This window comes from Chryseobacterium hilariae (assembly GCF_051400735.1).
GTDB lineage: Bacteria > Bacteroidota > Bacteroidia > Flavobacteriales > Weeksellaceae > Chryseobacterium.
Genome location: NZ_JBLFFJ010000001.1, coordinates 1,405,684 through 1,463,354, shown reverse-complemented (window position 1 = coordinate 1,463,354; position 57,671 = coordinate 1,405,684). Strand labels below are relative to the sequence as shown.

The following is a 57,671-nucleotide window of genomic DNA, read 5'->3' as shown; positions in this document are numbered from 1 at the left end:
ATATATAAACTCGTCAAATAAACTGTTCTGTTTTTCGTTTTATATAGGAGCTTTATTAATACAATAAGGATTTACAATAACTCCCACCCATGCCATGCAAGCCATTTATCTGTACATACGAGTCAGTACTGATGAACAGGCTGTAAAAGGATATTCCCAACGCAGCCAGTTGGAACGGCTTGTGCATTATTGTAAATATAACAATCTAATTATTACAGAAACTATTTTCGAGGATTATTCTGCAAGAACTTTTAACCGACCAGAATGGAACAGACTGTTCACTAAGCTTAGGCTTACTAAAAATCATTCTTCACTTATTCTCTTTACTTATTGGGATCGATTCAGCCGTAATATTATGGACGCCTACAAGATGTTAGAAAAATTACAGAATATGAAGGTCTCTATCCAGGCTATTGAGCAGCCTATAGACTTTTCAGTTCCGGAAAGTAAAATTATGCTGGCAATATATTGGGCTACGTCCGAAGTAGAAAATGATAAAAGAAGCCGTAACGTACGTTTGGGAATGCAAAAAGCAAGATTAGAAGGAAGATGGATAAACAAAGCCCCCTTAGGATATAGAAATCAAATTAATCCTAATGGACAAAAATATATAGCTATCTATGAACCTGAAGCATATCTTATCCGTGAAGTTTTTACAACTATAGCAAGACAAAATAAATACTGTTTAACCGACATATACAAAGAAGTTTTATCAAAAGGCTTTAAATGCAGTCGAAGTGCTTTTTACCGATTGGTAAGAAATCCTATTTATTGTGGTAAAATTAAAGTTCCGGCATTTGAAGATAAACCTGGAAAACTTGTTGAAGGAACTCATGAACGTCTTATACCCGTAGTTTTATTTGAACAGGTTCAAAGAATAATTAACGATACAGATTTGAGTCATCCTAAAAAGTTAACTTCAAAAAGAATTGTTAATGAAAATCTAATTTTTAGAGGTGTCTTACAATGTCCTAATTGTGGAAAAACACTTACCGGAAGTGGCTCACAAGGTCGCATTAAAAAATATTATTATTACCACTGTATGGGAAATTGTTCATATCGGGTAAGGGCCGACTTTATCAATTTGAGCTTTCTTTCGTTCCTTAAGAAGAGTAGAGTGGTAGAACCATTTTTAGAACTTGCCAATAGTGTCTCCAAGGAAATTTATAAGGAAGAACATCAAGACTATACCCAGAAAAAAGAGGAAATAAAGAAAGAAATGGAAAAATTGATTGATAGGGGATTCAATGCACAAAAGCTATTTTCAAATGGAAATATTGATTATGATGATTATATGTTGATAAGAATCCGCTGCCAGGAATCTTTAAAAGATTATACTGAGAAATTAAGAGAAGAAGCTTTGAAAATAGCAGCAGAAAAACATACCGAGAAAGGGACTGATTATGTAATTAACCACTTAGGAGATTTTTATGAAAATTCAGACACAATAACTAAGCAAAAGATCATCAGATTATTTTTTCCGGAGAAAGTAATGGTAATGGAAGGGAATATTGATAAAATGCTATCAGAAAGTGTTAAGGGCATATTTGGATTAACTGCTCCAGGATCGAAAATCAAAGAAATCCATGGTCAGCAGACAGAGCAAACAATAGTTGAATTTTTAAAAGAATTATATTTTTTAGGGTATGAACATAATTTGAAAAACATTTAAAATAAACGTATGAACATTAGCTTTTGATTTTCCAGAGTAAGTTTAAATTGTTTTAAAGTTGATTAAGTTGTATTGATTTTAAGTATTGATTATCAATGCTTTATTCTGTTTTTAAGATGTTCAAAATCCTGTATAGATAACTTGATGGGCCTGTCTTTTCGAACCCACTGTTCCATAGGAGCAGGCTTATTTTGTATATGATTGACTTTCAATTATTTAATATTTTTGAAAAGGTTCGAATCCTGTCAGGTTCGTATCAATAATAAAGAGCTTTAGGCTAAAAATCGTTTAAAAAAGATAAAATATTTGTCTTTTTAAGAAATAAATTATGTTTGGAAAATAAAGAAAAAGGGTGTAAAATACTTTAAATGGATTGATTGATAGGTGTTTATAAATAAAATGACACCATTTGGCCTAAATTGTCCTAATGGTGTCATTAAGTGAGCGCGTCAGGATTCGAACCTGAGACCGTCTGCTTAGAAGGCAGATGCTCTATCCAGCTGAGCTACGCACCCATTAAATAATTTTGAGAAAATTACTAAAACAGTCGGGGCGGCAGGATTCGAACCTGCGACCTCCTGGTCCCAAACCAGGCGCGATGACCGGACTACGCTACGCCCCGAGAATATATTGGTAAGAAAAAAATGCGGAGGGTAAGGGATTCGAACCCTTGCGACGCTTGCACGTCGACAGTTTAGCAAACTGCTCCATTAACCACTCTGGCAACCCTCCTTTTTTCTTATTTTTTAATGATCGTTGTTCCGTTATTGCGAGTGCAAATATAGAATAGATTTCTTTATTTACCAAATAAAATTCAAGAAAAATTTGCGTATTTTTGAGCAGATAAATGATTAAAAAATTAAACTGATGCGTAAGACATTATATATCATTGGATTAAGTACTTTTGTTTTTTCATGTACTTCCCAGCAGAATGTTAAAAAAAATACCTACAAGCCAAAAGCCCCGGTATCACAGGCAAAACCGGCAGTTAAAGCTCCGGTAGTTACAACTGCAAAACCTAAAATTACCAATGAACGCGGAGTAGAATTTTTTACAACCAATCTTGCTGATCCGGCAAAAAATGACAATACGGCAAGTTACGGTTCTATTGTTTCAGCAAAGCCGGCAGGGTATAAAGTTGTAAAGACATATTTTCCAGCTATAGCACAGAACTTCAGACAGCGTTATCTTATATTACATTATACAGCGCTGGCTGATGATAAATCCATTACGGTTCTTACCCAACAGGGTGTAAGCGCCCATTACCTGGTTAATAATACCGGAGACAATGAGATCTATCAGCTGGTTGACGAGAATAAACGTTCTTATCATGCCGGAGTAAGTAACTGGCGAAATGATAAAAACCTTAATGATACTTCAATAGGCATTGAAATCGTTAATACTGGATATACATCAGATGCTGAAGGGAAAAAAATATTTGCAGCATTCAGTGATGAGCAGGTAAAAAAAGTGGCTGCTTTGGCTAAAGATATTGTCAACAGATACCAAATCCCGGCAACCAATGTCCTGGCTCATTCAGATATTGCCCCAACAAGAAAGCAGGATCCCGGACCTATGTTTCCATGGAAAAAGCTGTATGATGAATACCAGCTTGGAATGTGGTATGATGAAGCCGTAAAACAGAACTTCTTAGCTCTGGCAGAGGAAGAAGTACCCTTAAAGTATAATGATCCTTCCTTTATCTTTGCTATCCAGACGGCATTGCAGAAATTCGGATATTATGTGGATTTGAGCGGAAAGTGGGATGATGCAACAAAAAGAACCATCGAAGCTTTGCAGTACCATTTCCGTCCGCAGAATTATGACGGAATCATGGATGCCGAAACATGGGCAATTCTTCAGGCTTTAAATCAAAAATATCCAGCGAAATAATGATTAAAACGCATCGGTTAAGATGCGTTTTTGCTATATTTAAAAATAAAAAACAGCTAAAATATCTGTAATGGAAAATTTCAGAAAAGAAAGTGATCTGTTAGGCGAACTCAATGTGCCTGCAGATGCATATTACGGCGTGCAGACGCAGAGAGCGATCGATAACTTCAAAATTTCGGGACAGCTTCTGTCTTCATATCCGGATTTTATCAAAGGTCTGGCTTTTGTTAAAAAAGCCGCAGCAAAAACCAATTATGAATTGGGTCTGCTTGATGAAAACCTGTACTTCAAAATAGCGGAAGCATGCGATGAAATTGTAGCCGGAAAATACCATGAGCAGTTTCCTGTGGACATGATCCAGGGAGGAGCCGGAACTTCAATCAATATGAATGCGAATGAAGTGATCGCCAACATTGTTTTAGAAAAATTAGGAAAAAATAAAGGTGAATATGAATTTTGTTCACCAAATGACCATATCAATCTTTCCCAATCCACCAATGATGCTTATCCTACAGCGATCAAAATGGGACTGTTACATATGAACATCGTGCTTGTTGAAAAACTTGAAAAGATCGTTGAAGCTTTCCGTGCCAAAGGAAAAGAGTTCCATGATGTAATCAAAATGGGTCGTACCCAGCTTCAGGATGCTGTTCCAATGACTTTAGGCCAGGAATTTGAAGCTTATGCAGCCACTTTGGAAGAAGATATTTCTAAATTAAATAACAATGCCAGCCTTTTTGTAGAAGTGAATATGGGTGCAACCGCCATTGGTACGGGACTGAACGCTCCTGTGGGCTATGCAACCCTTTGCGCGAAAAACCTCGCTCAGATCACCGGCTTTCCTGTTATTTCTGCACCGGATCTGGTTGAGGCAACACCGGATACAGGTTCTTATGTAATCTATTCTTCCGCTACAAAACGTCTTGCCGTGAAACTTTCAAAGATCTGTAATGATCTGAGACTGCTTTCTTCAGGTCCAAGAGCCGGATTATTTGAGATCAATCTTCCTCCGATGCAGCCAGGATCATCCATTATGCCTGGAAAAGTGAACCCTGTTATCCCGGAAGTGGTAAACCAGGTTTGCTTTAAAGTATTTGGAAATGATCTTACCGTAACCTTTGCTGCAGAAGCCGGGCAGTTGCAGCTTAACGTAATGGAGCCTGTACTTTCCCATGCAATCATGGAAAACATCAACTTCCTTTGCAATGCTTTAGATACGCTTCGCGAAAAATGTGTTGTAGGAATTACAGCTAATAAAGAAATCTGTCTGAATATGGTAAAACACAGTATCGGTATTGTAACGGCGCTTAACCCATACATTGGATACAAAAAGTCTACGGAGATTGCGAAAGAAGCTCTGGAAACCGGAAACAGCGTTTATAATCTTGTTTTGGAAAAAGGAGTTCTTTCCCAGGAAAAACTCGATGAGATTCTGGATCCTAAAAACATGCTGAAACCGCATAACAAATAAAATAATATAAGCGATAACTGATCTGAATGAATTACACTCATCAACAGTTATCGCTTATTTATCATCTATAAACTTAAAGGCTTGAGGTTTTTAATCATAATTCCTGCACATAACGAAGAAGGAAATCTTTCATTCACACTGGATTCTTTACAGCAGCAAAGCTTTAAGGATTTCAAAGCCGTGGTAGTTAACGACGGGTCTACAGACAGAACGTCCGAAGTAATCAGAAAATATACAGAAAATGATTCCCGTTTTGAGGCAGTGGAACTTCAGAAATCTGCCCATCAGCCGGGTTCTAAAGTGGTGAGTGCATTCAAAAACGGATTAAAAGCTCAGAATATAGAGGAATTTGATATTATCTGTAAATTTGATGCTGATATAATTCTTCCCGGAAATTATCTGGAAACAGTAGAACACGCTTTTCAAAACAATTCTGAATATGGGCTTGTCGGAGGTTTGTTATATGTGGAAAAAGATGGAGGCTGGGTATATGAAGGGAATTCGAATAAGCATCATGTAAGAGGTCCTATGAAAGCGTACCGCAAAGAATGTTTTGTTCAGATCGGAGGATTGAGAGAAACGCTGGGCTGGGACAATATTGATTCCATTCTTTTGGAAAACCTGGGCTGGAAAGAAGTAGTCCTTCCTGAGCTGCAGGTAAAACTGATCAAAGTAAAAGGTGCGGATTATACAATCAGACCGGCAGATTATTACGGCAGATATTTCTATTTTTTAGGTCTGAACAGATTTCTTGCCTACATTGCTTCTTCAAAGGAAGCTGCGAAGAGCAGATCCGTTTCTTTTTTCTTTAAGATCATTAAAGCTTACGAAGCCTGCAAAACAGCCAAACTGGAACTGAAGATCTCCAAAGAAGAGCAGAAAGCCATCAACGATAAACGATGGGAAATGCTAAGGAGAAAATGGCTGAAAATGTAAAAAGATAAATCCCATATTTAAATCCATATTTCCACTTTCCCTAAACCCTAAACCCTAATTGAAAAAAATTGCCTACATAGAAATAGATACCCACGCAGAGATTGCGCAGGCTTTCATGGATATTATGAAGGATTCTTCGGAATTTAGTGTAGATTATTATTTTTCGAAAAAGATCAAAGATTTGGTGGTAGAGGATGGAGAAACAGTATTTTTATCTGACAGTTCCATGATCATGGAACAGTTGAAATTAAAAAAGTATGATCTGATCATTATTGGAACGGTTCACCGGTATTTCAATACTTTTCATGCATTGGTTCAGAAATATAATGTATCTGTTATTGTTCATAATATGAATTTTTCGGTAGCTTCAAAAGGTGCTTTGATAAAAAGTATTTTTAAGGGAGATATAATTTACCGGCTGAAGCTTTGGTGGAAAGAAGGTCTTTTTTATACTTCAAAAGCGTACAGAAATGCTAAGAATTTATTGGTATTGGATGAAGAGTTTTCATCAGATATTTATAAGTTTATGCCTCTTTTTTACACCAAAAGTTTTGAAAAGCAGGAAACCTGCGGCCTTTCCATTGTGATTCCGGGAGGTGTTTCACAAACAAGAAGAGATTACCATCACGTTTTTAAAACCATTCAAAATTTAAAAGCTGAAGCGAAATGTGAATTTATATTTCTGGGAAAGGCTAAACATGAAGAGCTGAAGCAGCTGGAAGAACTGTCTCAAAAACTTCCTGAGAATATCTCTATTCAATATTTTTCAGACCGGGTTTCCCATGATGATTTTGAGAAATGGATGCAGAATGCGGACGTTTTGTGGTGCCCGATTCAGCAGAAAACAGAGTTTTTCAGCCGGGAAGAAATCTATGGCAGGACAAAAATGACTGGAAACTTAGGTGATGCCATTAAATATGGCAAAATAGCCGTTTTTCCTAAAGATTACCCTTCGAAATTAGAATTTACTGTTCCTGAGGCGGACAATATCCTGGAGCAGTTTAAAACCCTTAAAAATACGCGCTTCAATTTCCAGGAACACTACAGTAAAAAGTCAGTTCTGAAAAAATTGGAAGATGTTCTTTCTGGTTTAATCTCTATTTAAATTTAAAAATACTTTTAATAAATCTTGCATTCAGATACTCATCGAGTGGGAATACTTTGGTGAAATAATTTCCGATGTAGATCAATACCAGAACAACAGCTGGTTTGTAGATCAGGTTGATGAAATTATTGTGGAAAGTTGGTAAAACAATCGCCACTGTAATGGCTAAAGTACAGATGATGGAAACGAAGATCATTTCAATCGTAAGCGGCGAAACTTTGAAAACAAAATAATTGAACGCGATCTTGATGACATTGTAAGTCGTGAGTGAAATAGCTGTAGATAAAGCAATACCGATTAGTTTCAGATCCGTATTTTTAATGAAATAATAGTTCAGTCCAATGGTAAGCCCTGCAAGAAGAAGCATGATCAGGATATTGAATCTGTAATATTTTGAAAGTGAAATAATGTTCCCGTTAAAACCTGTCGCCAGGTCAATTAAAACCGCAGAACCCCAGATCCATACTACAGGCTCATATTCTCTCAGCATTGTCCCGTTTTTAGGCATAAATTCAGTCAGATAAGGAAAACCTACCATAATGCATGAAAACAAAACCGCGCCTAAAAAATATAAGGATAATGATGTTTTTTTATGAAACCTGTCAAGTTCCTCCATGTCACCCTCAACCAGGGTTTTATTGATGATCGGGGCGGAGATGTTGAACAGTCCCAGCTGTGGAATTGAGATCAGGGAGATCAGAGCATACAGAACAGAATAGATTCCTACTTCCTCCATTCCCATAAACTCACCGATCATAAAGCTGTTGATCGCCAGATAATTTCCGAAAGTTCCCAGGAACCCGAAAAAGCTGTAATTGAAAAATTCTTTCCAGAAATTATCCTTCCTGAAATAATCCGTATTAAAGTCCAGCTTTATTTTTTCAAGTTTGTTCGTGTAGTAAACATATCCGAAAAGCATCAGAGCAAACATTCCAAAAAAGAAAGCAAACGCTATCTTCTGAGACAGTAAAAAATAAGCAAACAGGCAGAAAGCTCCCAGATTAGCTATCTTGGGAAATAGATTGTCAAAAATATTGGAAACTACAATTCTTTTATAATTGGAAGTATATTTATTAAGGATTGCACAGAAAGAAAGGATAAGGATAAGTGGAAGGATCATTTCCTTTAATTTCCATGCCTCAGAATGTCTGAATTTTGGAAAAACATAAGGAAGTACAAAAAACACACCCGTAAAAATGATAAAATTAACAAATACCGTAAGCAGCGATAACGAAAGCATATTCTGTTTCTTACCGTCTTTTTCCACCCTGTGGAAAAACTTCACGTTGGAGTAGGAGATTCCCAATACTACAACAGGAACCAGCATCTCGGCAGTAGGCAGGATATAGCGGAGTTTCCCATAAAATTCGAAATTGTACGGAAAGATAAAAATGGCGGATATGGTACCCAGCAGAAAACCAATATAACCTATGATGGAATATTTGAAGCCCTGTCTCGCTACTACACTCATAATGTTTTTTTAATGGTTTTTTGGCGTAAAAATAATGTTGTTTATATAGCTGGTCTTGTTTTTTTCATCGTTGGTGTTGTGTATTAAGATCTCTTCCGTCAGGAGCTCCAGCTTAAAACTGTCACGGTTAAGATATTGTGCTTCATATCCCCAATTTTTTATTTCAGAAATATCATTCCAGATCGGGGTTTTGTGATGTCTCTGTTCCATTTCTACCATCAGTGTCGGAAGGAACCGCTTGATGATTTTTTTTGCGCCGGAAAGGGTTTTCATTTCATTTCCTTCCACATCTATCTTAATGAAATCCAGTCTGTCAAAATGCTCAATAGCAGCCCATTCGTCCAGCTTGATCACTTTTACTTTTTCCGTATAGCTTTTTTCTTCACCTTTTTCTTTGTAAGAGGTGTTTAAAGTTCCCCGGGAAGCAATCAGTTTGCCGTTAATAACAGGAACTTTAAATTCAGCTGTGGTATTTTCGTCAGAAAGCGCTAAAGGAAATATCCTCATTCTCGGAAAAAGTCTTTTCAGGCGGCCGTAAAGTTTCTTGTTGGGTTCAAAACCATAAATATTTTCATGGTTCAGCTTATGTTCCAACTGATAAAGAAAAGTTCCGACGTTGGCTCCGATGTCCAGTATTACAGCATTTTTTGGAAGGTATTCCTTGATCCATATCAGTTCCGGTTCTACATTGCGCGCCGAAAAATTGTCCTTAGTAAGATTGTTTAAATTCTTAAAATATCTTTTTTTATAAAAACTCGGACTTATATATTGTAGTTTTTCTGCAATTTGTTGGTATAAAGACATCCTTAGTTATTTGACGAAAAGCAAAGATAAGCAAAAATGTTAAACTAATGTTAAAAAATAATAAATATAACCATTTGATTATCAGTTTATAGCTTTTGAATGTTGTTTTATAAAAAATTGAGATGCTTTGCTATAAAGGCGATTTCCGAAAGTATATCCTGATATAAGATTTTACCTTCAATTAATGACAAAAAGAAAGATATGGTCTATTTAATCTATGGGAAAGAAATTTTAAACCATTAAGCATCATTAAGCTTTTAAGAATATTAAGTTTCAGCTTCGCTTTAAGGTGTACAGCTTAAAAAATAAAATGATTTTTCTTAACTAAACTTATCACCTTCATTTATCTTAATGGTTTAATCTAGTCTACGGGAGTTTTAAAAAATAAAACTCCTTATTTAATTTTGCGAATATTTCGCATAAGCCTTCGCAAGCTTCTCATCATATTTGTTTTCCTTGTAGCCAGCTCCATTATAAAGCTTTGCAAAACCTGCCCAGTTTTTATTTCTGAGATGAACAAGACAGTTATTCTTCTCCAAAAATTTCCCGAATGCTCTCAAATGTTCACCCTCATTGAGTTCCATTCTCGAAACAAAACTATTTACATCGGGATATCCTAAATTTTTAGCATGATAACCCATGATCTGAAAACTTCCCCACGAAGCAGAAGACAGTGCGGCCTCTTTAAAGTTAGGGCTGCTATTCAGGCTGATTGCCTCATTTAATCTATCATACTCTTTTACACCGCCCTGATAGTGTATTCTTGTCCATTTCGGATAAAGAACGTTCTGGCTGTTTGAGTTGTAGTAAGAATTAGGATCGATGCCTCTTTTCTTAAGTTCATTCCAGAAAACGTGACCTTCAAACAGAATTTTGGGCTTATTGTTGATCAAAAATCCTTTTCCGCTGCTTTCAATTTCGTTCACGGCTTTTACAGCAGCTAATTCTAGATGGTATTCATCTGCAAAATGGATAAGATCTTCTTCTTTCAGAAATTTATCGGTCTGGCTCACGGGTTTTTCGTCTTTTTCAAGAAGAACGGCCCAGGTTTTTACACCTACGATTCCGTCTACAACCAAAAAGTTCTTTCTTTGAAAATCTTTTACGGCTGCATCCACTTCCAGAGTGAATGAATCTGAGATCTTAATGCTGTATCCAAGTTGATAAAGGATCTCGCATAATGTAAGCACTTCCGGTGCTTTTGTATAATATTTTAAAAGTTTCATGACAGTTTTTTTAAATGATGAATAATGAATAATGAATAAATGAATAATGAATAAATGAATAATGAATATTTTTAGAAGTATAATGACCAGGCATTTCAAGTCTCAAATCTGATGTCTGATATCTGATATCTGATGTCTTGTCTCTTCTCTCAGTTACTGATTAATCGGTATCTGCGGCATTCTCTCACAGATCATTCCGATCAGGAAAAAGGATTTAAACTTTACTTCCTCCCGTTGAAGCTTATATTCAAGGTTAAGAGGCATCGCACTGGCAACACTGAAATTCTGATTCAAAACTGCATAATCATCAATTCTTAGCTCAATGCTGTATTCCCCTAGAGGAATCAGCTGGTTGATCATGCCTGCTTCATTGCTTTCGATCTCAAAAATCCTGTTGTTATTGGTTCCTTTAATAGAAATAGCACATTTATAAATAGGTTCATTATTAATCTTATCATAAACCCTGAATTGTACAACGGAACCTGCCGGTGGTGGCGGAACAGGAGTGGGAATTGGATTAGGAGTTGGTATAGTCGGAAATTTTGGACCCCATGATCCCCAAGGTACTTTAATGGGATTGGCTGGCTGAGGTGCTGGCTGTACCGGGCTTGCTCTGTGTGGTACAGGATTAAGAGGTCTTAAATTTCTGATATTGCTCAGGATATTTCCAGTATTTATTTTGCCTGCGAATGCTGTATTGGCCGTTGCCTTCATGTTTTCTGCAGGTTCATATTCCACTGCTGCTCTGGCTGAAAAATCATTAATAAGTGTTGCCTTCTGGGTTTCAGCGATGGCTGTTTTTTTTGCCAGATAATTAAGCTGATTGGATTTGATTGTCTTTACGTTGGTGATCGCTTTGAGGAACTTCTGATTATTGTTTTTATTGATGAAAACCTGCTGTTTCATTACCATAGGTCCGAAATAAACCAGCTGTTCCGCATTGCTGACACTGGTGCTGATAATAGAAGGATCAAGGATCACTTTCAGGTTTTTAATCAGGATCATGGTTTTTGGAAATGCCGGAAGCTTGAAATCATTGGAAATCGTCTGTCCGTCTGATATTTTCTTAGGCTCCTTCCATTCAAAATAATTGGATAGCATGAAGTTTTTATTGAACCAGCTTCTTTTTAAATGCACAAAAGAATATTCCACTTCCACGGCCTGGATCATGCTTTCGTCATAATCTATAGATAAAATCTCAGAAGGAATATTTTCATTGCCGTTTTTCGCTTCAGAATGAAGTCCTTCCAGTTCGGATTTTTCAATGCGCATACTGTTCCATCCCGATTCATTTTCCATAAAATCATAAGGGATAAAATTAATGTCGTGGATCGAAGAATTGCTGATCACATCAGTTTTTTCTGCGGCCTCAAAAGTGTGTTTTGCATTTTGCGCCATAGCAAGATAGAGATCAGCATCAGAAGATCTGTTGATCCTTGCCAGCTCCTTTTCAATAGTATCTTTGCTGCCTTTTACTTTCCATTCAGAAAAAGCCAGTTCTTTCAGGTTGTTTAAGTTGACAAGCCGGTCATTCCAGTTTCTTTTTTCCTCATCAGTTTCCAGCCCGTCAAACAGCAACAGATGATCAGTTACTTTATTAACGGCGTCTTCATATAGTGTTCTGTATTTTTTATAAGCTTTAAACTCTTTGGTGTCGCTGTTTTTAGCATCGAAAAGAATGTTGCTTTTGTTTTCCAGGACCTTATCGAGATTCTCTTCCAGATTTTTCAGGTTGTTTTTATCCAGAATATCCCTGTAAATATCAAATAAAGAATTATTGGGATTAAGGTCCCAAAAGTTAGGTGAGATAGGCACAGAGTTCAGTTCGTAAGCTACATTTTGCTTTTTAATGATCGAAAGCGCTTTTTTCTGTTCGTCATTCAGCAGGCTTTGAGGTTTCAGTAGTTCCAGTTCCTCATTGTCATAAATGCGCAGGGAAGGGCAGATCATGGGCAGATCATTTTCCATCGAGCTTTGTGACATATAAATGTTCTTCAGTTTCTGGTAGACGGCTACAAAATATTTCATGGTTTTCGTTTTTAGTTTAGGTGAATAACCGGCAGAAAAGACTTCTGCCGGCCATTCTATTGAGAAGGATATATTAGGTTAAGATTTTCCGTCCGCCCATTTTTTAATTTCAGGGTTCGGGTTTGGAGACTTCGGTACGATGTGGCATTTGTAACCGATAATGTAAATTCCTTTTGAGGTCAGTTTTCTACCATCCCAGTCATAGCTGGATTTTACATTCTGATTGTCGTAGCTATAGTTTCCGCCAATTACGAAAGGTCCTATTCCTACAGCACCTCCTGCAGATATGGAATTTTTAGCATCAGTATAAGCAGAGCTGCTGTTTTTGAAGTCCAGAGAAACATCTTTGGCAATGATCAGTTCCGTAATGATAGACGGCATAAGTCCTTTGCCTTTTCCGTCACTGATCATATCCCCGTTCAAGGTCTGTGGAGACTGTTCATGAAGCTTCCAGTATTTGGATTCTATAAACTGCTGATTGAACCAGCCTCTTTCCACTCTTACTTTTCCTACTTTGAAAGAAATATCCATGCTTGTATAGTCAGAGTTTATCTGCGTTTTTTCATTTTTTCCTCCACCTTTTGCGCCAATGGAAAATAATCCCATGCTGAAACCTCCTGCCATTCCCCAGTTGTGGATGGATTTAGAATAATCATAATTGCTTTTCCCCTGCGAAATAGAAATCTCCGGCCATCCTTTTGATTCCCTCAGTGCATTGGCTGCTACCGGAATACATGGAGAGTAATTTGTATAATCTAAAATTCTTGTTCTCTGGCTGTTCCTGAATTCCGCCTGAATTCTTTTCTTGATCACAAGCATGTGTTTCTCTTCAATCTCACTCAGATAATTTTGAATTCTTTCCACGGCTTCCTTATATCCTAAAGACTGCCATGCCTTTAAAGCTGCATCTTCACGTTTTTTCATGTTTTTCCCGTCAATGGATAATTTTGCCATGGCATCAGTATCACCATTATCTGCGGCAGTTCGGATCTCGTTGTTTGCATCCACGATATCATAATACTTCATCTGATACTCTACATATTTTGCATAAGTAGGTGCTACAAAAGTGTGTATCAGTTCAGGTTTGTTCATATCGTCTACCGGAGCATTCTCATCAAAATCAGGATTCTTTACCTTCTTTATTTTGAATAATTTGTTTCTCAGAGAGTCTAGCTTTTTCTCTACTTTTTGATCAAAATCTGTATCTACGACCACGGACCACTGCAAAAGATCCTCGTATACTTTAGAAACTCTCTTCTGTGAATCGTTCATAATGGTAATCGCTCTCCCTTTTCCGTCTTCCGTAAGCGGTGGAAGCTGTGATGGAATAGCGTCGGTCATTGCTGCAAACTGTTCCATCTGCAGGTATTTTTTGAATTTGCTGTTAGATAAAGCCGTCTGATAAGCTTCCATATCTATTTTTGGATTCCCGTTGGCATCCAGGATAGGTTTTCCTGTTCCGTCCAGCATCGGTTTTGGTGAAGGAGCATCTCCGAAAAGACCATTCAATGCATAATCGAAAGTATCTTCTGAAAGTGTAATCCCTACCGGATCAAATGCAATAAAATCATCTGTTCCCAGATGTTCCGGATTTCCTCCGTTGGTTACAGTGTCATAGACCTGCTTTAAAAGCATGCTCATTAATGAATTTGTTTTTGCGTCTTGAGTTAAAGTTGGCATAATTATAAGTTTTTAAAAATTGCTTACTCTTTTTGGTTTTCAGCATCCCCAATTTTCTATGGTACAAATGTATTTCAGTATTGCAATTGATTCATCAGTGTTTTTCCTGTTTTTTAATGTGGTTTTCACTGTTTTTAATTTTATGATATGTACTTTGTAAATAACGACTGGTTTTTTGCGAATAATAAAATGAATTGGTGATTGGTTTTGAATATTTCTGATTGATTAGAATGTTAAAGTTTATATATTGTTATAATATTTTTTAAAATATTGATGTTTTGATAAAATTTTGGCAGATGTTTTGATATCGAAACAATACTTATCGATAAGAACATACAAAACTAATAATCACTGATTTTTTAACAGTTTAAATATTTAATAGTGATGAAACACCTAAACCAAAATCAGGAATTTCGTTTTAACGAGGTTCTTTTCGAGCACCGCAACAAAGAATATGGTGCCTATGTATTAAGAAATGAATCAGATAGATTATTAACCAAAGCGCTTTTTGTGGGCGTGAGCTTATTGGCTGCAATTTCCATAACGCCGCTTGTGATTTCGGCATTTAGAAGCGAGCCATCTGTACATGTACCTAAGGATGGCCCTCCGGTCGTTATCAAATTAAAAAAAATAGATCCGATAGAGAGACCTCCCGTAGAAATTGTAAAACCGGTTCAGCCTGTTACACCTCCACATACGAAGCAGTTTGATAGTTCTGTTCCAACACCTATCAAGGATGCAATAGAACCGATTAAACAAATTAAGCCTCAGGATGCAGCTCCGGGTTTAGCAGATGACTCCAAAGGAGATCCGGTAAAACCTGACAGATATCTTCCGCCGGCTCCGGAGATAGTAAGTGGACCAGTTACTACCGCCCCAACAACACCGACTGTTGATAAAAATAAAATTGTCAGTGGAGGAGATTTGGCTGTTGAGGCAGCTTACGAAGGAGGAATTAATTCTTTCAGGAATAAGGTGATGAATAATTTTGACGGCTCAGGGTTTGAAGGAGGAGAAGGAGTAATGAAAACAACAATTACTTTCGTAGTTGAGATTGATGGAACTATTTCCGGGATAAAAGCTAACGGAGCGAATGCAGAATTTAATAATGAGGCTATCAGAACCATTAAATATATCAAAGGAAAATGGAAACCTGGTTTAAATAAACAAGGTGAAGCCGTAAGAAGTTATTTCAAATTTCCAATCACAATGAACTTTGAATAATTGACATAAAAAAACAGATCTTAAAAGTTATCCACAAAGAATTTTTTTTGTGGATAATTTTTTTAATTGTTAAACTGTTTATTAACAATACTTTAACTCAATTTTGAATTTCGCCATTCATATAGAGCAAAGAAAAAAGTGTATTTTTGAAACCTAAAGTTCTAATAATGGCAAAAATCATAGGTATCGCTAATCAAAAAGGAGGAGTAGGAAAAACTACCACAGCTGTAAATCTGGCGGCAGCATTAGGGGTATTGGAAAAAAGAATATTGATCATTGATGCTGATCCGCAGGCTAATGCAACCTCTGGGCTTGGTGTGGAAGATGTTCAGTACTCTACATATAATCTATTGGAGCACAGTGCAGATACAAGAACCTGTATCAAAAGAACTGCTTCTCCCAATCTGGATATCATTCCATCACATATTGATCTGGTAGCGGCGGAAATTGAGCTCGTAGATAAAGAAAACCGCGAGTACATGCTGAAGAAAGCATTGGCAGAAGTGAGAAATGATTATGATTATATCATTATAGACTGTGCGCCGAGTTTAGGACTTATTACAGTTAATGCCCTTACTGCAGCAGATTCTGTGATTATTCCGATTCAGTGCGAATATTTTGCATTGGAAGGTTTGGGTAAGCTTTTGAATACTATTAAAAATGTACAGAAGATCCATAATAAGGATCTTGGCATTGAAGGCCTTCTTCTTACCATGTACGACAGCAGATTAAGATTATCTAACCAGGTGGTTGAAGAAGTGAATTCACATTTTCCTGACATGGTTTTTGAAACCATCATCAGCAGAAACGTAAGATTGAGTGAAGCACCAAGTTTTGGAGAAAGTATCCTGAACTACGATGCAGAAAGTAAAGGCGCTATCCAATACATTCAGCTGGCAGAAGAAGTTCTGCTGAAGAATGAAAACTTAGTAAAAAATTAATAGCAGTAAATAGTCAATACATAAATGGACAGTAGTCAAATTAATTGTTGTCAATTTAATAACTGATTATTCATTTGTAACTTAGAATTTAAGCCATCATTATCAAATATATTTATGAAGGACAAAAAAAGAGCTATGGGACGTGGTTTGGGAGCCATTTTGAGTGCTGAATCCAAAGCGAGTATCAACTCCGCGACCGATGAAGGAGCAGATAAGTTTGTTGGGAATATCGTAGAGGTTGCCCTTGAAGATATTTATCCGAATCCGACCCAGCCAAGAACTTATTTTGACGAAAAAGCATTAAACGAACTTGCCCTGTCTATTAAAAACTTAGGCGTGATCCAGCCGATTACCTTAAGAAAAGACGGTGAGAAATTCGAAATCATATCAGGGGAAAGACGTTACCGTGCCAGTAAAATTGCCGGGCTTCAGACGGTTCCTGCCTATATCCGTTTGGTAAACGATCAGGAGCTTCTGGAAATGGCTCTTGTTGAAAATATTCAGAGAGAAGATCTTGATGCTATTGAGATTGCTCTGACCTATCAGAGACTTCTGGATGAGATCGGTCTTACCCAGGAAAACCTGAGCCAGCGAGTAGGGAAGGACAGAAGTACCATTACCAATTCCATTAGACTTCTAAGATTGAATCCTGACATTCAGAATGCAATCAGAAGCGGAGAAATCTCTGCAGGGCACGGAAGAGCCATCATCAGTCTTGAAAGTGAAGAACATCAGCAAATTTTATTTGATCTGATCATCAAAGAAAAACTCAATGTACGTCAGGCCGAGCAGGCTGCTACTGCATTGAAGAACCCTAAATCACCGGCAGCAAAAAAAGTCAATACTGAACTCTCCAACAATTATAAAAGAGCACAGAAAACCATCGCTGATATTTTAGACGTAAAAGTAGAAATCAAAACCTCCGGCAACGGAAAAAAAGGTAAAATTCTTCTGGACTTCAAAAATGAAGAAGAACTGGAATATATTTTATCCCATATTAAATAAATGAAGAAATTATTTTTCACATTCTTTTTGGGCATTTTTGCTTTTGCTTACTCGCAGGTGATTCCCGGCGACACTGTTCGTATAGGGCCTCTCCCGAAAGACAGTGTGGTTGTTACTGAAACTGTAAAACCAACAAAAACGGTAAAAACAGAAGCCAAGATCATTGAAGATCTTGAAAATGCAAACGGACCGACAAAGAAAACCATCAAGCTTAACCCTACAAGAGCCGGGCTTTATTCTGCCGTTCTTCCGGGATTAGGACAGTATTATAATAAAAAATACATAAAAATCCCTATTGTCTGGGGAGCTGTAGGAGCCGGTATCGGATATACCATCTGGAGTAACAATCAGTACAAAAAATACCGTGAATATTACGTAGCGAAACTTAACGGAACACCTAATGAATTTGTAGACAGTCACCCATGGCTTGATAAAAAAGCTTTTGGAAATGCTCAGGACAGATATAAAAGGCAGAGAGATTACGCTATCGCCATCACAGGCCTGATCTACATCCTGAACATTGTAGATGCCGTGGTGGATGCGCATCTTTACGAAAGCCGTCACGATCCGGATCTTAGTTTTAATCCTACGATAATTCAGGATCAGTATGGATTTTCAAACCCAAAAACAGGCTTAAGTTTAAGCTATAGATTTTAAAGTATAATTTTGAATAAAGCTCATTGAATGGTAAAGTTCGCTGAGATCAAATAAATAAGATATCACATGAGAATAGCATTAGTTGGATATGGTAAAATGGGGAAGATCATTGATGAGATTGCACAGAAGAGAGGTCATGAAATAGTGGCTCGCCTCAAAGAAACTCCAACAGCTGAAAATCTTAATAATCCGGACGTTGCCATTGAATTTTCATTACCTGAGGCTGCATATCATAACATCAAAGCCTGTCTTGAAAATAAAGTACCCGTGATCTGCGGTACTACAGGCTGGCTGGAGAAAAAAGAAGAAGTTGAAAAAATGGCTGTAGATAATGATAGCGCATTCTTATATGGTTCCAATTTTAGCTTGGGTGTGAATTTATTTTTTGCCCTCAACGAAAAAGTAGCAGATATCATGAAAAATGTGGATGAATACTCCTGCCAGCTGGAAGAAATTCACCACATCCACAAAAAAGATGCTCCCAGCGGAACGGCAATTTCCATCGCAGAAGGAATCATCAAAAATAATCCTAAATTTAACGCCTGGAAACTGGAAGAAACCCAGGGATCAGAACTGGGTATCTTTGCTGTTCGTGAAGATGAAGTTCCCGGTACTCACAGCGTTTACTATAAAAGTGAAGTTGATGAAATTGAAATAAAGCATACGGCCTTCAACAGAAACGGTTTTGCACTCGGAGCTGTAGTTGCTGCAGAATGGATAAAAGACAAAAAAGGAAACTTCACTATGAAAGACGTTTTGGGGCTTTAATTTGTAACATTTACGCTAAATAGTAAACTAATAACAGAAAATAATGATTCGACAATAACTGAAGAGACTCATCATTTATTAATCATCATTGATCATTTATATCATTAGAATAGGCACAAAAAAACTATGAATTATTTTTTAACTTATACAGTATATGTTCTCATTTTGTCTGTACTGATGGGGATTTCCACTTGGAAGCTGTTCAAAAAAATGGGGTATAGTCCATTATTGGCATTTATACCTTTTTACAATTACTTCATTATATTAAAAGAAACAAAACACCCGAAATGGTGGGCAATCCTTTCCTATCTTCCGATAGTGGGGCCTATTATGATGTCTGTTTTCCATATTTATTTGATGAAAAAATTTGGAAAAACCCTTTTTCAGCACCAGCTGCTTACTGTGATCCTGCCGTTTATCTATATGGCAACGGTGAACTATTCTAAAGACGTAGAAATAGAAGACGAAAATGCCAACGATCTGTTCATGACAGACGAAGAAAAAAATGAAAAAAAGAAGGATACGTTTATTGGATCTATTACTTTTGCGGTTGTTTTTGCAACCATTATTCACGTTTTTGTAACACAGCCGTTCGGAATTCCTACAGGATCTATGGAAAGAACACTTTTAGTAGGTGATTTCCTTTTCGTAAACAAATGGAGCTATGGATACAGAATGCCGATGCGCCCAGTAGCGATACCATTCCTTCAGGGAACCATTATGGATACAGGACAGAAAGGAAATCCAAAAGATGATCCCAAATCATATGTTGATGGCATAAAACTTCCTTACACAAGAATTTTCCAGTTTAGCAAGCCTCAGAAAAATGATGTAGTTGTTTTCAACTATCCACGTGATTCCGTTCATACAGCGATCGACAGAAAAGATCCATACGTTAAAAGATGTGTAGCCGTTGCCGGAGATACCTTTGAAATGAGAGCCGGGAGACTTTTCGTGAATGGAAAGCCTGAAATGGTTTTAGGGGACCAGGAAGTACAGCACAAATATGTTGTAAGTACAGGAAGTCAGTTGGATATTCCTGCGTTGTATAAGATGTATGGATTTTTACCTGTACAGGAACAGCAAACTAATGAAGGATTTCTTTATGGTTTTCAAGGACTTACAGATAAGATAGCGAAAGAAATTAAGCAGCTACCTCAGGTAATTGATATGAAAGAAGATGTCAATCCTAAAGGATATGCCGCAATTGCATACAAAGATGAAGTTGCAAAGAAAATAGATACCACACAATCTATATTCCCAGTTAACAAACCTTGGAACCAGGATTGGTATGGGCCTTTAAAAATTCCTAAAAAAGGAGATGTGGTAACACTTAATCAGGAAACCCTGCCAGAATACAGATGGATTATTTCTGAATACGAACATAACAGTCTGGAAAATAAAAACGGGAAGATTTTTATCAATGGGAAAGAAACAACCCAGTATACCATTAAACAGGATTATTACATGATGGTAGGTGACAACAGAGACGCTTCATTAGATGCAAGATTCTTTGGTTTCGTTCCCGAAGAAAATATTGTAGGAAAGCCTATGTTTACCTGGATGAGCCTTCAAGGTGCTTTCTCAGACAATAGCTCTTCTTATCAGGCTCCATTTAAGGTTCGTTGGGACAGAATGTTTAAAGCAACAAACACTGGTGAAGCCAACAAAACATCTTACTGGTGGATCGCTGCAATGATTCTTATCCTTTTCTTTGGATGGGAGTATTTTGTGAAATTGTTCAGAAAGAAAAACACAGAAGAATAGTGTTTAAAAATAAAATATTTAATACAATACTTCTTACAGGAAGTGTCATTGTAACTCTTTTCATTATTGCAAAACTCACAGGAGTTTTGCAATATGCTTTTGTACCCGAAGCCGGAAGTGAACCGACGGTAAAAAAAAGATCATTTGTTGTGAGCACTAATATCCTGCCTTATGATAAAAATAAATTGCTGATCTATTATCAGAACAATACCTATGGCAAAGGAATGTATATACAACGACTGGTAGGAGTATACAAAGATAAGATTCAGATTAAGAATGGAGAATTGTATGTTAATGACATTTCAGTAGATACTCATTTAAACCTGAAGCATTCCTATAAAATAGATCGGGCTTTTGTGAATGAATTAATGATGAAAGGATTTTCAGAAAATGACTTTTTTCCATTGGGTCAAAATCATTTCATTACCAATTTAAGCGATAACGAGCTTGATAATAATTTTTTTTATGAAAGATTTATCAATACTGGCCCGAACCGCGATATTTTCAAAGTATATGGTAAAGACTGGACTGCTGATAATTTTGGCCCCATTATTATTCCGAAGGGAAAGGTCTTTTTTCTTGGTGATAATCGGAATGCCAGCTTAGATTCTCGATATACAGGATTGATTAATGAAGAAGAAATAATAGGAAGAGTTATTTATCCAAAAAATTAAAAATTATGCAGAATGTATTATTGCCGGTATTTTATATGCCGCCGATTTCATGGTTTTCAGTGTTTTTAAATCCTGAGAACGAGATTATATTTGAACAGTTTGAAAATTTTCCTAAACAGACCTACAGGAACAGAACCAATATTTATGGGGCAAACGGAAAGCTTTCCTTAATAATTCCTATTAATCATAACGGAAAAAGAGAATTTAAAGATATTGAAATCTCATACAGGGAAGATTGGAGAAACCTGCACTGGAAATCCATCAAAACAGCATATCAAAGTTCCCCTTATTTTGAATATTATGAGGATAAATTCAGGAAAATATATGATCTGAAAGAGAAATTCCTCATCGATTTCAACCTTAAAGGATTAGAGGTCATACAGCAGATCCTTAAAACAGAAAAGGCACAGTCTTTGAATGAAGAATATATCAAAAATCCTGAAAGTATTAATTTCAGAGAGAAATTTTCGGCTAAACATCCCTCAGAATTTAAAATGGAGGAATATTACCAGACCTTCTCTGATAAACTGGGATTTTTGGAAGATTTATCGATTTTGGATCTCATCTGTAACAAAGGTCCTGAATCTCTGACTTATATAAAAAATATTAAACAATCATACTAACATGAAATCGCCGTTAACGAAATTCTATAAAAATGAACCAGTGAAATGGCGATTGCATATGACTTAAGAAAAAATAATTATCAACATATGAAAAAGGTATTATTAGCTGCTGTTTTTCTGGCAGGCTTTAGTTTCTCATATGCTCAGGAAGCACAGGCTAAGAGCATTGACCCGAAAGAAGATAAAGATCTGATGACTTGGTATCATAAAGATTTTTCTGCAACAAAAGTATACGGAGTAAATACGGCAAACGCATATAAATATTTAGAATCCAAAGGCCTTAAGCCTAAAACTGTTGTTGTGGGAGTTTTAGACAGTGGTGTTCAGGTTGATCACCCGGGTCTTGTAAAAAATGTATGGTCTAATCCTAATGAAGTTCCCGGAAACGGAAAAGATGACGACGGAAATGGATATATTGATGACATACACGGCTGGAACTTTATCGGCGGAAAAAATGGCGACATCGATATCGACAATATGGAGGTAACAAGAGTTGTTGCTAAATACAAGCCTGTTTTCGAAGGTGAGGATTCTGCAAAAAATAAAGCGAACCAGGCAAAAATGCCTGAAGAATTTGCTATGTATATGAAGTCTAAGGAGCTTTTCAACAAAAAAAGTGTAGAAGCAAAACAAAGTCTGCAGACGTATACTATGATCAACACTATCATTCCAAATATGGTAAAGCTTTTGGGAGGTAAGCCTGTAACTGCAGAAACTTTGCAAGGAATTAAACCGCCGACAGATCAGAAAGATGCTATTGCTCTTCAGATTTTGGGACAGGTTTCTGAAAATCCTGAGTTCAAAGGAAAATCTTCCGCAGATTTCGAAAAGCTGATGAAAGAGCAGATGAAGGAAGCCATTGATCATTTTGCCCCACAGTCCAAACAATATGACCTTAGCTATGATCCAAGAAAAGAAATTGTAGGAGATAACTACGATGATTATTCTGAAAAAAACTATGGGAATAATGACTATGAGGGTCCGGATGCGGAACACGGAACACATGTTGCAGGAATCATTGCCGGTCTTCCTCAAGGTAAAGAAATACAGTATGGCGTAGCTTCCAAAGTAGCTAAGATCATGTCCGTAAGAACCGTTCCAAATGGAGACGAAAGAGATAAGGACGTTGCCAATGCTATAAGATATGCAGTGGATAATGGAGCCAAAGTGTTAAACATGAGTTTCGGAAAACCGGTTTCTCCAGGTAAAAATGTAGTTTGGGATGCTTTCAAATATGCTGAAGACAAAGGTGTTCTTTTAGTAAAAGCAGCAGGAAACGAAAACGAAGATGTGGCTGAACATCTTGCTTACCCTACCAACTTTAAAAATATTGCAGATGAAAAACCATTTGTAAATAACGTTTTGGTTGTAGGAGCAAGTACCAACAGAAATAACGAGCTTAGAGCAGATTTTTCAAACTATAACAAGAAAATGGTAAACGTTTTTGCACCAGGAGAGGAAATTTACTCTACAGTTCCTAAAAACGAATACAAATATCTTCAGGGAACTTCTATGGCATCGCCGGTAGTAGCCGGTGCCGCGGCCGTATTACTTGCCTATATGCCTAATCTTAAGCCTTACCAGATCATTGAGGCTCTTGTAAAAAGCAGTAATCCTAATGCGGATAACAAATTTCCTGAGTATTCTCAGGCCGGAGGTGTTATAGATCTTCAAAAGGCAGCAGAATATGCCTATACCAATTTCTATGACGGGAAATCTTCAGGGAAAAATAAGCCTGCGAAATCCGTAAAAAAGGCTGTTAAAAAATAGTATATCTTCCTGTATATAAGGAGAAAACATTTAAAGTCCGAAATTTTCGGACTTTTTTTATTTTTATCTTTCAATTTGGCACGGTTTTTTGTAACTTTATATTAACAAAATAATAAACAACAAAATGAAAAAGTTACTACTTGCAGGGATGATTGGAACATCACTTTTTGCAGTGTCTTGTTCCTCAGTGAAAAAAGCAGAAACATCACAAAACCAGAGAGCCGAATACTTAAAGTTAAAAGGCGACTGGCAGATTGTAAGCGTGGACTATGAAAAAGGGTTCAAAATCAAGCCTTTTGATGAAGGTGCAGATGCCCAGTGTTTTGTAGGAAGCCATTGGAGATTAATTCCAAATAATTATACCGGTGCCTATACTTTAAACGGAGGTGGAGCTTGCCCAAGCCTTACACGTCCAATTAAATTTGAAGTAAAAGATGGCAATACTTTCTTGTTTAAAAAAATCGCTGAAGGAACTAAAGCTAAGGAAAATACTGTAGGATATTCTTTAACGATTACTAACCAGTCTACAGATCAGTTCTCACTTGTACAGAGCGTACCGTTCGACGGAAGCACAGTACAGGTTGTTTACAACTTCCAGAGAACAGGAATGAAATAATTTATCAATATAAAAGATTAAAAAAATGAAATTTAATAAAACATATATAGGAGCTCTTTTCTTATCATCAGCATTATTACTAACAAGCTGTGAAGCTGTTCAGAATTCTAATCATCAGCAAAGAGGTACAGCAGTAGGTGCTGCTTCAGGAGCTGTGATCGGAGGTATCTTGGGAAATAATGTAGGAAGTGGTAAAAACTCAGCATTAGGAGCAGTATTAGGAGGTATTATCGGTGGTGTTGCAGGTAACGTTATCGGTAATAAAATGGACAAGCAGGCTAAGCAGATTAAGGAAACCTTACCTGGTGCTGAAGTAGAAAGAGTAGGAGACGGTATCAAAATTACCATGAATGAAAGCATTGTGAACTTTGCTTTTGACTCTTCAAATTTAACTTCCATTGCTCAGGCCAACCTTGATAAGTTAGCTACAGTTCTTGTGGATAACCCGGATACCAATATCAATATCTACGGACATACAGACAGCAAAGGTGCTGATGCTTACAACCTGTCTCTTTCTCAAAGAAGAGCAGACGCTGTAAAAGCTTATCTATCCGGAAAAGGAATTGCTTCCAACAGAATGTTTACAAAAGGTGAAGGAGAATCCATGCCGGTGGCTACCAATGATACAGACGAAGGAAGAGCTAAAAACAGAAGAGTGGAATTTGCCATTACTGCTAATGAAAAAATGATTAATGAAGCCAAGCAAGGGCAGTAATTAATTTTAATTATATAAATATTTTCGTAAAAGACCGCCTCGGCGGTTTTTTTTGTATTTTTATGGTGTTAAACTTGAATTCACTATTTTTGCAACCGAAACAGCATAAATGAAGAAATATCTTAAACTCCTCCGTGTAGAGCAATGGGTAAAAAACCTGTTTGTTTTTGTCCCTCTGTTTTTTTCCGGAAATATTACAAATCTGGACCTACTTAGTAAAAGTATCTTTGCATTTATCATTTTTTCCCTTGCAGCAAGCGTTGTTTACATCCTGAATGACTATAATGATATTGAGGTCGACAGAAAACATCCTGAAAAGAGAAGACGGCCTCTGGCAAGCGGAGCTGTTTCAAAAGCTAAAGCTTTGGGAATCCTTACAGGACTTATTATTGTTGACATTGCCCTTGTGTTTCTTGCCAAGCTTTACTTCCATGAGCCCTTATGGAAATTCGCTACAATTATTGGGCTTTATATTGCCATCAATCTTGCCTATACCTTTAAACTTAAACATGTTGCCATCATTGATATTTTTATTATCGCTTTAGGCTTTGTGCTGAGAGTTTTGGCTGGCGGGTATATTACAGAAATAGGTATTTCACAGTGGGCCATCTTACTGACTTTTGTGCTGGCGTTGGTTTTGGCGATCGGAAAAAGAAGAGGAGAGCTCATTAATGCACAGGTTTCAGGAAAAACAAGGAAAGCACTGGACGGATATAACGTGCAGTTTGCAGATATTGCATTGTCTATTTCAGTTACACTGGCTATTGTCTGCTATCTTATGTTTACCCTTTCGCCTGAAGTTCAGGCACGGTTTCATGAGAGGGTCTTTTATACTGTCATATTTGTAGTCTTTGCTTTTTTAAGATATCTTCAGCAGACATTAGTGTACAACAGGACAGAATCTCCTACGAAAATTGTATACAGAGACCGATATATCCAGATAACTTTAATACTTTGGGTAGCCGCATTCTTAATCCAGATTTATTTTAAAAAATGAAGCCGAATTTCATACAAAAAGTTACAAACTGGGGGAATTTCCCGGTGATAGAAAAAGAAATGAGATCTGAGGACAGCTTCAAAAAAATAAAAGAATTTGTGCTCAATCATAACGAAATTATTGCAAGAGGAAACGGAAGGTGCTATGGTGATGCATCTCTGGGAGAAACCATATTTTCTACCAAAAAGCTAAATAAGTTTATCAGTTTCGACCGTCTCAACGGTATTATAGAATGTGAATCCGGAGTATTGCTTTCAGATATACTTGAAATTTCAGTGCCGCAGGGTTATTTTCTTTATGTAACTCCCGGAACAAAATTTATTACAGTGGGGGGAGCTATTGCTTCAGATGTTCATGGTAAAAACCACCATGCGGAAGGCTGCTTTTCAGAATATGTCACAGAATTTAAGCTGATGACAGAAAACGGTAATATCATTACATGCTCAAGAGAAGAAAATTCAGATAAGTTCTGGGCTACCATTGGAGGAATGGGACTTACCGGGATTATTCTTACGGTAAAATTTAAACTTAAAAATATAGAATCCGCCTATATCCGCCAGGAAAGCATAAAAGCAGAGAATTTGGACGAAATTTTCAAACTTTTCGAAGAAAGCGAAAACTGGACGTATACGGTAGCGTGGATCGACTGTCTCCAGAAAGGAAAAAATTTAGGAAGAAGCATTTTAATGAGAGGTGAGCATGCTTTTCAGCACGAGCTTCCACAAAATATGGCAAAACAGCCTTTAAAACTGAAGAAAAAATTACAGCCTACAGTTCCTTTTTATTTTCCGGGCTTTGTTCTGAATGCATTAACAGTAAAGATCTTCAATCTCCTGTATTACAAAAAACAGACAAAAAAAGAAGTGAAATCATTCATTGATTATGAAACCTTTTTCTATCCTTTGGATGCAATCAATGACTGGAATAAGATCTACGGGAAAGCAGGCTTCATCCAGTACCAGATGGTCATCCCGAAAGAAGCAGGTAAGGAAGGAATGAAGCAAATCCTTGAGACCATTGCAGCAAGCGGGAACGGATCGTTTCTGGCTGTTTTAAAACTCTTTGGAAAAAACAATCCTCAGGCTTATAATTCATTTCCTGTTGAAGGCTATACGCTGGCCCTTGATTTTAAAGTTAATTCAAAGCTGAAAAGTCTTGTTGACAAACTGGATGATACGGTGCAGCAGTTCGGGGGAAGAATTTATCTTACGAAAGACAGCATGAGCAGATCTTCGCTTACGAATTATCTTAAAAACATTCAAAGTTCAAAATTTGTGTCCTTACAGCACAAAAGAATCATAAATAATAATTCATAATGATAGTTCTGGGAAGTACATCAGAGGTGGCGCAGGCTTTTGTTGAAAAGGCCCTGCAGGAAGGAGAAAAGTTTGAAAAAATATATCTTTTCACCTCAAATAAAGAAACTACTGAAAGATTCGCGAGGCATATTGATGTAAAGTTTCTGCAGCAGTCCGAAGTGATTGAAATTGATCTGATGAAAGAGATTGATTATAATAAATTTGATCATGTCAGTTCAAATGTATTATTTTGTGCCGTAGGATATTTGGGAGATGGAACTGAAGACGGCCTTTATGATAACAGAAATACAGAAAGGATTATTAATATCAACTATTCAAAGCTGGTTCCCGTTATGAACTATTTTGCACAGAAGTTTGAAAGCAGAAGATCAGGAACCATCATTGGACTGTCATCAGTAGCAGGTGACCGTGGGAGACAGAGTAATTTTATCTATGGAAGCGCAAAAGCGGCTTTTACAGCGTATCTTAGCGGGCTTCGTAACTATCTTTTTGAGAAAAAAGTACATGTTCTTACTATAAAGCCAGGGTTTATGGCTACAAAAATGACAGAAGGGCTGCCTTTGAATCCTAAGCTGACGGCAACACCAAAACAAGCTGCAGAATGCATTTATAAAGCATTTAAAAAGCAGAAAAACGTGGCATATGTTTTGCCGGTATGGAGTATTATCATGATGATTATCAGGAATATACCTGAATTTATATTCAAAAAATTAAAGCTTTAGTAAAAAATGAAAAAATTGTATTGTTTTGATTTTGACGGAACCCTGACCTATAAAGATACAATGTTTATGTATCTTAAATTCTACGATTCTACCAAATTCCGGATACAATTTTTAAGACATGTTCCTCTATTTATTCTATTGAAACTGAAGCTTGCCGAAACTGAAAAAGTAAAGAAAAGCTTTATAGGATCTATTCTGAAAGGACAGACACAGGAAAAGATCGAGATGAAGTCCAAACAGTTTTTTGAACAGCATTATCCAAAGATTGTAAGAGAAAATGCTCTTGACTTTATTAAAAATATCGATAGGGATAATACACAGAGCTTATTGGTAACTGCTTCTCTGGATATATGGGTGAAACCTTTTGCCGAAGAACTGAAAATGGAGCTTGTATCCACAAGGGCAGAGTTTAAAAATGGCATTTTTACGGGAAATTTCATTGGTAAAAACTGCAATGGAAAGGAAAAACTTTTAAGAATAAAAGCTGAAATACACGACTCTAAATACGATAAAATTATCGCTTTCGGAGATACTTCCGGAGACCGGCAGATGCTGAAATGGGCAAATGAAGGTCATTACCAATTTTTTCACTAATTTTGGATGATAAAAATGTAAAAATGAAAGGACTGCTTATTTTATGTACTGCAATCATGATGAGCTGTACAGCGACGCCGTCTCAAAAACCATCAGGGATGCAAGAAAGTACTGAATTGCTTGTTTCCGAGGCACAGGGCGGCACGGACAAAGCCGGATTTAAGATCATTAAGGATGAACAAGAATTCCGTAATATTATTAAAGGGAGTTTCGGTCTGGTTGAGTTAGGCAAAGAACCATCCATAAACTATCCTAAATTTCCAAAAAACAAAAAAGTAGTTCTGTATAATATGGGCAGCTTCAGATCAGGAGGCCATACGATTGGTAAGATCAAAAGTACCTCTGTGAAAAACAATGTCCTTTATGTAGAGGTTCCCGAGACACCGTCAGGTGGAATGGAAATTCAAATGCTTTCAAACCCGTGGTTTATTTTTGCCGTTCCTTCAGATTATCAGTTTACTTCAGTAGAATTAAAATATTCAAAATAAAATGAACAAAATATATTTAGATAACGCGGCAACAACTCCTCTTTCAGAAGAAGTCATAGATGCAATGGTTAGCACCATGAAAATGAATTTCGGAAACCCTTCTTCTACCCATAGTTTTGGACAGGAAGCAAAGATCCTTATCGAAAATGTGAGAAGACAGGTTGCAGATTATCTTCATGTAACTCCTGCAGAGATCATTTTCACTTCTTGTGGAACAGAATCAAACAATATGATCATCAAATCCAGTGTGGAACACCTTGGGGTGGAAAGGATCATCAGTACTCCGCTGGAACACAAATGTGTTTCCGAAACTATTCTGGATATGAAAAACAGAAAAGGAGTAGAGGTAAATTATATCCGTCCTAATGAAAAAGGGGATATCGACCTTAATAAGCTGGAGGAATTATTAAAAAGTTCGGATAAAAAGACCCTGGTAAGCTTAATGCATGCCAATAATGAGATTGGAAATATCGTAGATATTAAAAAGATTGCTGAGCTATGTAAAGCGAATAATGCTCTTTTCCATTCAGATACGGTACAGACAATGGCACATATGAATCTGGATTTTTCAGATATCATGGTGGATTTTGCTTCATGCAGTGCCCACAAATTCCATGGTCCGAAAGGAGTAGGTTTTGCTTTTATCAGAAAAGCAACCGGAATGAAAGGAATTATTACAGGAGGACCTCAGGAAAGAAGCCTGAGAGCCGGAACAGAGAATGTAAGCGGTATCGTAGGTCTTGGTAAAGCATTGGAGCTTTCTTTAAACCATATGGAAGAATACACCAGACATATGCAGGAGCTTAAAGATTATGCGATAGAAAGACTTTCTGCAGTGATTCCGGGTATCAAATTCAACGGAAGAAGCGCAGAGAAGGAAAACAGTCTTTATACGGTTTTGAGTGCCTTACTTCCTTATAAAAACCCTTTAATTGGGCTTCAGCTGGATATGAAGGGAATTGCAATCTCACAGGGAAGCGCTTGTTCTTCGGGAGCATCGAAGCCTTCCATGGTGATGATGATGATCCTTAGTGAGGATGAAATGGATCATTGTACGCCATTACGTATTTCATTCAGCCATATGACGACAAAAGCAGAGATAGATACGCTGACAGAAGCTTTAGAAGAAATCTCAAAAGATTTTGCTATAGAAAAAACAAATGTTGAGCATAGATAGTCTTATTGCTTAAAAAGCGTAATTTTGAATATCCAATTAAGGATAAAAATAGAAATATAATATTAATTTAAATAAAAGAAACAAAATGGCTTTAGAAATTACGGACAGCTCATTTCAGGACACGGTTTTAAAATCAGATAAGCCGGTATTGGTAGACTTCTGGGCAGTATGGTGCGGACCATGCAGAACTTTGGGACCAATCATCGAAGAGGTAGCATCAGATTTTGAAGGAAAAGCAGTGGTAGGAAAAGTTGATGTAGACAACAACCAGGAAATTTCAATGCAGTATGGCATCAGAAATATCCCTACAGTTCTGATTTTTAAGAACGGTGAAGTGGTTGATAAATTGGTAGGCGTAGCTCCAAAAGAAGTAATCGCTGAGAAATTAAGCGCACACTTGTAAAAAAATAACTTTGATAATGAATGCCTTCCGCTTACGGGAGGCATTTTTTTTGTAAATAATTTGCAGGTAATGAAAAAAGGTGTAATTTTGCAATCACAAAAAAGAAACAACGTTCTTTACAACAACAGAAAATGATCCGGTAGTTCAGCTGGTTAGAATGCCGCCCTGTCACGGCGGAGGTCGCGGGTTCGAGTCCCGTCCGGATCGCAAGATCTTTTAAAATCCCTTCAATTATTTGATGGGATTTTTTCTTGTATGAATTTTATTGGTATAAGAAAAACTATTTTACGAAACAATATACTCTACAATAGCTTCACAGTGTATTTTTGTAGTATCAAAAACAGGAATTGCAAAATCAACTTGGCTGATCAGCAGCGGGATTTCCGTGCAGCCGAGAATAATACATTCTGCACCACAGCTGATAAGGTCTTCTACAATGGAAATATAATTGGTCTTGGTTTCAGGATTAATAAATCCTACTCCCAATTCTTCCTTGACAGTATGCTGAATATAATCTCTTGTTTCCTGGTTTTCCGGGATCAGTACTTCAAGTCCGTATTCCTGAAGTTTATTTTTGTAAAAATCCATTTCCATGGTAAATTTTGTTCCCAGCAGTCCGACCTTTGTAAATCCGGCTTTACGTATTGCTTTTGCCGTTTCTGTCCCAATATGGAGAATGGGCAGTTGTACGGTATCTTGAAGCTCGTCTGCAAATAAGTGGGCTGTATTTGCACATAGAACAATGCTGTCTGCTCCGGTGTTTTTAAGGTGTTCACAGGCTTTCCGTAATAATTCAAAGGAATTGGTCCATCCTTTTGCCTGAATGTCCCCGAAATTTAAGGAATATATCATACATTCGGCAGCATTCAGCCCTCCCAGTCTGGCATTGACTCCTTCATTGATGAATTTATAATAGTCCAACGTAGATACCCAGCTAATTCCGCCTACCAAGCCTATTTTTTTCATAAAATTCTGTTGTTTGTAATTGAAAACAAATCTAGATAAAAGTTTCAATGTATCCCGTATATCGGTTGGATATTAATGACTTCAAGAATGGGTACAGACATTGAAAAATTTATTTTTTATCCCTATTTTTGTTAGATAACCCATCAAGCTCAAAATATGATCATAGAGAATAGCAATCGACAGGATATTGAAGAGATTTTCAGGCTATATCGTTTGGCAACTGATCTCCAAAGAACAAAAAATATTGTTCTGTGGCCGGAATTTGAGAGAAGTCTGATAGAACTGAAATTGATGAAAAAAGACAATGGAAGATTGTAATAAATAATGAAATAGCCTGTATTTGGGCAGTTGCTTTCAGTGACCCGCAGATTTGGACAGAAAAAAATGCTGACCCGGCTGTATATTCATCGTATTGCTACCAATCCGGAATTTAGAGGCCGGAATATGGTTTCTGAAATTGTGAGCTGGGCAAAAAAATATTCGAAAGAGCATAATAAACGGTTCATAAGGATGGATACGGTGGGAGAAAACACCCCTTTGATTAATTATTATAAAAAATGCGGATTTGCTTTTCTTGGATTGGTACAACTTAAAGATACTGATGGCCTTCCCGGGCATTATCATAACGCTGAACTCAGTTTATTTGAAATTGATTTATCAGGCACAAAATAAACATATTCAATGTCGCAAAGAAAATGCATTTAAAGATATTCCCCCTGATAATGTCCGTAAATTTCATAATATGAGATCCTCCAAAAAATATATAGAAACAACGCTTTATATTCTTAAATCAAAGATGAAAACCAACCGGATACAGATTGTTTTCTGAGTGTAACCGTTGAAAATATAATCGCTGAAGCCCTTATTTATGCTAAAACCAATAAGCTCTTGTAAACAATATACTTTAATACCGTTTTTTTACGGTATTTTTTATAATGTCTTTTGGGATTCAAATTAAGGTCTGATATTTGCAATGGGTAACCCAACTAAATGACCTGTTTTATTTATGAAAAACATATCTGTGAAAAAATCATTTTTATATGTCCTCTTTTGTGCTGCAATGCTGATTTCATGTAAGAAAGAAATTGAAAAAATAAGCGATACTTTTAAAGATACGGTTTCTTCGTCAGAAACTTCTGCTGTAGAAAAAGATTCCATTAAGAAAGATTCTGTTGTAAAAAAAGAATCTGTACCGCCGGCAATGCAGGAAAATGGTTTTTATAACGCCCTTGTTCTTCCCAAAGATAAAAAGCTAAGAGATTCCATTTATGCAGAGTTCAGCAAAAAATATAGTGAGAAGGAACGTTATGCAATTCTGGCATTAAACAGGCTTGATTCTAAAAATAGATGGAATGCCGATACCCTAGTGGTTCCTGCAAAAATAGACACAACACTTATGGAATATTCACCTTTTCCAATGCAGCTTGATATACTGAGCGGTGTGAAAAAATTCGTGATCTTTTCCTATCCTATACAGGCCTACGGCGTATATTCCAATGGAAGCCTTGTCAAGTGGGGCCCAACAAGTATGGGTAAAAAAGCAGCCCAGACAACACGCGGACTTACTTTTGCTAATTGGAAAAAGAAACTTTCGATTTCAACGGTAAGCAGCGAGTGGAAACTTCCTTATAATTTTAATATTCATAATACCGGCGGAATTGGATGGCATCAGTATGATCTTCCCGGTTACCCGGCATCACATTCATGCTTACGTTTATTGATGAAAGATGCGCAGTGGCTGTATTCTTACGCAGATACCTGGATTCTGAATCCCGGGGGCGCCACGACAAAAGCAAAAGGAACACCTGTGATGGTATTCGGAGATTATAAATGGGGCGGTAGGAAACCCTGGAGAAAGCTTTTAGATGATCCCAATGCAAATAATATTTCAGTGGAGGAAATGACCAGGCTTTTGGAACCTCATATTGATAAAATGATCAAGGAACAGGACAACAGGGAAAAAGTATCCGACTCCATTAAAGCGGCTAAAGCTATGGCAGCGCCAATCCAGGAGGAAAAACCAGCAGAGATTCCTGCTAATTGATTTTCTTTTCAAACTGTGAAGTAGATTCTTCAGCAAACCTTCTAAGCTTAAGCATCTCTTCTTTGCCTTTGTATTGCCCGAATCTGGCAGCTGCATAGGTAAGAAAGATACAGAACAGCATAACAAATGAAGCGCTCAGGGCCCACGGGAACTCAGCGCTTTTTATCTGATTTTCTACATAATACATCGTAAAAAAAGTCATCCATAGAATAGAAAATGAAAAATAAAGGAACATAAAAAAAGTCCACACAGCAGAGCTGGGACCGAATACTCCCCGTATGGCAGTCTCCCCATCTTCAATTTCTATCCTTAAAGACAGCCTTGGCTTCCAGTAATTGTCATATTCAGTTTCCACGCAGATCGTAGCTACTTCCTTGTTGATATTTCCGGAAAATTCATCCTTATGCTCTGCAAGGTATTTTTTCAGGTTTTCCGCATATTCTTCTTTGGTAAGATGTGTCAACATCTTGAATCTTGGGCGGGTTCTTATTTTATCTATTGTGCTTTCTTCTGTTTTCATATTTTAATCTTGATAGGGTATAGGGTCTTCTAATACAAAATTAAAAGTCATTTCCTTATTCTTTCTCTGAATCACCATTGTGATATTTCTTCCTTCCTCAGATTTCATCAGTTCCATGATCTTTTCCATGGTCATATCGGAAGTCCGGCTTCCATTGATGGAGATAACGCGGTCATCTTTTTTCAATCCGGCTATAAATGCCGGCGAATCTTTCCTTATTCCTGCGATGGAAAAGATAGGTTTCAAAGTAAATTTATACTGGAAGTTATTTCCCATTGAAATTTCAGTGCCGGAAGAAACTGATGATATTTTTTTAGGTTCTATTCTCACCCGGTCTTCCTGCCATTCCAGTCCGTCCTGCTTAAAATCCAGCCCGCTCATATTAAAATGAAAAGGATCATCAAAATTCCTGTTTTTCCTCAGGTATAATTTCTCACCTTTATAATCGAAAACGACAGAGAACCGACGCATTATTTCGCCCCCTACAGATCCCTTTCTATCCTTTACCAGATTGACATGCTGAATAGAATACTCATCAGGCATTGCTGTGAGTGGCTTCTCAAATTTAAAATCTCCGAGATAAAAATTATGGATACGGCTTCTTTTACCATAAATATCTCCATTGAACCCGCGGCCAAGATAATCATCAATATTCGGTCTGTTGTATACAAAATCTTTGATAAGGGTAGGGAAGAGCCATATGGCATCACTGTTACCAAGATCTATCAGCAGTTTCGAACTTTTCTTTTCCCGGGTCATCTCTACATCAGCATTAATATAGGGTTTGTCCTTTTCCACACTCATGGGAAACTCATCAAACTTTCGGACTTTCTTTCTGATTTCACTGGCATCCTTGTAGACCGTTATTTTTTTAGACGTGTAATCTATCGAAATAGGATGATTTTTAAAAAAGTGATACCCGATAACCCCGTTCACAGGAATTCCTATATGAGATGAAATATTGAATTCTTCATCGATGACAATAAACAAAAGCATGGAAGAATTTATAATATGATCACCTATTTTTGCAATATTACGGTCAGATTTAAGACCGTCTATACTTAAATTTCCTCCAAGCCCTGAAAATTTGATCTTCTCAATATTCTGCAGCTTGACCTCTTTATTGTCAAGGCTGAAAAGAATGGTTTCCGCAATTCCTGTATCAAGCATAAAGGTAAGCTCTGCGCCATTAACATTGATGGGAATGAAGATTAAATTATTGATAAGTTTAAAAGGGATGACAGCTTTTTTAACATTAACCAGCTCAAAAGAATTCTGCGCACCTATAAAAATGCCGAAGAATAATGTTAGTAAAAAAAGCAGAAATTTCATTTACTGAATTTACTGAAATTATCCTTACTATGTGTAAAAAAAACATTCCAAAAACAGGAATGTTTGTATAAACTGCAATGAAGCAGTAGGTTTGATGAAAAATTATTTTAAATGGGCTGATGTTATTTTGAGAAAAAATCCATTAGGTCCATATAGTTTTTCTGATTCACACCATGTCCACTCATATACTCTCTGAACGTAAAATAACAGCTCAGGTCATAAAGAAGATCTGCCGCTTTTCTTCCCCATTCCATCGGGATAACAGCATCATCTGTTCCGTGTGATACAAAGAAACGGAGCTTTTCCAGCTTCTTTTTGTCTTTTACAATACCATCCAGAAGCTTTTCCTCAGGATAGCTGCTTAAACACGCCACATAGTTGAACAGATCGGGATGCTTTAAAGCTAAAGCATAGCAAAGTATTCCGCCCTGGCTGAAACCGCACAAATGTACCTTTCCTTCGATAAGTCCGTAATGATTTACAATTTTCAGAATATTTTCGAGTACTCCGTCTAAAGCTTCCTGGGCTTGGGGAAGGTCGATGAAGTTCTCAGGATTGTTGAAATCAATGTCAAACCAGGAATATCCCTCAAACTGGGTATCTCTGGGTGCCCTGAAGCTTACAATAAGCCAGTCGGCGGGAAGAGTTTCCCTGAAGCTGAAAAGATCCTGCTCATTACTGCCATAGCCATGAAGCATGAAAAGGACGGTAGTATTTGGGGTGATATGTTCCGGTTCTCTTACTATATAATCTAAATTCATACAGCAAATATAATTAATAAATCATATTGTAAATCAAAACTTAGGTTCCGGATTTTACACTTAATAACTCAGGTGGATGCATGCTCAAATATAGGCTGCGACTATAATTGTGCTTTTTTATTGATTTGATATTATTTAGAAAACTTTATTGGAAATTTTTCATAAAAGTTATTTTTATATTAATAAAAAACTTATATTTGAAACATTAAAAATCTATTTGGAGAAATGAAGCAATTTTACAAATCAAAAAGTTTACTTAGACTTTCTTTTTTATTCGTTTTATTATTTTCGGTAATTACTGTAGTGAATTCTTGTAAAAAGGATGACGACGACGAAGAATTCAAAGATCATGTTGTTCAGTTTGAAGTAAAAACAACTACCGGAGGAGTTATTAAAGCTATCGTAACACAGGTAGGAACAACTAAAACTGATATTTTCGATCCTGTAGGAACTGTTTGGACAAGTGGCGAATTTTTTGTGAATTCCAGCCAGGCACAGTTAAACCTTGATGCTAAAGCCGATCTTCCGGATGCAGATTCAGAATTGGTAATCAATCTTTGGATAGATGGTGAAATCGTAAAAACTGATAAAAAAGTAGGAGCAGGGCCTATGGTAGCTTCCATTGATTACAGCTTCTTGGAATTGTAAGATATTTACTTATTATATAAATGAAACCGCTTTTTACAGCGGTTTTTTTATTTACTGTTTTTCAATCATATTTTGCTGGATGGCAAGGTTGATGAGTTCGGTAGAATTTTTTGCATGGAACTTCTGTAACAAATTTTTACGGTGGGTATCTACAGTAAGCGGGCTCAGGAAAAGTTCATCAGCAATGAGCATGCTGGTTTTACCTTCAGCCACCATTTGTAAGATCTGCTTTTCTCTTTTCGTCAGCCTTGGCACCTGTAAATCATTTTGAGAAGGTTTGCTGATAATTTGCTTAGTCTCATTGCAGAAAACAATATTTCCGGAATAGGCACCCTGAATGCATATCACCAATTCTTCTATGGAGGTATTTTTAAGGATATAACCGCTGGCACCGTTTTGTATAGACTGCATGATAATACTTCTTTCAGAACGGTTACTGAACATGATTACTGAAGTATCCGGCGATATTTTCTTTATTTCCCGGCAAAGCTCTGTACCATTAGCATCAGGCAAGGTAATATCCAAAAGAATAATATCCACTTTATGGTTCGTAATGAAATCCATAATCTCCAAGCCCGAAGTAAAACTTTCGGAAACAGTAAACCCAAGCTGGCTGTTGAGCATCATTTTTAATCCTTCTATGACAATGGGGTGGTCGTCTACAATGACAATATTTATTTTTTTATTCTCCATCCGTGCTAAGCTCAATATTAATCGTTGTACCCTGGCTGTCGGAACTTACCTCCATTTTACCTTTCAGATAATTCACCCTGTTTTTTAAGTTGCGAAGTCCCATGCTTTTCGTTGTCTGTTCAATTTTTTTATCAAAGCCCTTTCCATTGTCTTCAATGGTAATCATAAAACGTTCTGCGGACTGGGAACACTGAAGCAAAATACTGCTGGCCTCAGCATGTTTTAGAGCATTTGCCAATAGCTCCTGCGCGATTCTGTAAATATTAAGCTGAATATTCAGAGGTAGATTTTTATCAATATTAATAGCTTGATAATCAATATCTAAATCTTTTCTGGAGTAAAATTCACAAAGATCATTTAAAGCTGTTTCCAAACCGAAATTAAGGAGGGATTCAGGCATTAAATTTCTTGCTATGTGACGGAGTTCACTTACAGATTTGTCTAATTGTCCCAAAATTGTATAAAACTCTTTATCCTTTTCAGGATGTAAATGATTGGAAGACCAGGTGGAAAAATTAATTTTAACGCCGGCAAGCATTCCGCCTAAACCATCATGGAGGTCCCTGGCAATACGTTCTCTTTCCCTTTCTTCACCATCAAGGATAGCTTTGGTAAGAGACAATTCTTCCTTTTGTTTAATGTCATTAATTCTTTGTTCAGATATTTTTTTATTTTTTCTGAATAGAATAAAAAGGAAAATCAAAAGGCTTACAGCCAGTAATAAGATAAGGCTCAGGCCCCATAAATAAGAGTTTTTCTTATTCATTTCCAAATCTTTCTGATTTTTTTCAGCATTCAAGGTCGCTATTTTTCTTTCTTTTTCAGCAGTATTGAATTTTGCTTCAATTTTGTTAATCTCAAGCCTTACATTTTCGCTGCTCAGGCTGTCATTGAGTTTAGAATATCTTTGTTCCCATACCAAAGCTTCTTTAGCGTTTCCCATTTCTTCATTTAATGCTGAAAGTTGTTTGTAGATGGTTTTTCTGTTATTAAGATCAAGAGCGAGGGATTTTTCTGCTAAAATATTTTCCAAAACATTTTTAGCCTCTTCATATCTTTTTAGTTTCTTTAAAATGTCATACTTGTTAAAATAGAACATTTGTGCCTGAAGATTCTGATTGAATTTTTTTGTATAAAAAAGTCCTTTTTCAATCATGGGTAGTGCCTCTTCATTTTGCTGTTTCGTAATAAAGTAAAGCGTTTTACCGTAATAATAAAACGAGTTGGATGAAGATTCAGGATAAGGCGTAATTAATTTTTCAGCTTTGTCCAGAAACTTTTTGGCTTCATTTCCTTTGGCCTGATAGCAGAAATTGCTGGCGGAATTCAGGTAAGTGTAAAATAATTCGGCAGAACCCGGATAATCCTTTTCAAGAATTTCTAAAGCCTTATTGTTGTAGTTACCGGCCTTTTCAAACTGAGCATTATACGTTAGGATGATCGCAAGCTGAGTATATGCAAATCCCAGGTTTCTGCTGTCTCCATATTTTTTAATTAATGGAATGCATTTTTCAACGACGGTCTTTACTAAGAAAGGATAACCTTCCTTATCTTTTTGTGTCACCCCATAGCTATACCAGGCTAAAGACTGATAGAAATCCGATTCTCTGGTTTTTAATTTTGAGAATGCCTTAATGGCCTTTTGATAGGAACGGGCTGCCTTTTCTTTATTCCGGTCCAAGTTGTATTGTCCTTCGTAATAATCATATTTTGCTGCAAGAAAAGCATCATTTTTAACGAATGTTTTCCCGTTTGCCAGATACTTCTTGCTTAAAAGAGAATCACTGTTTCTGTAATAATTTGATAAAAGAAAAAATGCTGTTGCTTTTGAAATATTTGCTGCTTTAGTTTTTGTAATATTCTGTAAGCTGTCTAAATAAGATTTCTCATCAAGAGGGATAACCTGTGCCTGTAAAGTAAAAGGCAATAATAAGCTTAATAGAATAAGTAATCTCTTCATTGGATTTTGGATCTGTATAATTTTTTTAAAACTGCTCAATTTAATTAAAAATTTCAGCAAATAAAATACCTGTTTTTAGGTAGAAAAAATTACACCTTTTTAAGTATTGATAAAGTTTGCTGACTCTAATAGCTTTGCAGGTATCAAATCACTGATCATAGAATATTAAATAAATAATTAAAAATTTAAACAAAAGATTATGAAAAGAATGAGAATGAGTCAGCTGCTTAAAGGTACGTTTGTAGTATTGCTGACAGCAATGTTGATTGGGTTCGCAACATCTTGCAGTAGCGATGATGACGATAACAACGGTCCGGCAAAAAGCAGCCATAAAGTTGTTTTTAAAGCTATAGCTTCTTCAGGAAGTGATATTGAAGTAGCAGTATATGGAATTGATGGCAATCCAACCACAGCTTCAAGTCTTAGCGGAACAACATGGACAAGTCCGGAGGTTACATCAGAAGCAGGAGCTTATAATGCTAATGTTGCTGTAAGTGCAATCGGGGCAGATGCTTCTTCTACGTTGAAGGTTCAGATCTGGGTTGATGGGGAATTGAAAAAAGAAGGAACTTCCAGCGGACAGTATTTATCAGCTTCTGCAAGTTATGTATTCTAAACTAATAACTTTGATGAATAAAACCGGCGCTGAGATCACTCTCAGCGCCGGTCTTTTATATTTTATAGATAATGAATTAAATAACCTTCACAATAAAATAGCTTTTCTTACCCTTTTGAAGCAGTAAAAATTTACCATCAATAAGGTCGCTTTCATTAGCGGTATAAATATCATTTACCTTTTCTTTATTTACAGAAATTGCATTTCCTTTGATCTCCCTTTGAGCCTCGCTTTTAGACTTTAAGAATCCTGATTTCTCAGAAAGAAGATCAACAATATTTATTCCCAGAACATCAGCTTTGGCAACTTCTTTCTGCGGAACACCGTCAAAAACCTCAAGGAAAGTTTCTTCATCCAGGCTTACAAGATCTTCAGCTGTAGAGCGTCCGAACAAAATTTCCGAAGCTTTTACGGCCTTTTCATATTCTTCTCTTCCGTGTACCCATACCGTTACTTCCTCAGCCAGTTTCTTTTGAAGTTTTCTTTCATGTGGAGCCGTTTTGTGCTCTTCAATTAAGGCTTCAATTTCTTCCTTTCCAATGAATGTGTAGAATTTAATGAATCTTTCAGCATCCTCATCCGTAGCATTCAGCCAGAACTGGTAGAATTTATACGGAGATGTTTTCTTTTTATCCAGCCAGTAATTTTCTCCGCTTTCAGACTTTCCGAATTTAGAACCGTCGGCTTTAGTAATCAAAGGAACTGTTAATGCAAATGCTTCTCCCTGAGCCTTTCTGCGGATCAGTTCAGTACCTGTAGTGATATTTCCCCACTGGTCAGAACCTCCCATCTGAAGTTTCACATTATTATTTTGGTACAGATGAAGGAAATCATATCCCTGGATAAGCTGGTAAGTGAACTCAGTAAAACTCATCCCGTCTGCACCGCTTTCCCCCGAAAATCTCTTTTTTACAGAATCTTTCGCCATCATATAATTAACCGTGATATTCTTCCCTACATTTTTAGCAAAATCAAGGAAAGAAATATTTTTCATCCAGTCGTAATTGTTGACTAATTCTGCTTTATTGGGACCATTGCCTTCAAAATCCAAAAATCTTGAAAGCTGATTCTTTAAACAGTCTACATAATGAAGAAGAGTAGCTTCATCCAGCAGGTTTCTTTCTGCAGATTTCCCTGAAGGATCTCCGATCATTCCTGTAGCGCCTCCTACCAAAGCAATAGGTTTGTGTCCGTGCTGTTGGAAATGCGCTAAAATTTTGATCTGGATAAGACTTCCGATATGCAAAGAATCAGCAGTCGGGTCAAAACCTATATATGCAGTAGTTACCTCTTTATTCAGTTGTTCATCGGTTCCTGGCATCATATCGGCAAAAAGACCACGCCATTTTAGTTCTTCTATAAAGGAATTCATCTATAATTTTCTTTAAAATTTTACGATGCAAAGATAGTAAATTCAGGAGTATAGAGAATAGATGTCAGGAGGTAAAAAAATCAAAGGATAAAAAGGCCTGTCTGCACCTTTGTGCTTTCACTTAAAAAAATTATATTTGTTAATAATGAACGACGAACAGCTATTTCTGCTTATTCAAAAGGCAAAAGAAAAGGACCAGAAGGCCCAGACCAAGCTCATCAATATTTTTTGGGTGGATGTTTTCTCTTTTGTCATGAAAAAAGTGAAAGATGAAAATGATGCAGATGAGATCACGGTGAATGTTTTTTCCAAAGTGCTGTCGAAGCTGGATATGTATGATCCGCATTTCCAGTTTAAAACCTGGGTATTAACGATCGCCCAAAATACAGTCATTGATTTCTGGAGGAAAAGGAGCCGCGAAAACCAGGATCCTACCGAAAACCTTGATGAGGTTAAAAACCAGTTCGCAAAATCTCCGGAAGAGCTGATGATCTCCAATGAAGAGCAGAAAAAGATCATCAAGACTATCGAATCGCTGGATGCCAATTATCAGGATATTATCAAATTAAGATTCTTCGAAGAAAAGAGCATCAAGGAAATTTCAGAAGAGCTTGGAATTTCCGTCGCCAACACCAAAGTAAGGGTAATGCGCGCCAAGAAAGTCCTTGCCGAGCTGCTGAAAAATAATGAATTTGATGATAATTAATAACTTAGTAAGATAATTAGTCTCACTCAGTCTTAAAAGCAAAGCTTACCTTAATAATCTTAACAACTTAATAGAATCTTAACGGTTCAAGATTTTACAAATAAACTTCCTCCTTTGTTTTAGGAAGAATAATTTTCCTTGGCTCCTTCTGATTTCTGTTCTGCAGATTTATTTTCAATCCTTTTTTGATATAGGTTTCCTGCTTGGATTTACCATATTCAGTGGTATTTTCAACCTCTTTTTTATAATTAAGCTGTCCTGTAGAGAGATTAAAGTCTATGTCAGCCCAATAATCTCCGGGCCTTCCATAAGTTGAAGAATGGCCAATGAGTTCAAAATGTCCGTTCTGAAACCTGTATTTATCGGTATAACTCCATTTCCAGCTGCTTCCGCCTGCCTGGGTGATATTCAGTATCCCTTTTTCTATAGTTGTTCCCTGATAAGGATCACCCATCATTCCTCCGCCCGCACTTTCAAGAATGGCATTTCTTGATTTACTCAGGATCATCCATGTTCCGCCATTTTTTTTCTGAATCTGAATTTCGCGGATTTTACCCAGTTCACCTTCATCAGCTGTTGTATAAATAACCACCTTTTCAGGAATTTTATCACCATCCAGATCGCCTTCCACAGTTTCAATGATCTCCGAACCTGCCGGCTGAAGTTCTTTCTGGGCAAAGCAAAATGTACTGATAATAACGGATAGGGTAAAAAGGATTTTCTTCATAATTTAATTTTGGTGGTTTAAAATTACGAAATTATATGTTTCATCAATGTTTGTCTTTGATTGTTTCGATAAAAAAATCACTAACTTTGAAGCTCAATTTGAGAAATAAATGGAGAATTTAGTTCAAGATACTACCGTTCAAAAACCAAAGTGGATCCGCGTAAAACTTCCTACCGGAAAGAATTACAGGGAGCTTAGGACTTTGGTCGACAAATATAAATTAAATACCATATGCCAGAGCGGAAGCTGTCCGAATATGGGTGAATGCTGGGGAGAAGGAACGGCAACGTTCATGATCTTAGGAAATATCTGTACAAGAAGCTGCGGATTCTGCGGTGTAAAAACAGGGAAACCGCTTGACGTTAATTGGGATGAGCCTGAAAAAGTGGCACGTTCTATTAAATTAATGAAGATCAAGCATGCTGTTTTAACCTCTGTAGACCGTGACGACCTGAAAGATATGGGATCCATCCTTTGGGCGGAGACTGTGAATGCGGTAAGAAGAATTTCTCCGGGAACAACTATGGAAACTCTTATCCCTGATTTTCAGGGGCTTACCAAGCATATTGACAGATTGGTAGATGTGGCTCCTGAAGTGATCTCTCACAATATGGAAACCGTAAAACGTCTGACAAGAGAAGTAAGGATCCAGGCTAAATATGAAAGAAGCTTAGAGGTTCTGAGATACCTAAAAGAAGCTGGACAGAGAAGAACAAAAACTGGGGTAATGCTTGGTTTGGGTGAAACTAAAGATGAGGTTTTCCAGACGATCGAAGATATCAGAAATGCGAATGTAGATGTAATCACTCTTGGACAGTATCTTCAGCCTACTAAAAAACATCTGCCGGTAAAAAGATTTGTTACACCGGAAGAGTTTGATGAGCTGGGAGATTTTGCGAGAAGTTTAGGCTTCAGGCACGTAGAAAGCTCACCATTGGTAAGAAGTTCCTACCACGCTGAAAAACATATTCACTAAAATATAGCCGTTTCATTTTTGAAGCGGTTTTTTTGTTTTAGTATAAGATTTAAATAAGGGTCTTCGAGGGTGAATTACAGCAATAATATTGATAACAAGGATTACCGGGAGCTGAGGCTCTCGAAGCTCTTATTCATAAAATTCGTAGGCTGAGAATTCCTCTCCCATGGAAGGATAGCGAAAATTCAAAGAATTTTTGACGGCATGGTTAAATATTCAAAACATTCATAAACAAGAAGCCTAGCTTCTCACCTCAATATTTTTCAAATGCTTTTTCCTGAATTCTGACGGTGTTTCACCTGTATGCTGCTTGAACAGCTTATTAAAATACGACAGACTCTCAAAGCCTACCTGAAAGCAAACCTCAGTCACAGAATAATCTTTAAGCAGAAATATCTTAGCCTGATTGATCCTGTAATTATTAACAAAATCTGTGAACGTCATATTCGTCTGCTTTTTAAAATAACGGCAGAAGGCAGGCGTACTAAGGCTTACAATCCTTGCTATTTCGTTGACATTAGGTTTTTTATCATAATTTTCGTGAATATAGTCGTAGATGGTCCCCATTCTTATTTTGTCATTCAGGAACCATTTGATTCTGGTGTCTTCCTTATTCAGTTCTCTTACTTCATCTGATGCAGCGAGGATTTGGAGAATTTCAATTAGTCCTATCAGAGAATCAAAAGAGTTTTTATCCTTCATCTCATGAAGTTTTTCTACAACCTGTTTTTTTGTTCCGCCGGAAAATGAAAGTCCTAAATAAGATTTTTCCAGGAGCTTTTTAATATTTTCAAACTCAGGCACGGGAACAACAATATCCTGAAGGAAATTCTCCCGCATCTGAAGCACCAGCTGCCTGCATTCCGTCTGGATGCCATAATCAAAATTAAGATGAGGCACATTGGACCCTATCAGAAGCAGATCACTTTCTGTAAAAACAGAAATATCCCGTCCTACATGGCGGATTCCGTTGATGGCTTCTACATAAACGAGCTCTATTTCCGGATGATGATGCCAGAAAAAACAGTTCTTTAAAGACGGTGAAAAAAGCTTGAAAGATTTTCCGTTTTCAAACTCTATGACTTCTTTCTGGATTTTCATCTTGTTCTCATTTGATTGATTCTGATTTTAAAATTACATAAAAAGGTTAATATGGAGCAAATTTTTATCATTTCAGGAGAAGTAAAAACCGATATTTCTCTCGAATTTTGCACTTTCAAAGTAAAGATGGATGCTGTTTTTATTTTTCAGAAAAAATCACTTAAAAATTAATTCGAAAAAGAAGTTTACTGACAATGAAGATTGATAAAAGAATAATACCGCTGGCCATAGGCGGTCTTGGAATAGGAACTACGGAATTTACCGTAATGGGACTGCTTCCTGATATTGCGAACACCTTAAAAATTACTATTCCTGAAGCGGGACACCTTATCTCGGCCTATGCAATGGGAGTAGTGATCGGAGCTCCGATCCTGATCGGGTATTCCGTGAAATTTCCGCCTAAAAAAGTGTTAATGGTTTTAATGATCCTTTTTACATTATTTAACGGGCTTTCTGCGGTAGCTCCTGATTATACGAGCATGCTGATTATCAGATTCATGTCCGGACTTCCTCACGGTGCATTCTTCGGAGTAGGAACGGTAGTAGCATCACGTATGGCTGGAAAAGGGAAAGAGGCATTTTATATATCCTTAATGTTTACGGGGCTTACGATAGCGAATCTGGTCATGGTTCCACTGGTCACTTATATCGGACATGCTTACCACTGGAAACTCTACTTTGCAATTGTAGCATTGATCGGTCTTTTTGCCATATTGTTTTTGAAATTATGGCTTCCTGCCATAGAATCCAACCAGAATACACACTTCATGGAGGAATTGAAATTTCTTAAAAATAAGCAGTCCTGGCTGGTTTTAGGAATTACAGCGATTGGTTTTGGAGGACTTTTCACTTGGCTCAGCTATATTACTCCTTTAATGACAATAGTTGCCGGAATCCAAAGCAATCATATGGCTTATGTAATGATCCTTGCCGGTGCTGGAATGGTTGTTGGAAACCTTGCCGGAGGATTTATTTCTGACAGGCTGGGGCCCGAAAAAACATGTGCATTATTGATCTGTCTGATGATGATTTCTCTGGCAGGAGTATTTTTCTTTGCAGATAACCAGAATATGGCACTCATACTGACATTTATCTGCGGAGCACTGTCGATGTCCGTAGCCGCACCTATTAATATCATGATGATGAAAGCCGCTCCAAAGAGTGAAATGATGGCTGCAGCATTTATGCAGGCTGCATTTAATATTGCCAATGCGATGGGAGCATTTCTGGGCGGAATTCCTTTGGAATATGGGTTTTCCTTCAAATATCCTTCGTTAGTAGGAGTAGGAATGACATTCATTGGTCTGGCAATAAGTTTGAGATACAGATATCTGTACGGAAAAGAAACTCCTGACAATGATGATGCAGCTATAGAATGTTTGCCTTGTGATAAATAAATGTAAACTGAGATTAAGTTTTTATCAAATCAATTTCTGATTTTGCATTAAAAAGTTTGTAGATTAAAGAGCTTAAAGATTTATAATCAAATGTATACATAAAAAGAGGCTTTGTTTACGAACAAAGCCTCTTTTTTTATCAAATAATACTAAACTTCTACTTCATTACCGTTCTTACACCAGTAAAGTGCATTATATAAGTTTTCTTTAGGAAAGGATTTAAACTCTCCCGGCATCAGAACACTGAAAATATCTGTGAAGTTCTGAACCCCTTCTTTGTCTGTAACAATAGCTGTACGGTTCCATTTTGTAAGATTTTTTAATCCTAAAAATGCGTCTTCAAGCCATGCGCCCATGGTAAAATTATCCAGATCAGTATCCAAATACAATAAGTAATTCAGCTCGCCAAACTGTTCTACCTTTTCTTTTACATGAGGAATGACAAGGTTTTCAAAATCTTCTTTTGTCACATCTCCGGTCGCACTGAATGCTGCAACATTTTCCGGAGCTTCTGGAATAATCGTTATCATACTAATTATTTTAAGTGGTTGGATTTAAAACTGGGTACAATAATTGCACCACAAATTGATAAAAAATCGTTAAAATACTTATAAATGTTATTGTTTTAAATGTAATATTCAATTATGGATCTAAAATCAAATGAACCTTTCTGGCTTTTAAAAAACGGACTAACAGCTTCTTATCCGTCTCTGAAATCAAATGAAGAATGTGATGTATTAATTATAGGAGGTGGCATTACAGGAAGTCTTATTGCCCATCAAATGATTAAAGACGGCTATAAAACGATCCTGATTGATAAACGTGAACTCTGTAACGGAAGTACTTCAGCCACTACTTCTATGCTGCAGTATGAGATAGATGTTCCTCTTTTTGAGCTGGAGAAACTCATTGGGAAGAAAGGCGCTGTAGAGAGCTACAAAGCCTGTTCTGATGCAATAGATACTCTCGAAATACTTTCAAAACAGATCAGGTCTGATGCAGGTTTTAAGCGGAAGAAATCTCTGTATTTTGCTTCAAAAAAGAAAGATGTCAAGTGGCTGAAAGAAGAATATATGGCAAGAAAAAATGCGGGATTCAATGTAAAATGGCTGGAAGCAGATCAAGTTGTAGAGCAGTTTGAACTTGAAAATACGTACGGAGGAATTCTGTCCAGACAAGGAGCCAGTATTGATGCCTTTAAATTTGCTCATGAATTATTTAAACATAATATAAAAAAGGGCTTAAAAATATTTGATAAGACTGAAATGAAAAAGGTGGAATATCATAAAGGCTTTAATCTCGTAACGGTAGATAGCGGTTTTCAGATCAAAGCTAAAAAAGTAATCTACTGTATTGGTTATGAGAGCAAAAACCTCCTGAAGGAAAATTTTGTTGATTTAAAAAGCACTTATGCCATTGTTTCAGAAATTGATGGCGAGAAATTCAAGAATATAAGTAACACCCTGATCTGGAATACGGATAATCCTTATATCTACATGCGGGCAACGGCCGATGGCAGGCTTCTGATCGGGGGCGGTGATGAAGATTTTTACAGTGCTGAAAAACGAGATGTTCTTCTGGATAAAAAGGAAAAAGAGATTCTGAAAAACCTTAAAAAGATAAAACCGGATTATCACTTTTATACAGATTTTGTATGGGCCGGAACCTTTGGAGAAACCAAAGACGGTTTGCCATATATTGGAGAGCATAAAAAATTTAAGAATTCTTATTTTGTGCTGGGCTTCGGAGGAAATGGAATTACTTTTTCTGTAACTGGGATGGAAATGGCTTCCCGGTATATGGAAAATAAAAAACACCCGCTGTCAAGGTATTTTAAGTTTGGAAGGTAAACAGCATCAAATATTTTAAGCATTTATTTTGAATTGAAATAACGTTTTTTCAACCTGCTTAATGATACGGGATGCATGCCTAAATAGGTGGCGAGGTCTTTAGATTTCACCCTTAAGATTAATTTAGAATTTTGCTGAAGCAGTTGAAGATATCTTTCTTCGGGTGTTAAGTGCAGGAAAGAATATAGATTGCCATAAATATTCATAGCAGTACTTTTCCAATACATTAAAAGTAAGGTTGCAATATTGGGATGGTCTTTTATAGAATTTTCCAGATCATCATAATTCAGTAAAAACATTGTAGTCTCTTCTAATGCTTCATAAGTAAGAGAAGAAGGACGCTGGAGAGCTAAAATCTCCATAGAACCATAAACGTTATTTTCAGAAACCAGCCAGACTGTTTTATTGTTTTTATCATAAACCCGTATTAAGCCTTTTATTACAATTCCGACCTGGCTGATCTGTTCTCCCCGGTGCAGAATAATTTTATTGATAGGATAGGTCACTATTTGAACCATCCCCAATAATTTTTCCTGATCTGTTTCGTTTAAAAAATTGTTCTGTTCAAAATAATTTTTGATGTATTCATTTGATTTCATAAAAAGTGTTTTTATCTAACTAAATTAAAAATATTATTCCAATTTTTAAATGGTGAAATATAATAAAATTGGATGTTTAATGTTAATTTGTTAACGCAAGTTAATTAATGCTTTAACTTTTGTTAATAAATAATTATTTTTGTGATAATTGTGATAATTTATTGATTTTTAAGAATTAAATTTATTAAGAATTCAAAACCAACAAAATCATGAAAAATAAAAAAATTATCTCGGTGCTACTATTCTTTTTAGTGGGAATCAAATGCTTTAGCCAGGTTGGCATTAATACAGCGGATCCGGAAGCTATGCTGGATATTAACGGAGACTTACGTGTACGTATTACAGAAAAATGTTTGGGAGAATCTTGTACAGATTTCGTATTGATTCGTAATAATGATGGATATGTTCAGAGTATTTCTAAGGATCAGCTGTTTAGCTCAAACCCGAAATCGTATGTTACCGGAACAGGAATGAACAGTGTCATTTTGGTGTCTGTTTCCGGAGCAACCGGATGGGGTAAAATCTTGTTTGACAAAGAAGTTATTGATGAAAATAATGATTTTGATATAACAAATAATACATTTACTGCTCCTAAAGATGGAATCTATCAGTTGTATGTTCAGTATAAAATATCTTCAATGGTTTCTGCTGGTGAACTAGGGATTGGGATTTTTGTTCAAAAAGGTACGAATACACCTGAATTAGTTGCTGAGGAGACCTATGTTAATACAAGTGTTTTAGGTATTCCCGTATCTCCTGCCACAAGAAGCACACAAAACATGGTGGCGCTTAAAGCTGGCGATCAGGTATACTTTGGAGCCAAAACTTCAATGTCATCAATAGATCTGTTATCCGGAACATCCTCATTATTTACCATCCATCAGGTAAAATAGTATGTATGTTATGCAATAAAAAACCGCTTCAATCTGAAGCGGTTTTCTAATATTATATACTATAGCCAATTTTTTTTGCTAATTCTAAAACAGAACTTTCAATTGCTTTTCCAAGGTCATCAGTATCTGCATTGCCCCGTTTTCTCATTTCGGCATCAATATATTCCTGACGTTTCCTGGAAAGCTCTTCAATCTCCTTCTGGATCTTCCCGCGTTCTGCAGATTTTACCGCTACAACTTTTTTAATCTCTTCCTTACTTTTGCCTTTCAGTTCGGCGGGCAGGGCATCATCTTTCACTGCAGCGATAAACCCTGCATCATTTTCAGCTTTGTCTACCAGGTCCCAATGGTCGTTTTTATAAGCATTCTTTTTAGACTTGGCTACCGTTCTTTCCACATAATTGGAAGCCGACTGGACTTCTGCATTTCTATCCTGAGCAACCTGCTTAAGCTTATATTCGGAGCCGTGACTTCCATAATAAATGTAGGTGTCATTCAGTTTTGTATTGCATTCTGAGATTTTCAGATCATAAGGCGTTTTAATATAAATCACCTTTTTGTCGCTGTCGATATTGAAATACTTGCCTCCGCCCACAACTGCTCCCTTCTGCCAGAAGGTTTGCATTCCTTCTTCTCTGTTTCCGCAGAAAATAGTATTGGTATAAATGTTTTTGCTTTTAGCTTTGGAAATAACTTCATTATAATTCACTTTTCCCTGATCAAACGGCTCATTGCCGGCGATATAGATCAGTTTCATGCTTTTTTCGTTGCCATCCCAGTTCAGATTCATCGAGGCATCGCGGATCACGGCACCGCAATATTCACTTCCCCCATTAGTTCGTAGTGCAAATAATTTCTCAGAGACCAGATCCAGATCCTGCGTAAGAGGAGTAACCTGGCGGATATAATTTTCATCGCGGATCCCGTCATTTCCATATTCATAAAGGGCAATTTCTATCTGGGGAGCCTGCCCGTTATACTTCAGGGTGGTTAATGTATTCACAATATTCCAAAGTCTTGATTTGGCCTGGTCAATCAGCCCGTCCATACTGTTAGAGGTATCCAGCAGAATGGCAACCTGGATTTTATTATCCCTTGATATTACCGAAGGCTGTACTACCGAAGCATTTTGTACAAATGCTTCTCTGCCTGATGTGTTGCTGTTTGAACAGCGGATGTCTGAAAAACTGCCGGAGCTTGAAAAAGCCGTAACAGCTGCCATTGCTAAGATTTTTAAAGTTGTCATAATTCTATTTTTTATTGGTTATTTGCTGTAATATTGAATCTGCATTTCTTTCGGATATTTAACATCATAAGAGAAAATGATCTTGTCTTACCTGTCTATGTTTTTTGTTTCAAAGAAATAGTTAGATAAGAAATAGCTTTTCATGGCTTATCGTTTAATTCCTTAAGTAAAATTATCTGTATTTAAGTCTGAAAACCGGGAGACTTGGTGAAACTGAGGTTTCACTTGGTGAACTTATAAAGCTGGTTTAAAAACAAAAAACAGCCCTTCCGGGCTGTCTCTTAAATCTGTAATTTTAAAGAATTTCGTATCTCGTTTTGATGCTGTATTTCAGCTTGATATTTTCAATATTGTCAAAAGAAAAATCGGTTACGGCATCTGCTGCTTCAAGCTGTATATTTCTGATACTGCTTTTATAAGCTACAGGAAGAACCGTATCGCTGGTATAATCTTCAACTTCGATGATCTCAATAGGAGCTCCGGTTTTTTTACCCATGCTTTCCAAAAGATAATCTGCTTTTTCTTTTGCTGCTTTTAGAGCATTGATTTTAACAGTTTTCTTAAAATCAGCAATTTTAGTGTTCTTTACTTCCGCAACGTTCAGGCTGCTTACCCATTTCTGGTTCAGGTCTTCGAATATTTTACTGATATTTGCTTTTGCATTGGCTTTGAACTGGTAATTTTTTGTGAATTTTCCATTTTTAGCATATACATTCTGGTACATCGATTTAAATTTGATGTCCTCGTTCTTCACTCCGGAATTCTTTAATGTTTCAATCAGCTTCTTTTCGTTGTCTGCAAGATCGTTTTTGTTATCCGCTTTGATGCCGATGCTGAAGATGATCTCATCCGGTTCTACTTCCATTTCTGCAATACCTGTTACTTCAATTGCATTTTTCTTTACTTCCTGTGCATTTGCAAAACTTCCCAGGGTAAAGATTCCGATCAATAAAAAATGTCTCAATTTCATAATTTCTTGTTTTAAATTCTGAAGTAAAATTACTGCGATCTGAAACCGGAAATGAAGAGACTTGGTGAAATAAGGTTTTCACTTGGTGGGTGACCACAAAAAAGACGATTTGTGTAGTGACTGCCCTTAAGGCTTTCTTGAAATGTATTTAAACCATTACGCATCTTTTAAATTATTAAAAATAGTAAGCTTAAAAATCTGTAGTCGCTATCTTATAATAAGAAACGGTATTGTAATCTGGTGCTGAAGTCTAAAGTTTGAAAATTGAACGTCTGATTTTTTGATCAGCGAACTTGGTGAAATGAAGTTTTGACTTGGTAAAGAATAGGAAAGGATACCTAAAGTTTTACTTACTTTGCACTCAAGATCTGAAATCTGTGAAATTAGTTTTTAAAATACTGTTTATCTTCATTCTTGCTGCAGGAAATTTCTGTATGGCACAGGATTCCACGCGGGTTACCCAAGCCTACAAATCTGCAGTCAGTCTCAAAAAAGCGGTAGACAACAACGATAACAAAGGCGTTGCCGATACCTATGTAGGAATTGCAAATAATTACTACAATCAGGGGAATTATGCTAAAAGCGAAGAGTTTTTAGTCAAAGCCAGAGCTATTTACAAAAATCTTAACGATAAGAAGAATCTGGAATCTGTCACCCGGAAAATTGCCCAGTCACAGGAAAAGCAGAACAAAATAACTCCGGCCATCAGCAATTACAGCATGGCAGCCGAGATGAGCTATACTGAAAAAAGCAGGGCTGTCAATGCCAATGACGTGGCAAGACTTTCTTCTCCCACGCCCGAACAGAAAGCAGAAGCCATTCAGGAGAATATCAATATAGGTCTCAAAACAAAAGATAAAGGCGATCTGGCAGCAAGCTACAGCCAGATGGCAGATGTCAATATACAGCAGAAAGATATTCCCAGAGCAGAAGAAAACCTGAACAATGCTTATGTTCTCTCTAAAAAAGAAGCTCCTCAGCAGGCATTGGAGATCAATCAGAAACTCACTGATTTTTACGTTGAAAACAGAAATTTCGAAAAAGCCATTGAAGCCAAAAAGAAAGTTCTGAAAGAAGATTTTGTAAAAGAAAACTCACAGGAAAAAGTCAACCAGATCCAGGAGCTGGCTGATATTTATATTAAAAAAAATGACCCCGAAGAAGCCGTTACCTTATTAAAAAATGCTTATGGAATTGCCCTTGAAAAAGGACATACGCTTGAAGCCCAGAAAAGTGTAAAAAGACTGGACAGCCTCTATAATATGGCAGGAAATATTGATGCTTCGGTTTCTCTTTACAGGGATTTTCTTGGGAAACTTCCCGACCTCGTTTCCAAAGACAGAAGCCTGGTCGATAATAAAATACTGGAAGATACCGAGCAGAAGATTTCACAGCTTGAAAAGGAAAAAGAGCTGAAAGACCAGCTTATCCGCAGAAAAAATGTTTTTAATTACAGCCTGATCGGAGTTCTGGCCCTGTTAACCGGACTTGTTATCTTTATTTTCAGAATGCTGAAAAAAGTTCAGATCAAAAATAAAAAGATAGCCCTCCAGTCATTACGTCGTGAAATGAATCCGCATTTTATCTTTAACAGCTTAAACAGCGTCAATCATTTTATTGCGACAAATAACGAATTGGAAGCCAATCAGTATCTGACAAAATTTTCAAAACTGATGCGCGGTGTCATGGAAAATTCCACAGAAGATTTCATTCCTTTTCAGCAGGAACTGGATCTGCTTCAGAATTATCTTGCCCTCGAAAAAACACGTTTTGCCGATAAATTCGATTATGAAATTATCGTAGACGAAAGTCTGAATATGCAAAGCCTTAAAGTTCCCGGAATGCTTATTCAACCCTTCCTCGAAAATGCAGTCTGGCATGGATTACGCTACAGAAATGCAAAAGGATTTTTGAAATTAAGTTTTGAAAAAGAAGCACAACATTTAAAAATCACGATTGAAGACAACGGAATAGGTGTTGAAGAAAGTAAAAAGCAGAAAACCCAGCACCAGAAAGCAAGAGAAGGCCGTGGAATGAAAAATACACTGGAAAGGATTCAGCTCCTGAATGATCTTTATAAAAAAGATATTACCTGCTCTGTAAAAGACAAAGAAAAGAGCAGTGGAGTTTTGGTTACCTTAAAAATTAATATTATTTAATAAAGCTTTAAAGCTTCCTGTCGCATCCTGAAATTAAAACGAAAAATATCAATAAAATCTTTATTCATTCATACAATCCCTATCATCTGCTACCTAATCTCTAATCCCTTAATAAATGAAAATACAATCCGTAATCGTAGACGATGAGATCATTGCAAGAGAAGTTCTCAGAAATTATATCACGAAATACTGTCCGCAAATAGAAATTGTGGGTGAGGCGGAAAACATTAAAGAGGCAGTTCCCTTAATTGCTGAAAAACAGCCGCAATTGATTTTTCTGGATGTAGAAATGCCTTTTGGAAATGCCTTTGATGTGTTGGAAGCTACCAAAGAATTTTCCTATGAAACTATCTTCATTACAGCATTCTCTCAATATTCACTGCAGGCCCTTAATAAATCTGCAAGCTATTATATTTTAAAACCAATTGATATCCAGGAACTTATTGTTGCGGTGAATAAAGTGGCGGAAAGTCTTGAAAAGAAGGAAGAGCTCAACCGTAATAAGATACTTCTCGAAAATCTAAAATTAAAGCCTGAAAAACAGCAGCTCATTCTCCCGACACTTCATGGATTCGATGTTGTAAAAACTGAAGATATTCTAAGGCTGCAGGCAGATGGGAATTTCACACAGGTTTACCTTACCGATGGCTCAAAAAAAATGGTCTGCCGTTTTCTGAAACATTTCGATGATCTTCTGGAAAATCCTTTTGTAAGGGTTCACCGTTCCCATATCATCAATGCAGGATTTGTAAAATCTTACCATAAAAGCGGAACTGTGATGCTTTCAGATGATACGGAAATTGAGGTTTCAGGCAGTTTTAAAGATAATTTCCTGAAGGTCTTTTCCTAGAATTATCTTTCCTTACGGCTTAAAGGCATTATTTTTGAAGTTTCATTGCAATCACGCAAAATATTCAATTATGAAAACTCTTCAGAAAATTGCGGTTCCGGTTACCTTAGGTATTCTGGGGCTGGTTGTTTACAATTCCTGTTCTCCCGGGATTGCAAAAGGAGCTGTTGCCGTCCATAACTTTGATGCTAAAAAATATCTTGGAAGATGGTATGAAATTGCCCGTTTCGATTACAGGTTTGAGAAAAATATGGACAATGTCACCGCCGAATACTCCGAAAATCCAAACGGTTCCATCAAGGTCCTCAATAAAGGCTATGATTACGTTAAAAAAGAATGGAAAGAATCCATTGGAGAAGCCCGGTTTGTAAAAGATAAAACCGAAGCCCGTCTTAAAGTTTCATTCTTCAAACCGATCTGGGCCGGCTATAATGTGATTGATATTGATGAAGATTATCAATACGCTTTGGTAGCAGGAAGTAGCGTAAAATATTTGTGGATCCTATCCAGAACAACTTCCATTCCTGAAAGTATAAGACTGCGTTTCATCGAAAAAGCAAAAAAGATAGGATATAACACCGATGAGCTTATTTGGGTAAAACATAATCAGTGATTAAGATTTCAGATATAAGACATCAGATTCCAGACTGAGATGGGAAACGTCAGTTGTGAATATTGCTTCGCAAGTGAAATGTGAATGATAGACTTCAAGAATCAAGGGTTAAGATTTAGATGTAAAATATCAGATATTACCGCTGGTGGCTTCGAGTGCCTCAGCAACCACATATTTGGCTATCATTTAATTTTTTAGATTTACAGCTTTCAGCTCTAAAGCCCTCGGACACTCAAACTCATATTCTGCTGGAAGCATCATCAAATTTGCCGTCGGCAAATAATTATAGTTTTAAACAGTATCAGCCACAGATATAAAAAATGATTTTATGTTGTAGCAGCCGTAGATTTTTACGTCATTTGCAGGACATTTCTTTCAAGAATTTTATATATGGAAAAAGCTGTTCTGATTACTATCGGTGATGAAATCCTTTCCGGAAACACCGTTGATACCAATTCTAATTTTATTGCCACAGAGCTTAAAAATATAGGCATACAGGTTACACAGATCTTCACCATTTCAGATGAGATCAATACCATTAAAAATACTTTAAATGCTGCTTTCGAACTTGGAGACCTGATCATCACTACGGGTGGTTTGGGGCCGACAAGAGATGATAAAACCAAAAAAGCACTGGCGGAATTTTTCAATGACGAAATTGCTTTGGATGAGGTTACTTTCAACCATCTTAAAAATTATATGGAAAGGCGTGGCCGTCTGGATATCCTTGAAAGAAACAGAGAACAGGCTTTCGTGCCTACAAAATCCGTTATTTTTCAAAACCACTTTGGAACTGCGCCATGCATAATGATGGAGCAGGACGGAAAATTATGTTTCAGCCTTCCGGGTGTTCCTTATGAAGTAAAACCGTTGATCAGGGACCAGATTATTCCTTATTTAAAAGATAAATTCAATCTTTACTATATCCATACCAGGATAGTTTCTGTGGTGGGAATCCCCGAAAGTATTCTCGCAGATACTATTGAAGATTGGGAGCTTGCCCTTCCTGAAAACCTTGCATTGTCTTATCTGCCGGTAGGAACGCGTGTAAAATTGAGACTCACTGCTTCAGGGGAAAATGAAGCGGCTCTGAAACAGCAGGCAGAAGACGAGATACAGAAACTACTTCCTTTGGTAAAGGATCATGTCATTGCGGTATCGGAAGATAAAATAGAGAAAATTCTGGCGGAGATCCTCACAGAAAGAAAACTGACCATTTCCACTGCGGAAAGCTGTACCGGAGGTGAGCTGGCAAGAATGATCACCTCGAATTCCGGAAGCTCAAAATATTTTATCGGTGGAATTATACCTTATGCTACAGAAAAGAAAGTAGAGATTTTAAAAGTTTCTCAAGAGACCGTAGACCAGTTTACAGTGGTAAGCGAGCAGGTGGCCAGCGAAATGGCAAAAGGCTGCCAGAAATTATTTGGTGCTGATATTTCCCTTTCCACAACAGGTGTTGCGGGTCCGGGTAAAGGTGAGGACGGCAAAGAAGTGGGAACCGTTTTTTATACCATAAGGATCAATGAAAAAGAAGTCACTTCAAAACTGTACATGCCTCATCTGGACAGACCGGATTTCATGAATTTTGTTTCCCAGAAGATCATCCAGGATCTGGTGAGCTTGCTAATTTCTGAGTAATTTTTTAACTATTCGGGGATAAAATAATCAATACTTATAATTGTTAATTTTTTATTGAAAAGAATTGTAACAGATTATAAAAAAGACAGACATATACTATAAATTTGCTATCATAATGAAAAAACTAACGCTTTCTTTGTTTTTACTGGCAGGTGTTTGCTCACTTAATACAGTGAACGGACAGGCAAAAGCAGTAAAAACAGCAGTTAACAGCACAGATAAAGGCTTGGATATTAGCCTTATGGACACTTCTGTACGCCCGCAGGATGATTTTTATAACTACGT

Annotated in this window: 56 protein-coding genes and 4 tRNA genes (1 of these 60 running past the window's edge); 39 read left to right on the top strand and 21 right to left on the bottom strand. The window is 36.9% G+C overall.

Going from position 1 to position 57,671, the window contains the following annotated elements:
* Positions 1–94: 94 nt before the first annotated feature.
* Positions 95–1,672: a recombinase family protein gene (locus ACMGDK_RS06720; RefSeq protein ID WP_436807223.1), complete on the top strand. Its 1,578-nt coding sequence runs from the start codon at positions 95–97 to the stop codon at positions 1,670–1,672.
* Positions 1,673–2,113: 441 nt separating this feature from the next.
* Here ACMGDK_RS06720 and ACMGDK_RS06715 read toward each other — a convergent pair.
* The 3 genes from ACMGDK_RS06715 to ACMGDK_RS06705 form a co-directional block, all read right to left on the bottom strand.
* Positions 2,114–2,187 (bottom strand) — tRNA-Arg (locus ACMGDK_RS06715).
* 32 nt (positions 2,188–2,219) lie between these two features.
* A tRNA-Pro gene (locus ACMGDK_RS06710) sits at positions 2,220–2,294 on the bottom strand.
* 25 nt (positions 2,295–2,319) lie between these two features.
* Positions 2,320–2,404: transfer RNA gene (locus ACMGDK_RS06705), tRNA-Ser, on the bottom strand.
* Positions 2,405–2,539: 135 nt separating this feature from the next.
* Between ACMGDK_RS06705 and ACMGDK_RS06700 the strand changes: the two genes are divergently transcribed.
* The 4 genes from ACMGDK_RS06700 to ACMGDK_RS06685 all read left to right on the top strand — a co-directional run bounded on the left by ACMGDK_RS06700 (position 2,540) and on the right by ACMGDK_RS06685 (position 7,077).
* Positions 2,540–3,565 carry an N-acetylmuramoyl-L-alanine amidase gene (locus ACMGDK_RS06700; protein WP_436807222.1) on the top strand — a complete coding sequence of 342 codons (1,026 nt, stop codon included), beginning with the start codon at positions 2,540–2,542 and terminating at the stop codon, positions 3,563–3,565.
* 70 nt (positions 3,566–3,635) lie between these two features.
* Positions 3,636–5,036, top strand: a complete 1,401-nt coding sequence (gene aspA, locus ACMGDK_RS06695) for an aspartate ammonia-lyase (protein ID WP_436807221.1) — start codon at positions 3,636–3,638, stop codon at positions 5,034–5,036.
* Between the two features lie 81 nt (positions 5,037–5,117).
* Positions 5,118–5,972 (top strand): glycosyltransferase family 2 protein, encoded by an 855-nt coding sequence (locus ACMGDK_RS06690; RefSeq protein ID WP_436807220.1) that lies wholly within the window; start codon positions 5,118–5,120, stop codon positions 5,970–5,972.
* Between the two features lie 58 nt (positions 5,973–6,030).
* The gene (locus ACMGDK_RS06685) at positions 6,031–7,077 is read left to right on the top strand and encodes a hypothetical protein (RefSeq protein WP_436807219.1); all 1,047 of its coding nucleotides are present in this window, start codon (positions 6,031–6,033) and stop codon (positions 7,075–7,077) included.
* Here ACMGDK_RS06685 and ACMGDK_RS06680 read toward each other — a convergent pair.
* The 5 genes from ACMGDK_RS06680 to ACMGDK_RS06660 form a co-directional block, all read right to left on the bottom strand.
* Entirely contained in the window at positions 7,070–8,548 is a 1,479-nt protein-coding gene (locus ACMGDK_RS06680; RefSeq protein ID WP_436807218.1) for a lipopolysaccharide biosynthesis protein, read from the bottom strand. The two genes, ACMGDK_RS06685 and ACMGDK_RS06680, sit on opposite strands and share 8 nt — an antisense overlap.
* Positions 8,549–8,557: 9 nt before the next feature.
* Positions 8,558–9,352: an FkbM family methyltransferase gene (locus ACMGDK_RS06675; protein ID WP_436807217.1), complete on the bottom strand. Its 795-nt coding sequence runs from the start codon at positions 9,350–9,352 to the stop codon at positions 8,558–8,560.
* 398 nt (positions 9,353–9,750) lie between these two features.
* On the bottom strand, positions 9,751–10,578 hold the full coding sequence (locus tag ACMGDK_RS06670; protein WP_436807216.1) for an N-acetylmuramidase domain-containing protein: 828 nt from the start codon (positions 10,576–10,578) through the stop codon (positions 9,751–9,753).
* Between the two features lie 153 nt (positions 10,579–10,731).
* Positions 10,732–12,606, bottom strand: a complete 1,875-nt coding sequence (locus ACMGDK_RS06665) for a hypothetical protein (RefSeq protein WP_436807215.1) — start codon at positions 12,604–12,606, stop codon at positions 10,732–10,734.
* Between the two features lie 78 nt (positions 12,607–12,684).
* Positions 12,685–14,286 carry a hypothetical protein gene (locus ACMGDK_RS06660; RefSeq protein WP_436807214.1) on the bottom strand — a complete coding sequence of 534 codons (1,602 nt, stop codon included), beginning with the start codon at positions 14,284–14,286 and terminating at the stop codon, positions 12,685–12,687.
* A 384-nt stretch (positions 14,287–14,670) separates the two neighbouring features.
* Between ACMGDK_RS06660 and ACMGDK_RS06655 the strand changes: the two genes are divergently transcribed.
* From ACMGDK_RS06655 to ACMGDK_RS06565, 19 genes are all read left to right on the top strand, one after another.
* Entirely contained in the window at positions 14,671–15,510 is an 840-nt protein-coding gene (locus ACMGDK_RS06655; protein ID WP_436807213.1) for an energy transducer TonB, read from the top strand.
* A 167-nt stretch (positions 15,511–15,677) separates the two neighbouring features.
* The gene (locus tag ACMGDK_RS06650) at positions 15,678–16,451 is read left to right on the top strand and encodes a ParA family protein (protein WP_040995517.1); all 774 of its coding nucleotides are present in this window, start codon (positions 15,678–15,680) and stop codon (positions 16,449–16,451) included.
* A gap of 114 nt (positions 16,452–16,565) precedes the next feature.
* Positions 16,566–17,456, top strand: a complete 891-nt coding sequence (locus ACMGDK_RS06645) for a ParB/RepB/Spo0J family partition protein (RefSeq protein ID WP_436807212.1) — start codon at positions 16,566–16,568, stop codon at positions 17,454–17,456.
* On the top strand, positions 17,457–18,113 hold the full coding sequence (locus ACMGDK_RS06640) for a DUF5683 domain-containing protein (protein WP_436807211.1): 657 nt from the start codon (positions 17,457–17,459) through the stop codon (positions 18,111–18,113).
* 66 nt (positions 18,114–18,179) lie between these two features.
* The gene (gene dapB / locus ACMGDK_RS06635) at positions 18,180–18,881 is read left to right on the top strand and encodes a 4-hydroxy-tetrahydrodipicolinate reductase (protein WP_436807210.1); all 702 of its coding nucleotides are present in this window, start codon (positions 18,180–18,182) and stop codon (positions 18,879–18,881) included.
* A gap of 126 nt (positions 18,882–19,007) precedes the next feature.
* Positions 19,008–20,648, top strand: a complete 1,641-nt coding sequence (lepB, locus tag ACMGDK_RS06630; protein ID WP_436807209.1) for a signal peptidase I — start codon at positions 19,008–19,010, stop codon at positions 20,646–20,648.
* The gene (lepB, locus tag ACMGDK_RS06625; RefSeq protein WP_436807208.1) at positions 20,648–21,322 is read left to right on the top strand and encodes a signal peptidase I; all 675 of its coding nucleotides are present in this window, start codon (positions 20,648–20,650) and stop codon (positions 21,320–21,322) included. Before lepB (ACMGDK_RS06630) ends, lepB (ACMGDK_RS06625) begins: the two co-directional genes overlap by 1 nt.
* Before the next feature lie 5 nt (positions 21,323–21,327).
* Entirely contained in the window at positions 21,328–21,945 is a 618-nt protein-coding gene (locus ACMGDK_RS06620) for a WbqC family protein (protein WP_436807207.1), read from the top strand.
* Between the two features lie 87 nt (positions 21,946–22,032).
* Positions 22,033–23,715: a S8 family serine peptidase gene (locus tag ACMGDK_RS06615; protein WP_436807206.1), complete on the top strand. Its 1,683-nt coding sequence runs from the start codon at positions 22,033–22,035 to the stop codon at positions 23,713–23,715.
* Positions 23,716–23,839: 124 nt separating this feature from the next.
* Positions 23,840–24,331: a hypothetical protein gene (locus tag ACMGDK_RS06610; protein ID WP_436807205.1), complete on the top strand. Its 492-nt coding sequence runs from the start codon at positions 23,840–23,842 to the stop codon at positions 24,329–24,331.
* A gap of 25 nt (positions 24,332–24,356) precedes the next feature.
* Positions 24,357–25,046, top strand: a complete 690-nt coding sequence (locus ACMGDK_RS06605; RefSeq protein WP_436807204.1) for a YiaD family glycine zipper/OmpA-like lipoprotein — start codon at positions 24,357–24,359, stop codon at positions 25,044–25,046.
* Positions 25,047–25,155: 109 nt separating this feature from the next.
* Positions 25,156–26,043: a decaprenyl-phosphate phosphoribosyltransferase gene (locus ACMGDK_RS06600; RefSeq protein WP_436807203.1), complete on the top strand. Its 888-nt coding sequence runs from the start codon at positions 25,156–25,158 to the stop codon at positions 26,041–26,043.
* Positions 26,040–27,359: an FAD-binding oxidoreductase gene (locus ACMGDK_RS06595; protein WP_436807202.1), complete on the top strand. Its 1,320-nt coding sequence runs from the start codon at positions 26,040–26,042 to the stop codon at positions 27,357–27,359. Before ACMGDK_RS06600 ends, ACMGDK_RS06595 begins: the two co-directional genes overlap by 4 nt.
* Positions 27,359–28,084 (top strand): SDR family NAD(P)-dependent oxidoreductase, encoded by a 726-nt coding sequence (locus tag ACMGDK_RS06590; protein WP_436807201.1) that lies wholly within the window; start codon positions 27,359–27,361, stop codon positions 28,082–28,084. The genes ACMGDK_RS06595 and ACMGDK_RS06590 overlap by 1 nt, the downstream gene beginning before the upstream one ends.
* Positions 28,085–28,090: 6 nt before the next feature.
* The gene (locus ACMGDK_RS06585) at positions 28,091–28,678 is read left to right on the top strand and encodes an HAD family hydrolase (RefSeq protein WP_436807200.1); all 588 of its coding nucleotides are present in this window, start codon (positions 28,091–28,093) and stop codon (positions 28,676–28,678) included.
* A gap of 23 nt (positions 28,679–28,701) precedes the next feature.
* Positions 28,702–29,166: a hypothetical protein gene (locus tag ACMGDK_RS06580; protein ID WP_436807199.1), complete on the top strand. Its 465-nt coding sequence runs from the start codon at positions 28,702–28,704 to the stop codon at positions 29,164–29,166.
* Position 29,167: 1 nt separating this feature from the next.
* Complete coding sequence (locus tag ACMGDK_RS06575; RefSeq protein WP_436807198.1) at positions 29,168–30,343, top strand: cysteine desulfurase family protein; 1,176 nt, start codon at positions 29,168–29,170, stop codon at positions 30,341–30,343.
* Between the two features lie 85 nt (positions 30,344–30,428).
* Positions 30,429–30,746: a thioredoxin gene (trxA, locus tag ACMGDK_RS06570; protein WP_027374941.1), complete on the top strand. Its 318-nt coding sequence runs from the start codon at positions 30,429–30,431 to the stop codon at positions 30,744–30,746.
* Positions 30,747–30,879: 133 nt separating this feature from the next.
* A tRNA-Asp gene (locus ACMGDK_RS06565) sits at positions 30,880–30,953 on the top strand.
* A gap of 78 nt (positions 30,954–31,031) precedes the next feature.
* Here ACMGDK_RS06565 and ACMGDK_RS06560 read toward each other — a convergent pair.
* Positions 31,032–31,712, bottom strand: coding sequence for an aspartate/glutamate racemase family protein (locus tag ACMGDK_RS06560; protein ID WP_436807197.1), 681 nt, complete (start codon positions 31,710–31,712; stop codon positions 31,032–31,034).
* A gap of 156 nt (positions 31,713–31,868) precedes the next feature.
* Between ACMGDK_RS06560 and ACMGDK_RS06555 the strand changes: the two genes are divergently transcribed.
* The 3 genes from ACMGDK_RS06555 (at position 31,869) to ACMGDK_RS06545 (ending at position 33,756) form a co-directional block, all read left to right on the top strand.
* Positions 31,869–32,030: a hypothetical protein gene (locus ACMGDK_RS06555; RefSeq protein WP_436807196.1), complete on the top strand. Its 162-nt coding sequence runs from the start codon at positions 31,869–31,871 to the stop codon at positions 32,028–32,030.
* Positions 32,031–32,069: 39 nt separating this feature from the next.
* The gene (locus tag ACMGDK_RS06550; RefSeq protein ID WP_436807195.1) at positions 32,070–32,384 is read left to right on the top strand and encodes a GNAT family N-acetyltransferase; all 315 of its coding nucleotides are present in this window, start codon (positions 32,070–32,072) and stop codon (positions 32,382–32,384) included.
* A 334-nt stretch (positions 32,385–32,718) separates the two neighbouring features.
* Entirely contained in the window at positions 32,719–33,756 is a 1,038-nt protein-coding gene (locus ACMGDK_RS06545) for a L,D-transpeptidase (RefSeq protein WP_436807194.1), read from the top strand.
* On the opposite strand, the gene ACMGDK_RS06540 is transcribed toward ACMGDK_RS06545, so the two are convergent.
* From ACMGDK_RS06540 to ACMGDK_RS06530, 3 genes are all read right to left on the bottom strand, one after another.
* On the bottom strand, positions 33,749–34,276 hold the full coding sequence (locus ACMGDK_RS06540) for a hypothetical protein (protein WP_436807193.1): 528 nt from the start codon (positions 34,274–34,276) through the stop codon (positions 33,749–33,751). The two genes, ACMGDK_RS06545 and ACMGDK_RS06540, sit on opposite strands and share 8 nt — an antisense overlap.
* Positions 34,277–34,279: 3 nt before the next feature.
* Positions 34,280–35,608 (bottom strand): PDZ domain-containing protein, encoded by a 1,329-nt coding sequence (locus tag ACMGDK_RS06535; protein WP_436807192.1) that lies wholly within the window; start codon positions 35,606–35,608, stop codon positions 34,280–34,282.
* Between the two features lie 122 nt (positions 35,609–35,730).
* Positions 35,731–36,369: an alpha/beta hydrolase gene (locus ACMGDK_RS06530; protein WP_436807191.1), complete on the bottom strand. Its 639-nt coding sequence runs from the start codon at positions 36,367–36,369 to the stop codon at positions 35,731–35,733.
* 225 nt (positions 36,370–36,594) lie between these two features.
* Between ACMGDK_RS06530 and ACMGDK_RS06525 the strand changes: the two genes are divergently transcribed.
* The gene (locus tag ACMGDK_RS06525; RefSeq protein ID WP_426047561.1) at positions 36,595–37,017 is read left to right on the top strand and encodes a hypothetical protein; all 423 of its coding nucleotides are present in this window, start codon (positions 36,595–36,597) and stop codon (positions 37,015–37,017) included.
* Between the two features lie 51 nt (positions 37,018–37,068).
* On the opposite strand, the gene ACMGDK_RS06520 is transcribed toward ACMGDK_RS06525, so the two are convergent.
* Positions 37,069–37,710, bottom strand: a complete 642-nt coding sequence (locus tag ACMGDK_RS06520) for a response regulator transcription factor (protein WP_436807190.1) — start codon at positions 37,708–37,710, stop codon at positions 37,069–37,071.
* Entirely contained in the window at positions 37,700–39,670 is a 1,971-nt protein-coding gene (locus ACMGDK_RS06515) for a tetratricopeptide repeat-containing sensor histidine kinase (RefSeq protein ID WP_436807189.1), read from the bottom strand. The genes ACMGDK_RS06520 and ACMGDK_RS06515 overlap by 11 nt, the downstream gene beginning before the upstream one ends.
* Positions 39,671–39,869: 199 nt before the next feature.
* Here ACMGDK_RS06515 and ACMGDK_RS06510 point away from each other — a divergent pair, with 199 nt between their 5' ends.
* Positions 39,870–40,286 carry a hypothetical protein gene (locus ACMGDK_RS06510; protein WP_436807188.1) on the top strand — a complete coding sequence of 139 codons (417 nt, stop codon included), beginning with the start codon at positions 39,870–39,872 and terminating at the stop codon, positions 40,284–40,286.
* A gap of 76 nt (positions 40,287–40,362) precedes the next feature.
* Here ACMGDK_RS06510 and tyrS read toward each other — a convergent pair whose 3' ends face one another.
* On the bottom strand, positions 40,363–41,658 hold the full coding sequence (tyrS, locus tag ACMGDK_RS06505; RefSeq protein ID WP_436807187.1) for a tyrosine--tRNA ligase: 1,296 nt from the start codon (positions 41,656–41,658) through the stop codon (positions 40,363–40,365).
* A gap of 145 nt (positions 41,659–41,803) precedes the next feature.
* Between tyrS and ACMGDK_RS06500 the strand changes: the two genes are divergently transcribed.
* Positions 41,804–42,364 (top strand): RNA polymerase sigma factor, encoded by a 561-nt coding sequence (locus ACMGDK_RS06500; RefSeq protein ID WP_436807186.1) that lies wholly within the window; start codon positions 41,804–41,806, stop codon positions 42,362–42,364.
* A gap of 94 nt (positions 42,365–42,458) precedes the next feature.
* On the opposite strand, the gene ACMGDK_RS06495 is transcribed toward ACMGDK_RS06500, so the two are convergent.
* Positions 42,459–43,091, bottom strand: coding sequence for a hypothetical protein (locus tag ACMGDK_RS06495; RefSeq protein ID WP_436807185.1), 633 nt, complete (start codon positions 43,089–43,091; stop codon positions 42,459–42,461).
* Between the two features lie 109 nt (positions 43,092–43,200).
* Here ACMGDK_RS06495 and lipA point away from each other — a divergent pair, with 109 nt between their 5' ends.
* A complete protein-coding gene (gene lipA / locus ACMGDK_RS06490) occupies positions 43,201–44,067 on the top strand; it encodes a lipoyl synthase (protein ID WP_116012448.1) in 867 nt (288 codons plus the stop codon).
* A gap of 240 nt (positions 44,068–44,307) precedes the next feature.
* Here the strand turns inward: lipA and ACMGDK_RS06485 are convergent, their stop codons facing one another.
* The gene (locus tag ACMGDK_RS06485) at positions 44,308–45,168 is read right to left on the bottom strand and encodes an AraC family transcriptional regulator (protein WP_436807184.1); all 861 of its coding nucleotides are present in this window, start codon (positions 45,166–45,168) and stop codon (positions 44,308–44,310) included.
* A gap of 194 nt (positions 45,169–45,362) precedes the next feature.
* On the opposite strand from ACMGDK_RS06485, the gene ACMGDK_RS06480 reads away from it, so the two are divergent.
* The gene (locus ACMGDK_RS06480) at positions 45,363–46,565 is read left to right on the top strand and encodes an MFS transporter (RefSeq protein WP_436807183.1); all 1,203 of its coding nucleotides are present in this window, start codon (positions 45,363–45,365) and stop codon (positions 46,563–46,565) included.
* Between the two features lie 149 nt (positions 46,566–46,714).
* On the opposite strand, the gene ACMGDK_RS06475 is transcribed toward ACMGDK_RS06480, so the two are convergent.
* The gene (locus ACMGDK_RS06475; protein ID WP_436807182.1) at positions 46,715–47,095 is read right to left on the bottom strand and encodes a SpoIIAA family protein; all 381 of its coding nucleotides are present in this window, start codon (positions 47,093–47,095) and stop codon (positions 46,715–46,717) included.
* Positions 47,096–47,209: 114 nt separating this feature from the next.
* Between ACMGDK_RS06475 and ACMGDK_RS06470 the strand changes: the two genes are divergently transcribed.
* Positions 47,210–48,415 carry an NAD(P)/FAD-dependent oxidoreductase gene (locus ACMGDK_RS06470; RefSeq protein WP_436807181.1) on the top strand — a complete coding sequence of 402 codons (1,206 nt, stop codon included), beginning with the start codon at positions 47,210–47,212 and terminating at the stop codon, positions 48,413–48,415.
* Between the two features lie 23 nt (positions 48,416–48,438).
* Here ACMGDK_RS06470 and ACMGDK_RS06465 read toward each other — a convergent pair whose 3' ends face one another.
* Positions 48,439–49,014 (bottom strand): Crp/Fnr family transcriptional regulator, encoded by a 576-nt coding sequence (locus ACMGDK_RS06465; RefSeq protein WP_436807180.1) that lies wholly within the window; start codon positions 49,012–49,014, stop codon positions 48,439–48,441.
* A 209-nt stretch (positions 49,015–49,223) separates the two neighbouring features.
* On the opposite strand from ACMGDK_RS06465, the gene ACMGDK_RS06460 reads away from it, so the two are divergent.
* Positions 49,224–49,907 carry a C1q-like domain-containing protein gene (locus ACMGDK_RS06460; RefSeq protein WP_436807179.1) on the top strand — a complete coding sequence of 228 codons (684 nt, stop codon included), beginning with the start codon at positions 49,224–49,226 and terminating at the stop codon, positions 49,905–49,907.
* A 52-nt stretch (positions 49,908–49,959) separates the two neighbouring features.
* Here ACMGDK_RS06460 and ACMGDK_RS06455 read toward each other — a convergent pair whose 3' ends face one another.
* Both ACMGDK_RS06455 and ACMGDK_RS06450 read right to left on the bottom strand, forming a co-directional pair.
* Positions 49,960–51,153 carry a vWA domain-containing protein gene (locus ACMGDK_RS06455; protein WP_436807178.1) on the bottom strand — a complete coding sequence of 398 codons (1,194 nt, stop codon included), beginning with the start codon at positions 51,151–51,153 and terminating at the stop codon, positions 49,960–49,962.
* A gap of 295 nt (positions 51,154–51,448) precedes the next feature.
* A complete protein-coding gene (locus tag ACMGDK_RS06450) occupies positions 51,449–52,123 on the bottom strand; it encodes an SIMPL domain-containing protein (RefSeq protein ID WP_436807177.1) in 675 nt (224 codons plus the stop codon).
* 377 nt (positions 52,124–52,500) lie between these two features.
* Between ACMGDK_RS06450 and ACMGDK_RS06445 the strand changes: the two genes are divergently transcribed.
* The 5 genes from ACMGDK_RS06445 to ACMGDK_RS06425 all read left to right on the top strand — a co-directional run.
* The gene (locus ACMGDK_RS06445) at positions 52,501–54,282 is read left to right on the top strand and encodes a histidine kinase (RefSeq protein ID WP_436807176.1); all 1,782 of its coding nucleotides are present in this window, start codon (positions 52,501–52,503) and stop codon (positions 54,280–54,282) included.
* Positions 54,283–54,397: 115 nt separating this feature from the next.
* Complete coding sequence (locus ACMGDK_RS06440; RefSeq protein ID WP_436807175.1) at positions 54,398–55,132, top strand: LytR/AlgR family response regulator transcription factor; 735 nt, start codon at positions 54,398–54,400, stop codon at positions 55,130–55,132.
* Between the two features lie 70 nt (positions 55,133–55,202).
* Positions 55,203–55,745, top strand: coding sequence for a lipocalin family protein (locus ACMGDK_RS06435; RefSeq protein WP_436807174.1), 543 nt, complete (start codon positions 55,203–55,205; stop codon positions 55,743–55,745).
* Between the two features lie 390 nt (positions 55,746–56,135).
* Positions 56,136–57,386, top strand: a complete 1,251-nt coding sequence (locus ACMGDK_RS06430; protein WP_436807173.1) for a CinA family nicotinamide mononucleotide deamidase-related protein — start codon at positions 56,136–56,138, stop codon at positions 57,384–57,386.
* Positions 57,387–57,501: 115 nt separating this feature from the next.
* On the top strand, positions 57,502–57,671 hold the beginning of the coding sequence (locus tag ACMGDK_RS06425; protein WP_436807172.1) for a M13 family metallopeptidase. Its footprint extends 1,888 nt past the window's final position; the window shows 170 of its 2,058 coding nt (coding positions 1–170); its start codon is at positions 57,502–57,504; the stop codon falls past the right edge of the window.

Excerpts from the sequence above, each read along its gene's own strand:
- ACMGDK_RS06720 (WP_436807223.1), top strand. The coding sequence starts at position 95 with ATGCAAGCCATTTATCTGTACATACGAGTCAGTACTGATGAACAGGCT.
- ACMGDK_RS06520 (WP_436807190.1), bottom strand. The coding sequence starts at position 37,710 with ATGGAGAATAAAAAAATAAATATTGTCATTGTAGACGACCACCCCATT.
- ACMGDK_RS06545 (WP_436807194.1), top strand. The coding sequence starts at position 32,719 with ATGAAAAACATATCTGTGAAAAAATCATTTTTATATGTCCTCTTTTGT.
- ACMGDK_RS06605 (WP_436807204.1), top strand. The coding sequence starts at position 24,357 with ATGAAATTTAATAAAACATATATAGGAGCTCTTTTCTTATCATCAGCA.
- ACMGDK_RS06510 (WP_436807188.1), top strand. The coding sequence starts at position 39,870 with ATGAAAAGAATGAGAATGAGTCAGCTGCTTAAAGGTACGTTTGTAGTA.
- ACMGDK_RS06615 (WP_436807206.1), top strand. The coding sequence starts at position 22,033 with ATGAAAAAGGTATTATTAGCTGCTGTTTTTCTGGCAGGCTTTAGTTTC.
- lepB (WP_436807209.1), top strand. The coding sequence starts at position 19,008 with ATGAATTATTTTTTAACTTATACAGTATATGTTCTCATTTTGTCTGTA.
- ACMGDK_RS06655 (WP_436807213.1), top strand. The coding sequence starts at position 14,671 with ATGAAACACCTAAACCAAAATCAGGAATTTCGTTTTAACGAGGTTCTT.
- ACMGDK_RS06580 (WP_436807199.1), top strand. The coding sequence starts at position 28,702 with ATGAAAGGACTGCTTATTTTATGTACTGCAATCATGATGAGCTGTACA.
- ACMGDK_RS06595 (WP_436807202.1), top strand. The coding sequence starts at position 26,040 with ATGAAGCCGAATTTCATACAAAAAGTTACAAACTGGGGGAATTTCCCG.
- ACMGDK_RS06500 (WP_436807186.1), top strand. The coding sequence starts at position 41,804 with ATGAACGACGAACAGCTATTTCTGCTTATTCAAAAGGCAAAAGAAAAG.
- ACMGDK_RS06560 (WP_436807197.1), bottom strand. The coding sequence starts at position 31,712 with ATGAAAAAAATAGGCTTGGTAGGCGGAATTAGCTGGGTATCTACGTTG.
- ACMGDK_RS06475 (WP_436807182.1), bottom strand. The coding sequence starts at position 47,095 with ATGATAACGATTATTCCAGAAGCTCCGGAAAATGTTGCAGCATTCAGT.
- aspA (WP_436807221.1), top strand. The coding sequence starts at position 3,636 with ATGGAAAATTTCAGAAAAGAAAGTGATCTGTTAGGCGAACTCAATGTG.
- ACMGDK_RS06670 (WP_436807216.1), bottom strand. The coding sequence starts at position 10,578 with ATGAAACTTTTAAAATATTATACAAAAGCACCGGAAGTGCTTACATTA.
- ACMGDK_RS06620 (WP_436807207.1), top strand. The coding sequence starts at position 21,328 with ATGCAGAATGTATTATTGCCGGTATTTTATATGCCGCCGATTTCATGG.
- ACMGDK_RS06495 (WP_436807185.1), bottom strand. The coding sequence starts at position 43,091 with ATGAAGAAAATCCTTTTTACCCTATCCGTTATTATCAGTACATTTTGC.
- ACMGDK_RS06665 (WP_436807215.1), bottom strand. The coding sequence starts at position 12,606 with ATGAAATATTTTGTAGCCGTCTACCAGAAACTGAAGAACATTTATATG.
- ACMGDK_RS06535 (WP_436807192.1), bottom strand. The coding sequence starts at position 35,608 with ATGAAATTTCTGCTTTTTTTACTAACATTATTCTTCGGCATTTTTATA.
- ACMGDK_RS06450 (WP_436807177.1), bottom strand. The coding sequence starts at position 52,123 with ATGAAATTGAGACATTTTTTATTGATCGGAATCTTTACCCTGGGAAGT.
- ACMGDK_RS06680 (WP_436807218.1), bottom strand. The coding sequence starts at position 8,548 with ATGAGTGTAGTAGCGAGACAGGGCTTCAAATATTCCATCATAGGTTAT.
- ACMGDK_RS06645 (WP_436807212.1), top strand. The coding sequence starts at position 16,566 with ATGAAGGACAAAAAAAGAGCTATGGGACGTGGTTTGGGAGCCATTTTG.
- ACMGDK_RS06660 (WP_436807214.1), bottom strand. The coding sequence starts at position 14,286 with ATGCCAACTTTAACTCAAGACGCAAAAACAAATTCATTAATGAGCATG.
- ACMGDK_RS06440 (WP_436807175.1), top strand. The coding sequence starts at position 54,398 with ATGAAAATACAATCCGTAATCGTAGACGATGAGATCATTGCAAGAGAA.
- ACMGDK_RS06460 (WP_436807179.1), top strand. The coding sequence starts at position 49,224 with ATGAAAAATAAAAAAATTATCTCGGTGCTACTATTCTTTTTAGTGGGA.
- tyrS (WP_436807187.1), bottom strand. The coding sequence starts at position 41,658 with ATGAATTCCTTTATAGAAGAACTAAAATGGCGTGGTCTTTTTGCCGAT.
- ACMGDK_RS06485 (WP_436807184.1), bottom strand. The coding sequence starts at position 45,168 with ATGAAAATCCAGAAAGAAGTCATAGAGTTTGAAAACGGAAAATCTTTC.
- ACMGDK_RS06700 (WP_436807222.1), top strand. The coding sequence starts at position 2,540 with ATGCGTAAGACATTATATATCATTGGATTAAGTACTTTTGTTTTTTCA.
- trxA (WP_027374941.1), top strand. The coding sequence starts at position 30,429 with ATGGCTTTAGAAATTACGGACAGCTCATTTCAGGACACGGTTTTAAAA.
- lipA (WP_116012448.1), top strand. The coding sequence starts at position 43,201 with ATGGAGAATTTAGTTCAAGATACTACCGTTCAAAAACCAAAGTGGATC.
- ACMGDK_RS06435 (WP_436807174.1), top strand. The coding sequence starts at position 55,203 with ATGAAAACTCTTCAGAAAATTGCGGTTCCGGTTACCTTAGGTATTCTG.
- ACMGDK_RS06555 (WP_436807196.1), top strand. The coding sequence starts at position 31,869 with ATGATCATAGAGAATAGCAATCGACAGGATATTGAAGAGATTTTCAGG.
- ACMGDK_RS06465 (WP_436807180.1), bottom strand. The coding sequence starts at position 49,014 with ATGAAATCAAATGAATACATCAAAAATTATTTTGAACAGAACAATTTT.
- ACMGDK_RS06480 (WP_436807183.1), top strand. The coding sequence starts at position 45,363 with ATGAAGATTGATAAAAGAATAATACCGCTGGCCATAGGCGGTCTTGGA.
- ACMGDK_RS06540 (WP_436807193.1), bottom strand. The coding sequence starts at position 34,276 with ATGAAAACAGAAGAAAGCACAATAGATAAAATAAGAACCCGCCCAAGA.
- ACMGDK_RS06590 (WP_436807201.1), top strand. The coding sequence starts at position 27,359 with ATGATAGTTCTGGGAAGTACATCAGAGGTGGCGCAGGCTTTTGTTGAA.
- ACMGDK_RS06585 (WP_436807200.1), top strand. The coding sequence starts at position 28,091 with ATGAAAAAATTGTATTGTTTTGATTTTGACGGAACCCTGACCTATAAA.
- ACMGDK_RS06575 (WP_436807198.1), top strand. The coding sequence starts at position 29,168 with ATGAACAAAATATATTTAGATAACGCGGCAACAACTCCTCTTTCAGAA.
- ACMGDK_RS06455 (WP_436807178.1), bottom strand. The coding sequence starts at position 51,153 with ATGACAACTTTAAAAATCTTAGCAATGGCAGCTGTTACGGCTTTTTCA.
- dapB (WP_436807210.1), top strand. The coding sequence starts at position 18,180 with ATGAGAATAGCATTAGTTGGATATGGTAAAATGGGGAAGATCATTGAT.
- ACMGDK_RS06610 (WP_436807205.1), top strand. The coding sequence starts at position 23,840 with ATGAAAAAGTTACTACTTGCAGGGATGATTGGAACATCACTTTTTGCA.
- ACMGDK_RS06640 (WP_436807211.1), top strand. The coding sequence starts at position 17,457 with ATGAAGAAATTATTTTTCACATTCTTTTTGGGCATTTTTGCTTTTGCT.
- ACMGDK_RS06600 (WP_436807203.1), top strand. The coding sequence starts at position 25,156 with ATGAAGAAATATCTTAAACTCCTCCGTGTAGAGCAATGGGTAAAAAAC.
- ACMGDK_RS06515 (WP_436807189.1), bottom strand. The coding sequence starts at position 39,670 with ATGAAGAGATTACTTATTCTATTAAGCTTATTATTGCCTTTTACTTTA.
- ACMGDK_RS06650 (WP_040995517.1), top strand. The coding sequence starts at position 15,678 with ATGGCAAAAATCATAGGTATCGCTAATCAAAAAGGAGGAGTAGGAAAA.
- ACMGDK_RS06430 (WP_436807173.1), top strand. The coding sequence starts at position 56,136 with ATGGAAAAAGCTGTTCTGATTACTATCGGTGATGAAATCCTTTCCGGA.
- ACMGDK_RS06675 (WP_436807217.1), bottom strand. The coding sequence starts at position 9,352 with ATGTCTTTATACCAACAAATTGCAGAAAAACTACAATATATAAGTCCG.
- ACMGDK_RS06530 (WP_436807191.1), bottom strand. The coding sequence starts at position 36,369 with ATGAATTTAGATTATATAGTAAGAGAACCGGAACATATCACCCCAAAT.
- ACMGDK_RS06470 (WP_436807181.1), top strand. The coding sequence starts at position 47,210 with ATGGATCTAAAATCAAATGAACCTTTCTGGCTTTTAAAAAACGGACTA.
- ACMGDK_RS06525 (WP_426047561.1), top strand. The coding sequence starts at position 36,595 with ATGAAGCAATTTTACAAATCAAAAAGTTTACTTAGACTTTCTTTTTTA.